Source organism: Micromonospora sp. WMMD967, assembly GCF_029626165.1.
In the GTDB taxonomy this organism is placed as follows: Bacteria; Actinomycetota; Actinomycetes; order Mycobacteriales; family Micromonosporaceae; genus Micromonospora; species Micromonospora taraxaci.
Genome location: NZ_JARUBK010000001.1, coordinates 5,857,157 through 5,914,827, shown reverse-complemented (window position 1 = coordinate 5,914,827; position 57,671 = coordinate 5,857,157). Strand labels below are relative to the sequence as shown.

At 71.5% G+C, this 57,671-nt stretch carries 44 protein-coding genes (2 of these 44 running past the window's edge); 26 read left to right on the top strand and 18 right to left on the bottom strand.

Annotation, left to right across the window (positions count from 1 at the left end; translation table 11 throughout):
• The 5 genes from O7631_RS26590 to O7631_RS26570 form a co-directional block, all read left to right on the top strand.
• Positions 1 to 1,443, top strand: partial view of a family 43 glycosylhydrolase gene (locus O7631_RS26590; protein ID WP_278146783.1) — the 3' portion only. It extends 18 nt beyond the left edge of the window; only the last 1,443 of its 1,461 coding nucleotides appear in the window; its start codon lies off the left edge, out of view; it ends in the stop codon at positions 1,441 to 1,443.
• 36 nt (positions 1,444 to 1,479) lie between these two features.
• The gene (locus tag O7631_RS26585; protein ID WP_278146782.1) at positions 1,480 to 2,919 is read left to right on the top strand and encodes a glycoside hydrolase family 43 protein; all 1,440 of its coding nucleotides are present in this window, start codon (positions 1,480 to 1,482) and stop codon (positions 2,917 to 2,919) included.
• A gap of 29 nt (positions 2,920 to 2,948) precedes the next feature.
• Positions 2,949 to 4,448 (top strand): RICIN domain-containing protein, encoded by a 1,500-nt coding sequence (locus tag O7631_RS26580; RefSeq protein ID WP_278146781.1) that lies wholly within the window; start codon positions 2,949 to 2,951, stop codon positions 4,446 to 4,448.
• Between the two features lie 156 nt (positions 4,449 to 4,604).
• The gene (locus O7631_RS26575; RefSeq protein WP_278146780.1) at positions 4,605 to 5,315 is read left to right on the top strand and encodes a ThuA domain-containing protein; all 711 of its coding nucleotides are present in this window, start codon (positions 4,605 to 4,607) and stop codon (positions 5,313 to 5,315) included.
• Positions 5,285 to 6,403 (top strand): Gfo/Idh/MocA family oxidoreductase, encoded by a 1,119-nt coding sequence (locus O7631_RS26570; protein ID WP_278146779.1) that lies wholly within the window; start codon positions 5,285 to 5,287, stop codon positions 6,401 to 6,403. The genes O7631_RS26575 and O7631_RS26570 overlap by 31 nt, the downstream gene beginning before the upstream one ends.
• Positions 6,404 to 6,417: 14 nt before the next feature.
• On the opposite strand, the gene O7631_RS26565 is transcribed toward O7631_RS26570, so the two are convergent.
• The 7 genes from O7631_RS26565 to O7631_RS26535 all read right to left on the bottom strand — a co-directional run bounded on the left by O7631_RS26565 (position 6,418) and on the right by O7631_RS26535 (position 11,547).
• Positions 6,418 to 6,972 carry a DM13 domain-containing protein gene (locus O7631_RS26565; protein ID WP_278148027.1) on the bottom strand — a complete coding sequence of 185 codons (555 nt, stop codon included), beginning with the start codon at positions 6,970 to 6,972 and terminating at the stop codon, positions 6,418 to 6,420.
• Positions 6,973 to 7,077: 105 nt separating this feature from the next.
• Complete coding sequence (locus O7631_RS26560; RefSeq protein WP_278146778.1) at positions 7,078 to 7,923, bottom strand: S-methyl-5'-thioadenosine phosphorylase; 846 nt, start codon at positions 7,921 to 7,923, stop codon at positions 7,078 to 7,080.
• Positions 7,916 to 8,374: a hypothetical protein gene (locus O7631_RS26555; RefSeq protein ID WP_278146777.1), complete on the bottom strand. Its 459-nt coding sequence runs from the start codon at positions 8,372 to 8,374 to the stop codon at positions 7,916 to 7,918. The genes O7631_RS26560 and O7631_RS26555 overlap by 8 nt, the downstream gene beginning before the upstream one ends.
• Positions 8,371 to 9,504: a molybdopterin-dependent oxidoreductase gene (locus O7631_RS26550; RefSeq protein ID WP_278146776.1), complete on the bottom strand. Its 1,134-nt coding sequence runs from the start codon at positions 9,502 to 9,504 to the stop codon at positions 8,371 to 8,373. The genes O7631_RS26555 and O7631_RS26550 overlap by 4 nt, the downstream gene beginning before the upstream one ends.
• The gene (locus tag O7631_RS26545) at positions 9,501 to 10,085 is read right to left on the bottom strand and encodes a methyltransferase domain-containing protein (RefSeq protein WP_347403545.1); all 585 of its coding nucleotides are present in this window, start codon (positions 10,083 to 10,085) and stop codon (positions 9,501 to 9,503) included. The genes O7631_RS26550 and O7631_RS26545 overlap by 4 nt, the downstream gene beginning before the upstream one ends.
• A 107-nt stretch (positions 10,086 to 10,192) precedes the next feature.
• Positions 10,193 to 10,873, bottom strand: a complete 681-nt coding sequence (locus O7631_RS26540) for a DUF2064 domain-containing protein (RefSeq protein ID WP_278146774.1) — start codon at positions 10,871 to 10,873, stop codon at positions 10,193 to 10,195.
• Positions 10,870 to 11,547 (bottom strand): glycosyltransferase family 2 protein, encoded by a 678-nt coding sequence (locus O7631_RS26535; protein WP_278146773.1) that lies wholly within the window; start codon positions 11,545 to 11,547, stop codon positions 10,870 to 10,872. Before O7631_RS26535 ends, O7631_RS26540 begins: the two co-directional genes overlap by 4 nt.
• Positions 11,548 to 11,703: 156 nt before the next feature.
• Between O7631_RS26535 and O7631_RS26530 the strand changes: the two genes are divergently transcribed.
• Positions 11,704 to 13,059: a hypothetical protein gene (locus tag O7631_RS26530; RefSeq protein ID WP_278146772.1), complete on the top strand. Its 1,356-nt coding sequence runs from the start codon at positions 11,704 to 11,706 to the stop codon at positions 13,057 to 13,059.
• Here O7631_RS26530 and O7631_RS26525 read toward each other — a convergent pair.
• The gene (locus tag O7631_RS26525) at positions 13,031 to 14,110 is read right to left on the bottom strand and encodes an NAD-dependent epimerase/dehydratase family protein (RefSeq protein ID WP_278146771.1); all 1,080 of its coding nucleotides are present in this window, start codon (positions 14,108 to 14,110) and stop codon (positions 13,031 to 13,033) included. The genes O7631_RS26530 and O7631_RS26525 overlap by 29 nt on opposite strands.
• A 134-nt stretch (positions 14,111 to 14,244) precedes the next feature.
• On the opposite strand from O7631_RS26525, the gene O7631_RS26520 reads away from it, so the two are divergent.
• The 9 genes from O7631_RS26520 (at position 14,245) to O7631_RS26480 (ending at position 30,575) form a co-directional block, all read left to right on the top strand.
• Positions 14,245 to 14,946, top strand: a complete 702-nt coding sequence (locus O7631_RS26520; RefSeq protein ID WP_278146770.1) for a response regulator transcription factor — start codon at positions 14,245 to 14,247, stop codon at positions 14,944 to 14,946.
• On the top strand, positions 14,939 to 15,955 hold the full coding sequence (locus O7631_RS26515) for an ATP-binding protein (RefSeq protein ID WP_278146769.1): 1,017 nt from the start codon (positions 14,939 to 14,941) through the stop codon (positions 15,953 to 15,955). Before O7631_RS26520 ends, O7631_RS26515 begins: the two co-directional genes overlap by 8 nt.
• A gap of 575 nt (positions 15,956 to 16,530) precedes the next feature.
• On the top strand, positions 16,531 to 19,416 hold the full coding sequence (locus tag O7631_RS26510; protein WP_278146768.1) for a LuxR family transcriptional regulator: 2,886 nt from the start codon (positions 16,531 to 16,533) through the stop codon (positions 19,414 to 19,416).
• 151 nt (positions 19,417 to 19,567) lie between these two features.
• Positions 19,568 to 20,584, top strand: a complete 1,017-nt coding sequence (locus tag O7631_RS26505; RefSeq protein WP_278146767.1) for a hypothetical protein — start codon at positions 19,568 to 19,570, stop codon at positions 20,582 to 20,584.
• 152 nt (positions 20,585 to 20,736) lie between these two features.
• Complete coding sequence (locus tag O7631_RS26500) at positions 20,737 to 23,013, top strand: TOMM precursor leader peptide-binding protein (RefSeq protein WP_278146766.1); 2,277 nt, start codon at positions 20,737 to 20,739, stop codon at positions 23,011 to 23,013.
• A 52-nt stretch (positions 23,014 to 23,065) separates the two neighbouring features.
• On the top strand, positions 23,066 to 24,529 hold the full coding sequence (locus O7631_RS26495; RefSeq protein ID WP_278146765.1) for a SagB family peptide dehydrogenase: 1,464 nt from the start codon (positions 23,066 to 23,068) through the stop codon (positions 24,527 to 24,529).
• Positions 24,526 to 25,335, top strand: a complete 810-nt coding sequence (locus tag O7631_RS26490; RefSeq protein ID WP_278146764.1) for a hypothetical protein — start codon at positions 24,526 to 24,528, stop codon at positions 25,333 to 25,335. The genes O7631_RS26495 and O7631_RS26490 overlap by 4 nt, the downstream gene beginning before the upstream one ends.
• Complete coding sequence (locus O7631_RS26485; protein ID WP_278146763.1) at positions 25,332 to 27,518, top strand: NHLP family bacteriocin export ABC transporter peptidase/permease/ATPase subunit; 2,187 nt, start codon at positions 25,332 to 25,334, stop codon at positions 27,516 to 27,518. Before O7631_RS26490 ends, O7631_RS26485 begins: the two co-directional genes overlap by 4 nt.
• Positions 27,519 to 27,542: 24 nt before the next feature.
• Positions 27,543 to 30,575, top strand: coding sequence for an ATP-binding cassette domain-containing protein (locus O7631_RS26480; RefSeq protein WP_278146762.1), 3,033 nt, complete (start codon positions 27,543 to 27,545; stop codon positions 30,573 to 30,575).
• A gap of 6 nt (positions 30,576 to 30,581) precedes the next feature.
• Here O7631_RS26480 and O7631_RS26475 read toward each other — a convergent pair whose 3' ends face one another.
• Positions 30,582 to 31,361, bottom strand: a complete 780-nt coding sequence (locus tag O7631_RS26475; protein WP_278146761.1) for a MerR family transcriptional regulator — start codon at positions 31,359 to 31,361, stop codon at positions 30,582 to 30,584.
• A 329-nt stretch (positions 31,362 to 31,690) separates the two neighbouring features.
• Between O7631_RS26475 and O7631_RS26470 the strand changes: the two genes are divergently transcribed.
• The 5 genes from O7631_RS26470 to O7631_RS26450 all read left to right on the top strand — a co-directional run bounded on the left by O7631_RS26470 (position 31,691) and on the right by O7631_RS26450 (position 37,297).
• Positions 31,691 to 32,053: a hypothetical protein gene (locus O7631_RS26470; RefSeq protein ID WP_269679669.1), complete on the top strand. Its 363-nt coding sequence runs from the start codon at positions 31,691 to 31,693 to the stop codon at positions 32,051 to 32,053.
• 148 nt (positions 32,054 to 32,201) lie between these two features.
• On the top strand, positions 32,202 to 32,576 hold the full coding sequence (locus tag O7631_RS26465) for a class IIb bacteriocin, lactobin A/cerein 7B family (RefSeq protein WP_145780158.1): 375 nt from the start codon (positions 32,202 to 32,204) through the stop codon (positions 32,574 to 32,576).
• Between the two features lie 27 nt (positions 32,577 to 32,603).
• The gene (locus O7631_RS26460) at positions 32,604 to 33,770 is read left to right on the top strand and encodes a YcaO-like family protein (protein ID WP_278146760.1); all 1,167 of its coding nucleotides are present in this window, start codon (positions 32,604 to 32,606) and stop codon (positions 33,768 to 33,770) included.
• Positions 33,763 to 35,160 (top strand): TfuA-like protein, encoded by a 1,398-nt coding sequence (locus O7631_RS26455; RefSeq protein WP_278146759.1) that lies wholly within the window; start codon positions 33,763 to 33,765, stop codon positions 35,158 to 35,160. The genes O7631_RS26460 and O7631_RS26455 overlap by 8 nt, the downstream gene beginning before the upstream one ends.
• A gap of 10 nt (positions 35,161 to 35,170) precedes the next feature.
• Positions 35,171 to 37,297, top strand: a complete 2,127-nt coding sequence (locus O7631_RS26450) for a radical SAM protein (protein WP_278146758.1) — start codon at positions 35,171 to 35,173, stop codon at positions 37,295 to 37,297.
• 567 nt (positions 37,298 to 37,864) lie between these two features.
• Here the strand turns inward: O7631_RS26450 and O7631_RS26445 are convergent.
• Positions 37,865 to 38,776, bottom strand: coding sequence for a GNAT family N-acetyltransferase (locus O7631_RS26445; RefSeq protein WP_278146757.1), 912 nt, complete (start codon positions 38,774 to 38,776; stop codon positions 37,865 to 37,867).
• Positions 38,777 to 38,843: 67 nt separating this feature from the next.
• Positions 38,844 to 39,341: a hypothetical protein gene (locus tag O7631_RS26440; RefSeq protein ID WP_278146756.1), complete on the bottom strand. Its 498-nt coding sequence runs from the start codon at positions 39,339 to 39,341 to the stop codon at positions 38,844 to 38,846.
• Between the two features lie 119 nt (positions 39,342 to 39,460).
• On the opposite strand from O7631_RS26440, the gene O7631_RS26435 reads away from it, so the two are divergent.
• The 3 genes from O7631_RS26435 (at position 39,461) to O7631_RS26425 (ending at position 43,397) form a co-directional block, all read left to right on the top strand.
• Complete coding sequence (locus tag O7631_RS26435; protein ID WP_278146755.1) at positions 39,461 to 40,933, top strand: hypothetical protein; 1,473 nt, start codon at positions 39,461 to 39,463, stop codon at positions 40,931 to 40,933.
• Between the two features lie 63 nt (positions 40,934 to 40,996).
• Positions 40,997 to 41,758 carry a cyclase family protein gene (locus tag O7631_RS26430; RefSeq protein WP_278146754.1) on the top strand — a complete coding sequence of 254 codons (762 nt, stop codon included), beginning with the start codon at positions 40,997 to 40,999 and terminating at the stop codon, positions 41,756 to 41,758.
• 13 nt (positions 41,759 to 41,771) lie between these two features.
• Positions 41,772 to 43,397: a thiamine pyrophosphate-binding protein gene (locus O7631_RS26425; RefSeq protein ID WP_278146753.1), complete on the top strand. Its 1,626-nt coding sequence runs from the start codon at positions 41,772 to 41,774 to the stop codon at positions 43,395 to 43,397.
• A gap of 57 nt (positions 43,398 to 43,454) precedes the next feature.
• On the opposite strand, the gene O7631_RS26420 is transcribed toward O7631_RS26425, so the two are convergent.
• The 3 genes from O7631_RS26420 to O7631_RS26410 form a co-directional block, all read right to left on the bottom strand.
• A complete protein-coding gene (locus O7631_RS26420; protein WP_278146752.1) occupies positions 43,455 to 44,258 on the bottom strand; it encodes an SGNH/GDSL hydrolase family protein in 804 nt (267 codons plus the stop codon).
• A gap of 110 nt (positions 44,259 to 44,368) precedes the next feature.
• The gene (locus O7631_RS26415) at positions 44,369 to 45,601 is read right to left on the bottom strand and encodes an MFS transporter (RefSeq protein WP_278146751.1); all 1,233 of its coding nucleotides are present in this window, start codon (positions 45,599 to 45,601) and stop codon (positions 44,369 to 44,371) included.
• Positions 45,602 to 45,646: 45 nt separating this feature from the next.
• A complete protein-coding gene (locus O7631_RS26410) occupies positions 45,647 to 46,192 on the bottom strand; it encodes a hypothetical protein (protein ID WP_278146750.1) in 546 nt (181 codons plus the stop codon).
• Positions 46,193 to 46,330: 138 nt separating this feature from the next.
• On the opposite strand from O7631_RS26410, the gene O7631_RS26405 reads away from it, so the two are divergent.
• A complete protein-coding gene (locus tag O7631_RS26405; protein ID WP_278146749.1) occupies positions 46,331 to 47,521 on the top strand; it encodes an RNA polymerase sigma factor in 1,191 nt (396 codons plus the stop codon).
• Between the two features lie 121 nt (positions 47,522 to 47,642).
• On the opposite strand, the gene O7631_RS26400 is transcribed toward O7631_RS26405, so the two are convergent.
• Both O7631_RS26400 and O7631_RS26395 read right to left on the bottom strand, forming a co-directional pair.
• Positions 47,643 to 48,566: an NADP-dependent oxidoreductase gene (locus O7631_RS26400; protein ID WP_278146748.1), complete on the bottom strand. Its 924-nt coding sequence runs from the start codon at positions 48,564 to 48,566 to the stop codon at positions 47,643 to 47,645.
• A gap of 46 nt (positions 48,567 to 48,612) precedes the next feature.
• Positions 48,613 to 49,251: an HD domain-containing protein gene (locus O7631_RS26395; RefSeq protein ID WP_278146747.1), complete on the bottom strand. Its 639-nt coding sequence runs from the start codon at positions 49,249 to 49,251 to the stop codon at positions 48,613 to 48,615.
• A 184-nt stretch (positions 49,252 to 49,435) separates the two neighbouring features.
• Between O7631_RS26395 and O7631_RS26390 the strand changes: the two genes are divergently transcribed.
• Together O7631_RS26390 and O7631_RS26385 are read left to right on the top strand one after the other, a co-directional pair.
• The gene (locus O7631_RS26390; RefSeq protein WP_278146746.1) at positions 49,436 to 50,407 is read left to right on the top strand and encodes a GlxA family transcriptional regulator; all 972 of its coding nucleotides are present in this window, start codon (positions 49,436 to 49,438) and stop codon (positions 50,405 to 50,407) included.
• 321 nt (positions 50,408 to 50,728) lie between these two features.
• Positions 50,729 to 53,203, top strand: coding sequence for a M14 family metallopeptidase (locus O7631_RS26385; RefSeq protein ID WP_278146745.1), 2,475 nt, complete (start codon positions 50,729 to 50,731; stop codon positions 53,201 to 53,203).
• A gap of 233 nt (positions 53,204 to 53,436) precedes the next feature.
• On the opposite strand, the gene O7631_RS26375 is transcribed toward O7631_RS26385, so the two are convergent.
• Both O7631_RS26375 and O7631_RS26370 read right to left on the bottom strand, forming a co-directional pair.
• Positions 53,437 to 55,563, bottom strand: coding sequence for a ThuA domain-containing protein (locus O7631_RS26375; protein WP_347403522.1), 2,127 nt, complete (start codon positions 55,561 to 55,563; stop codon positions 53,437 to 53,439).
• 32 nt (positions 55,564 to 55,595) lie between these two features.
• Positions 55,596 to 57,671 carry the 3' portion of a ricin-type beta-trefoil lectin domain protein gene (locus tag O7631_RS26370; RefSeq protein WP_278146744.1) on the bottom strand. Its footprint extends 792 nt past the window's final position, so only the last 2,076 of its 2,868 coding nucleotides appear in the window; the start codon falls outside the window, past its right edge; it ends in the stop codon at positions 55,596 to 55,598.

Sequence of the window (57,671 nt, the reverse complement as noted above, 5' to 3'; positions counted from 1 at the left end):
CCGGCGTGGTCGGTCACCGGCAGATCCCCGTACCGGGGCAACGGCGTCGTCGGCGTCCGGATCCTCGTGCTCTCCGCCGTGGCCGCTGCCGCTTTCGTGGTGGCGGTCGGCGAACCGGCCCACGCCGCCACGCTGCCCACCGGCGCCCGCTCGCTGGAGGCGGTCAACCAGGCCGGACGGTACGTGCGGCACATGGACTATCTGGGCCGGCTCGACCCGGTCACCTCCAGCAGTGCCAACCAGGTCAAGCTGGACGCCACCTTCACGGTGGTCAACGGTCTGGCGTCGCCCCACTGCTACTCGTTCCAGACCAGGGCCGGCATGTTTCTCCGGCACCGCGACTACCGACTCCGGGTCGATCCCAACACCGGCGACGCGACGCTCCGGGCCGACGCGACCTTCTGCGCGGTGGACGGCTCGGTCGCCGGATCGGTGGCCCTCACCTCGTACAACTATCCGGACCGGCGAATCCGGCACCGCGACTTCGCCCTCTGGCTCGACGCCTACCAGGACACCGCGGCGTTCCGGGCGGACAGCTCGTTCCGCCTCGCCGCGCCGTGGGCGCCCAGAACCACCAAGGGGCCGGTGATCCCGGGCCTCTTCGCCGACCCGCACCTGACGGTGTTCAACGGCCGCTACTACCTGTACCCGACCACCGACGGGTACGCGAGCTGGGCCGGCACCTACTACAAGGCGTTCTCCTCCGCCGACCTGGTCAACTGGACCGACCACGGTGTGATCCTCGACCACGGCCCGGACGTCACCTGGGCGGACAACTCGGCCTGGGCGCCGGCGGTCGCCAGTGCCAACGGCCGCTACTACCTCTACTTCAGCGGGGGCGCGGCCAGCGGCAACACCGCCAAACACCTCGGCGTGGCCGTCGCCGACAGCCCGGCCGGCCCGTTCCGTGACGCGCTCGGACGGCCACTGGTCCGCAGCGAGCAGTTCTCCGGTGGGCAGACGATCGACCCGATGGTCTTCACCGACGACGACGGGCGGTCCTACCTCTACTGGGGTCAGGGCGTCGCACGGGCGGTACGACTCAACGCCGACATGGTCTCCTTCGACCCGGCCCAGGCGAGGATCATCACGCCATCCGGCTACAACGAGGCCCCGTTCGTCTTCAAGCGCAACGGCCTCTACTACTTCATGTGGTCGGAGAACGACACGCGCAGCGAGGACTACCGCGTCGCGTACGCCACCGGACCATCTCCCCTCGGGCCGTGGACCAGTCGGGGCGTCGTGCTGCAGAAACGGCTGGAGGTCGGCATCAAGGGCACCGGCCACCACTCGGTGGTCCGAGCACCCGGCACCGATACCTGGCACATCGCCTACCACCGGTTCGCGGTGCCCGCCGGCAACGGCACCAACCGCGAGACCGCCATCGACCGGATGGAGTTCAACGCCGACGGCACCATCCGCCCCGTCGTGCCGGCTCTCTAGCCGACCCGTACGCCCCTGCGCGAAGGAGACAGACCCATGTCGAGAGTCCTCTCCCGGCTCTGTGCGGTAGCGGTCGCCGCGTGCCTGCTGTTCACCACCTGGTCGGCGGCGACACCGAAGCCCGCAGCCGCGCTCGACCCGACCGTCGGATACCTGATGGCGCACTTCACCGGTGAGTCGTCGACCGACCAGCAGATCTACCTCGCGCACAGCACCGACGGCCTCCGCTGGAACGACCTCAACAACGGCGGCCTCGTCCTGCGTTCCACGGTCGGCACCCGCGGGGTCCGCGACCCCGCCCTGGTCCGCTCACCCGCCGGAGACCGGTACTGGATCATCGCCACGGACCTGTGCATCGGCTGCGGTCAGGACTGGTCGGCCGCCATCAACAACGGCAGTCGCAACCTCGTCGTGTGGGAGTCCACCGACCTGGTCAACTGGTCGGCGCCGTGGCTGCTGAACGTCGCCGGCGCGATCCCGGACGGCCGCAACGCCTGGGCGCCGGAGGCGATCTGGAACCCGGCAACCGGCGACTACGTCCTCTACTGGGCGACGAACGTCCCCCTCAACGGGGCCACGAAGCACCGCATCTACTCCGCACGCACGTCGAACTTCCGCAGTATCACCACGCCCCAGACGTACATCAACCGGCCGGGCAACCAGGAGATCATCGACACCCAGATCGTCGAGGTGCCGGCCGGCGTCGGCGCGTACCGCTACGTGCGGGCGTCCCGGGACGGCCAGATCACCATCGAGGGCAGCAACTCCATCCTCGGCACCTGGACCACCCTCGGCAACCTGTCCGGCATCGGGCTGACCGGCGCCCAGGTCGAGGGCCCGATGTGGATGCCGTTCAACGGTCGCAACGAGTGGGTGCTCTACCTGGACCAGTACTCCAGCGGGCGCGGCTACCTACCCGTGCTGACCACCAACCCGTCGAGCCCGGGCGCCTACCGGCTGCCGGCCTCCGGCTCGTACACGATGGGTGGCACCAAGAAGCGGCACGGCTCGATCCTCAACCTGACGGCGGCCGAGCAGACGCGGGTGCTCAACCGCTGGCCCAACACCGCTGTCAACCGGATCCAGTCGTACAACTTCCAGGACCGGTACGTGCGGCACGCCGACTACGACGCCCGGATCGACCCGAACGTCAGCCCTGCCCAGGACGGGCAGTGGCGGCTCGTGCCCGGCCTGGCCGGCTCCGCAACGGTCTCCATCCAGTCGGTCAACTACCCGGGTCACTACCTGCGTCACTACGGGTTCGACTTCCGGCTGGAGGCCAACGACGGCTCCGCCACCTTCGCCGCCGACGCCACCTTCCGCCAGGTGGCCGGGCTGGCCAACTCGTCGTGGACGTCGTTCCAGTCCTACAGCCACCCGGACCGCTACATCCGGCACTACGGCTACCTGCTCCGGCTCGATCCGGTGAGCGACACCCAGAGCCGCGCCGACGCGACGTTCCGGGTGACCAGCTGAGCCCGACCTCCGCACCGATTGGACACGTCATGACCCGAAGCCCGTCGTGGAGTACGCGGTCCCTGCGCCGGCCGCTGATCGCCCTGGTGGCCGCGCTGACAGCGATGGTCGGCGGCGTCGTCGTCACGTCGTCGCCGGCGACCGCCGCCACCAACCAGTTCCGCGGCATGAACTGGGCGGTGCTGGGTGACAACTTCAGCACCGGCCCGCTCGTCGTGCAGGGCCTGAGCCCGTCGGACAGCAACGCGACGGTGCGGGCCAAGGCGAACGCCCTCTACGACGACATGGCCACCACCATGGGAGTCAACACCGTTCGGCTGCCCATCAACACCCACACCGTGGGAACGGCCTGGTGGGCGGCCTACCGAGGCGCCATCGACGCGGCCACCGCGCGGGGCTTCAAGGTGATCCTGGCGTACTGGGAGGACGGCGCCGCCTCCGGCGGAAGGATCACCAACCTCGCCGCCTGGAACGCGATGTGGTCCACGGTGACCAACACGTACGGTGGAAACGCCAACGTCTACTTCGAGCCGATGAACGAGCCGCACGGTTACAGCTCGGCGGAGTGGCGCACAGTGGCGGCGAACTGGCTCAGCTACCACTACTCCGCGGTGCCCGGTCGGGTGCTCATCGGCGGCACCGGCTTCAGCCAGGACCTGCGGGACATCTGCAACGACAGCCGCTTCAACTCGACGCTGCTGTCCTTCCACCACTACGCCTTCTTCTACGGCGCGATGACCTACGACGCCTTCCGCAGCCACATCCAGGCCCGCCTCGGCAACTGCGCCTCACGGGCGGTCGCCACCGAGTTCGGCGCGCCGATGAACGACGGTCGCAACTACGCCGACGCGAACAGCAGCGACAACTTCGTCCGCCACATCCGGGCCATGGCCCAGGTCATGCGCGACAACCAGATGGGCGGCACCTACTGGCCCGCCCTCGGCGGCAAGCCGGGCACCATCGGGTACGACTGGTACTCGATGTTCTCCCTCAGCGGCAGCGGCACCAGCCTCGACCTGACCATCCGCAACACCTCCGGCGCCGACCGGATCCGGTACGCGTGGGGCGACACCGTCGGGAGCGACCCCACGACGCCTCCACCGGCGACGGGGACCTTCTACCGGATCACCGTGCGGCACAGCGGAAAGGCCATGGACGTCCAGCAACCGAACACCGACAACGGCGCACGCGTCGGCCAGTACACGTACGCCGGCAACGCGTGGCAGCAGTGGCAGTTCCAGGACGCCGGCAGCGGCTGGTGGCGCATCGTCAGCCGGCACAGCGGCAGGTGCCTCGACGTGACGAGCGCGTCGAGCGCCGACGGTGCCGAACTCATCCAGTACACCTGCGGCACCGGCACCAACCAGCAGTTCCAGATGGTCACCAACGGCGGCTACTTCCAACTCCGAGCCCGGCACAGCGGCAAGTGCGTGGACGTTCCGGCCGCGTCGACAGCCGACGGCGTGATCCTCAAGCAGTACACGTGCAACACCGGTGCCAACCAGCAGTGGTCGCGGACGGCCGTCTGACCGACGGCGATCTCCTCCACGTCCCGGAGCCGACCAATGTCGACATCATCGATAACCGAGTACGGTTTCGGTGCCCGGCACGTACGGGCGTCGACGGCACGTCTCCGGGGCGGGAACCGCCAGCCCGGTGGCGACGGACCGGAGGAGGGAGCGAGCGTGGCGCAGCGCAGAGCATTGGTGGTTCGGGGCGGGTGGGAGGGACACCAGCCGGTCAAGGCGACGGAGCTGTTCATCCCCTTCCTCGAAGGCAGCGGCTACGCCGTACGGGTCGAGGAGTCGACGGAGGTCTACGCCGACGCCGCCGAGATGGCCGACACCGACCTCGTCGTGCAGTGCATGACGATGTCGCAGATCACCTCGGCCGAGGTGGCGGGCCTGAGCGCCGCGGTCGTCGCCGGCACGGGCTTCACCGGCTGGCACGGCGGCGTCGTGGACTCGTTCCGTGCCTCGTCGGACTACCTGCACCTGGTGGGCGGCCAGTTCGCGACCCACCCGGGTAAGGAGCCGTGCGAGCGGCACGGTGAGCCGGAGGACAACTTTCTGCCGCACACCGTGCACATCACGGACCTCGGTCGGGAGCACCCGATCACCACGGGGGTCGAGGACTTCGACCTGGTCACCGAGCAGTACTGGGTGCTGCACGACGACCTGATCGACGTACTGGCCGTGACCACCCACCCCACGCGGGAGTGGCACCCGTGGCACCGGCCGGTCACCTCGCCGGCGATCTGGACCCGACGGTGGGGTGCCGGGCGCGTCGTCGTGACGACCCCCGGGCACAGCCTCGACGTGCTGGAGCACCCGAGCGTCCGTACCGTGATCGAGAGGGGGATGGTGTGGGCGACTCGCACCGCGTCGGCGTCATAGGTCTCGGGGTCATCTCCCGCGCGTACCTGGACACCCTCGCGAACCACCCCGCGGTGAGCATCGTGGCGCTGGCCGACCTCGACGACACCCGTTCGGCCGAGGCCGCGGCCAAGATCCCCGGCGCCGAGGCGGTGAGCCCCGAGAGCCTGCTCACCCGACCGGACGTGCAGACGGTCCTCAACCTCACGATCCCCGCGGCCCACGCCGACATCTCGCTCGCCGCCATCGACGCGGGCAAGAACGTGTACGTGGAGAAGCCGCTCGCGGTGACGCTCGAGGACGGTCGCTCGATCGTCGAACGGGCCGCGTCGGCCGGCGTCCTGGTCGGGTGCGCACCGGACACCGTCCTGGGCACCGGTACGCAGACGGCACGGGCGGCGATCGACGGCGGCCTCATCGGGCGACCGATGTCCGCGTCGGCGGTCATGGTCACGGCGGGGCACGAGCGCTGGCATCCCCACCCCGACTTCTACTACGCCCCGGGCGGCGGCCCGTTGCTGGACATGGGGCCGTACTACATCTCGGCGCTCATCCACCTGCTCGGGCCGGTCCGCGCGGTGACCGGAGCCGCCAGCCGGCTGCGCCCCGCGCGTGTCATCGGTTCGGGTCCGCGCGCCGGGCAGCGGATCCCGGTCGAGGTGGACACCCATGTGACAGGCGTGCTCGAACACGTCAGTGGGGCTCTCTCCACCATCACCACGAGCTTCGACGGCGTCACGACGACTGCCGCGCCGATCGAGGTCCACGGGGAGACCGGCACCCTCGCGGTGCCCGACCCGAACTACTTCGACGGGGAGGTCCGACTCTTCGCGCTCGGCGGCACCGAATGGCGCGTCCTCGAACCGCTGGCCGGTTACGCCGAAAGCTCTCGGGGCATCGGCCTGATCGACCTGGTCGGCGCCGACGGTCAGCGTCCGCCGCGCGCCGGTGGTGACGTCGCGCTGCACGTGCTCGAAACGATGACCACAGTGCTCCGCTCGGCGGCCGAAGGCCGGCGGATCGAGCTGACGACGACGGCCGAGCGACCCGCGCCGGTTCCGCTCACCCCGGCCGAGGAGTGGCAGGCCCAGCACGCGTACGGACACTGACCGGAGGTCTCCGGTCAGGTGGTGGTGAGATCGGCCGCGCCGAAGGAGACCGAGAACCGCTTGCACCAGATGGAGACGCTGCGGAAGTCGGCCGGATCGGCCGACGCCGGCAGGTCGTACACCTGGTTGCCCTTGTTGCCCTTGAGCCGTGCCAGCTCGACCCACTTCCCGTCGTCGAACACCTTCCAGCCGGCGGTGCCGCGGATGACCGGCTGGTCGGTCAGCCACACCCGCAGGTCCGGACCGTTCGACGTGTCCAGGTCGCGGATGACGAGCTGGTGACGCCCGTCGGAGAGGCGGCGGATCTCGGCGCTGCCGGTGGTGTCGTGCTCGTGGGTGACGAACTCGCCGGCGGCCAGGACCTCGTCCGCCGCTGGTGCGGTCGCCGAGGCCACCGGGCTCGGGGTTGCCGACGGCGGAGTGGACGTGGCGGCGGAGACGACCGGTGTCGGCCCGGCGGGGGGCAGTGCGTCGTCGACGTACGTGTCGGTGAACAGCTTCCACGGCTGGAACCAGTAGAGGGCCACGAGGGCTACGACGACAGCGGCGGCGAGACCGGCCCGCGCCAGCGGCGACCGGAGGATCCATCTTCCCACCAGCCGAGCGTACGGTCGCGACCGCCGCCGCAGCGGTCGCGAATCCTTTCGGAACCCTTACGGCGCGGTCGGCGGGCGTCAGGGCAGCGTGAGGCCGCTCTCCGTGCCGGCCAGAGCATCTGCGCAGGCGCAGCCTCCCTGGTCCGGTGGCAACGCCGTCACCGCGTCGCCGAGCAGGACGCGCAGGCGGTCGAGGTTCTGGGCGAAGACGGTGAACACCTCCTGCTGGGTCACGCCGTGACCGACCTCGACGCCCGAGTCGTGGTCGGTCACCAGTGACAGCGCGGTGTAGCACACCGCCAGTTCGCGTGCCAGCACCGCTTCGGGGTGGCCGGTCATGCCGACGGTCGACCAACCCGCCCGGGCGTACCACTGTGATTCGGCGCGGGTGGAGAACCGGGGCCCTTCGATGACGACCATGGTGCCGCCGTCGACCGGACGCCAGCCGTTGGTGCGGGCGGCGTCGAGGACCGTGGCCCGTCCGACCGGACAGTAGGGATCGGCGAACGGAGCATGGACGACCCGGGGGACCTGCCCGTCCGGGCGTGGCCTCCCGTCGTAGTAGGTCTGCTCGCGACAGTTGGTCCGGTCGACCAGTTGGTCCGGCACGACGAGGGTGCCGGGGCCCAGCTCCGGTTGCAGGCCGCCCACGGCGCCCGGCGCGAGCACCTGGCGGACGCCGACCGTTCGCAGCGCCCACAGGTTGGCCCGGTAGTTGATGCGGTGCGGGGGAAGGGTGTGCCGACGCCCGTGCCGGGGCAGGAAGGCCACCGTCCGCCCGGCGATGTCCCCGATGGCGAGTGCGTCGCTCGGGGGTCCGTACGGGGTGTCGACAGTTACCTCGGTGACGTCGTCGAGGAACTCGTAGAGACCCGACCCGCCGATGACCCCGACCGGCGGACGACCGCTTTCTCGTTCAGACATGAGGACTTCTCTTCTCTGTGTGGTCGGCGGGTTGCTCGGATCGCCGGGCCGGGTCGCGGCGACCGACGATGGCGTCGAGGACCAGCACGATCGCGACGACAGCCCAGAGGACGGCCAGCCCGGCGGTGAGCCCGAGCGGGTAGTCGCGGTCCGGTAGGCCCGGATTCGGCGGCGCCGAGGGCGGGCGCCACAGCAGTGGCACCGCGATCAGCAGCAGCGTCGCGCTCGCCAGCAGACCTGCGGTGATCCAGGCCCGCCGGAGTCGGTTCGTCACCAGTCGGCCCAGCGCGAGCCCGACCAGCCCGACCAGCGGTGCCACCAGGACGTCGTGCAGCACCGGGCCGCCGATCAGCCACGGCACTGTGGTGTCGAGTTGAGGACGGAGCAGCCAACCGCCGTACGCCGCCGCCGCGACGCCGAGCACGAGCAGGAGCAGCCGGACGGCTCTCACCGCAGCACCTCCAGCCGGGCCAGCCACTTGGTCTGGAGGACCCCCGGTCGGCTCGGAGCGATGAGGCGGCAGGGGTAACCGTGGTCGGGGGACAGTTCCTCGCCGTTGATCCTGAGCGCGAGCAGGGTGAGCGGGTCACCGACGTGGGTCGCCGGAAGCGTGCTGGCGGCGTACAGGCCGTCGGTCTCCAGCGATGAGATCCGAACCGCCCGGTCAGTCGGCGCGCCGACCAGCCGGAGTAGGTCGACGACGGGTACGCCCGTCCAGTCGGCGGAGGCGCTCCAGCCCTCGACGCAGGCGATCGGCAGATGCGCCGTGCGCTGGGGGAGGGCTGCCAGTTCGGCAAGGGAGAAGGCGTTCCTTCCACCCGTCCAGACGATCTCCAGCCGCCAGTCCGCCGGAACGGTGATGTGCGCTGCCGCCGCCGTCCGGTTGATCGGGATGCCCTGCGGCCCGGTCGCGGAGCGCCACGCCAGCGGGGACACCCGACGCAACCACGGCACGGTGACCCCGGCGGTGGCCAGCACCGCCACACCGGCGACGCCGGCCGAGGTACGCAGGAACGCACGCCGCCCGGACGAGTCCGAGTCGTCCCGCCGCAGAGGCGTGCTCAGCGCCGCGCGGGCGATCGGGAGCTTCACCGCGATGTGCAGCAGCACCCCGCCCGCCAGCAGCCAGGCGACCGCGTAGTGGGCTGCCGGGAAGAAGAACCCCCACGGGTACGACTGGGCGACGTTGAACAGGCCGGTGACCAGTTCGAAGAACGCGGCGCAGACCAGGACCAGGACGGAGATCCGTTCGAGGGCGTGCGCGGACAGTCGGATCGGGTGGCGCACCGGCGGACGGACGAACAGTCGGGGGTAGACGCTCCACAGCTTGGCCAGCAGCAGCGGGATCGCGGCGATTCCGGAGAGCACGTGGATGCCCTGGGTGATCCGGTAGAGGTTGACCGGCCGACTCGGCCAGGTGAACCAGCCTGGCGGGTGCTGGATGTAGTGGCTGAGGACACCGGTGACGAAGCACAGCCCGAACGCCACCCCGAGCCAGAGACCGAGCCGGGCGGCGACCAGCGGCGAGTGTGACGGGGCGGTGAAGTCCTCGGGGACGGGGACGCGCGGGCGGCGGGTCATGCGGTGGCCAACTCGGCGAACCAGCGCGGACCGAGTCGGATCGTGTCCACGACCCGCAGGCCGGCAGCGGCTGCGGCACCGGCCACCGCCTCCGCTCCGACGCGCGCCCAGCGGAACGTCGGCCCCGGTCGTGCCCCTTCGTCGGAGGTTGGGGACAGGACGTACGCCTGCCCCTGCCACAGCCCGGCGCCCGGGGGCTCGACCTCGACCACGAGCGTTCCGTCCGCCGCGATCAGCGTGCCGCACCGGCGCAGCAGGCGGACCGGGTCGCCGCCGATGCCGATGTTGCCGTCGACGAGCAGGGCGTGCGCCCACCGGCCCTCGCCGGGAAGCGGTTCGAAGACGTCGCGTCGCAGAGCGACCACACCTCGGCCCTGGGTCAGTCGTACCGCCTCGGCGGAGATGTCCACGCCCAGCGCGACGAGCCCCTGTTGGACGAGTGCCCTGGTCAGCCGGCCGGGACCGCAACCGAGATCGATCGTGGGGCCGGAGCAGCGTGCCGCGATGGACGTGATGGCCGGTTCGGGCGGCCCGTGCCAGCGCCGCACCGGCAACGGGTCACGTCGCCCGTCGGTGTGCACGAGCCAGTGGTCGGCCTCGGCTGGCGGCGCGCTGGTGTCCTGGTCGGCGGACCGGCTGTCGCGCCTGCCCCAGAGGAGATCGAAGCCGTCGAGGGCGATCGTCGAGGTCACCGCAGGCCTCCGCTCGACAGGTGGCCAGCCACCGACGCGACGGCTTCCGCGAACCGGGTGCCGGGCAGGTCGACAGCGACCGCCAGCGCGGACGGCCAGTCGTCGACGTCCCGTTGGACGGGAAGGATCGCCGGGTCGGTGCCGTGGTCGCGCAGCGCCGCGAGAGTACGTCGACCGGTGTCGTCGGTCGACATGGGCACGTCGCGTAACACAGTCGCGCCCGCCGGGTCGCGGAGCCCGAGCGCCCACCAGCCGCCGTCGAGCGCCGGCCCGAACACCGCCTCGTGGTCGGCGAGCCGGTCCAGCGCGGTGGTGAGCAGGGTCGGGCGGATCTGCGGCGTGTCCATGCCGATCTGCAGCACCGGGCGGCGGGGGAAGGTCGCGGCGGTGTCGTAGTGCGCGTTCGCGAGGCGGTCGGCGAACGTGTCGCCGCGCTGTGGAAGGAGGTGCCAGCCCGCCAGCGCGGCGGTCAGTTCCGCGCCGTACTCGGCGTCGGCGAACCGGCCGGTGTGGGCCAGCACGGGAATGGTCGACGGCGTGGCGCGTACCGCCGCGAGGGTGTCCAACAACGCCGCCGCCGCGATCCGGGCGGCCTGGGTGGGACTCGCCGGCGGGCAGAGCCGCGTCTTGGCCAGCCCGGGTACCGGTGCCTTGGCGACTACGAGCAGGACGTTCACCGGTCACCACCGGCGTCGGCGCGGAGCACTCCGGCGAAGTCCCGGGCCGCCCGCACCGTGCCCCGGACCGACCCGGAGACCTTCGACCTGGTGCCGGCGGCTCGGGGCGCGTAGGCGACGTCCAGCTCGACGATCCGCCAGCCTGCCTGGGCCGCGCGGAGCAGCAGTTCCAACGGGTAGCCGAAGGCGCGGTCGTCGACACCGAGCCCCAACAGCGCCGCCCGGTGGGCCACCCGGATCGGGCTGATGTCGTACACCGGTACGCCACGACGCCGCAGCAGCGCGGCGACCAGGGCGTTTCCGGCCCGGGCATGCCACGGCCAGGCGTCCGCCGAGACCGGCCGACGCCGCCCGACGGCGAGATCCGCCCGGCCGTCGACCACCGTCGCGACCAGTCGGGGCAGCTCGCCCGGGTCGAACGAGCCGTCCGCGTCGAGTACGCAGACCAGCTCGGCGTCCGCAGTCAGCAGGCCGGTGTGTACGGCCGCGCCGTAGCCGCGTCGCGGCTCGTGGACGACCAGAGCCCCGTGGTCGGCGGCGATCCTCGGCGAGCCGTCCGTGGACCCGTTGTCGACCACGATGGCGCGGTAGCCGGGCGGCAGCCCGCTCAGTACGGCAGGCAGTGCGGCCGCCTCGTCCAGACACGGCAGCACCACGTCGATCGTTGTGCGCATACCGGCGACGCTAGGCCCGCGACGGACCGTCCGGATCGTCGTGCCGCCTTACGAATCGCTTACGCGGCAACGGATCTTACAAGTCCCTGACGTCCCCTCGTTCGGCTGTCGAAACCCTGGTCGCGGGTCGTATCGTCGGCCGTCACCATGACCACGATGACCCGGCCGGGACGAACCCGGTACGCCGACCTGATCGTCCTCGGTGTCGAGGTGGCGGTGCTCGCCGCCGCCGTCGGCATCGGCGCGCTGCTCAACCACCGGGGTGTGCGGCTGTACGCCGACGCCGCCCCGCTCTACGCCACCTGGAAGCCCCACCTGGGCCTCGGCACCCCCGTCGCGCTCCTCGTCGGGGCGCTGTTCGTCTGGCGCGGTACGCGCTGGGGCGCCGACACGCGTTGGCCGCGGCTGCTGGTCGTCGGCTATCTCGCCTCGGTGCTCTGGACGCTGTCCCTGGCGCTGGTGGACGGCTGGTCGGCCGGGTTGACCGAGCGGCTCACCGTGCAGGCCGAGTACCTGCACGAGGTGCCCCGGGTGGGGGACGTCGGCATGATGCTGTCCGGCTTCGCCGACCGCATCCTCGACTTCCAACCGCACTCGTGGTCGACCCACACCGCCGCCCATCCGCCGGGTGCGCTGTTGTTCTTCGTCGGGTTGGACCGCATCGGCCTGGGCGGCGGGGCCGCCGCCGGGCTGGCCTGTGTGCTTCTCGGGGCCACGGTGTCGGTGTCGGTCCCGGTGACGTTGCGGGCACTCGGCGCGGAGGACGCGGCTCGGGCGGTCTGGCCGTTCCTGGTCCTCTTTCCGGGGGCGGTCTGGGTGGGCGTGTCCGCGGACGGGATCTTCGCCGCAGTGGTCGCGGGCGGGCTGGCGTTGTTGGCGGTGGGCGGTCGGCCCGGCGCCGTACTCGGTGGGCTGCTGCTCGGGTTCGCGCTCTACCTGTCGTACGGCTTCGTCCTGGTCGGCCTGCTCGCACTGACCGTGGTGCTGCTCCGGGCGCGGGACCGCCTCGCCGTCCTAGTGGTCGCGGCGACGGCGGGCGCGGCAGTCGTCGCCGCGTTCACAATGTCCGGTTTCTGGTGGCCGGACGGCTACCACCTGGTGACCCGCCGGTACTACCAGGGCTGGGCGGCGGATCGCCCGTACGGCTACTGGGTCTGGGCCAACCTCGCCGCCCTGCTGCTCTCGGCCGGCCCGGTGGTCGGTCCGGCGTTGCGGCGGGCGGTGGCCGCCGTGTCGCTCCGGTTACCACCAGCGCCGTCGGCGGCGGCCGTCCGCCAGCGGATCACCGACGCCGGACCCACTGTGTGGTTGCCCGTCGCGGCGGCGGTGGCAGTGCTCGCGGCGGACATCTCCGGGCTCAGCAAGGCCGAGGTGGAGCGTATCTGGCTGCCGTTCGCCGTCTGGCTGCTCGTCGCCACCGCCCACCTGCCCAGCGGACATCGACGATGGTGGCTGGCGGGACAGGCAGTCACCGCCCTCGCCGTCAACCACCTACTGTGGACGGTGTCCTGACCGCTGCCGGATCCCTCATCACCGCTGTGGTGAAGTCGGCGATGCCGGCGGCGAAGCCCGTTCGGGCGGTGAATCCGAGCAGGCGGGTGGCGCGGGCCGGATCGGCCACCACGTGCCGTACGTCCGCCGCCCGCCCGCCCCCGACGGTGACGGGCGACGGTCCGTTCATCGCCACCGCCAGCTCGTGGGCCAGCTCGCCGACGGTGTGCGGCTCACCGGAGCAGACGTTGACCGGGACCAGGGGATCCGGTGCCGGTGTCGTCAGGGCCAGCAGGTTGGCCGCGGCGATGTCCGTCACGTGCACGAAGTCACGCCGTTGCCGTCCGTCCTCCAGGACCCGGGGCGGCCGCCCGGCGGCCAGGGCCGACCGGAAGATCGACGCCACCCCGGCGTACGGGGTGTCGCGGGGCATCCGCGGTCCGTAGACATTGTGGTAGCGCAGCGCCCAGACCGACCCGCCGGTCTGCCGGGCCCAGGCACCGGCGAGATGTTCCTGAGCCACCTTGCTGGCGGCGTACGTGCTGTGCGGCTCCAGCGGCGCGTCCTCCGGCACGAGACCGGGGGAGAGCGCCTGGTCGCAGCGCGGGCAGGTCGGCTCGTACCGGCCCTCGGCCAGATCGGTGGCCCGGCGGCCGGAGGGCCGGACGATTCCGTGTGACGGGCAGTGGTAGCGGCCCTCGCCGTAGACCACCATCGAACTGGCCAGCACGAGGTGTCGTACCCCGGTGGTGTGCATCGCCGCGAGGAGAGTGGCCGTGCCGAGGTCGTTGTGCGCGGCATACCGGGGAGCGTCCGCCGGGTCGATGCCGTGGCCGACCATGGCCGCCTGATGGCAGACCGCGTCGACCCCGGCCAGGAGCCGGGCGAGCAGGTCAGCGTCACGGACGTCGCCGACCACGAGGTCGTGCCGATCGGTCCAGGGCGGTGCCGTCGCGCCGTGCGCCTCCGGCAGGAGCGCGTCGACCGCCACCACCTCGTGCCCGTGGTCGGTGAGCAGGTCGGCGATGTGTGAGCCGATGAATCCGGCCGCACCGGTCACGAGGATCCGCATTCCGGTCACGGTATGACCTGGTGCACCCCCGTGTGGGTGTGTGGGCGCGGTCGTAAGAACCTCGCAAGGTTTGCGCTGTGGGAGCGCACCTCGGTGCGTGGCTACGCTGGCCCGATGGACCTGCGGGGGAAGAGGTGACGGGGACACAGCGGGTGCTGGTGGTCGACGACGATCAGACCGTGAGTGACGTCATCCGTCGTTACCTGGAGAACGACGGCTTCCAGGTGAGCCTGGCGGCCGACGGCGCGGAGGCGCTGGAGGCGGTGGAGCGGGAGAAGCCGCACCTGGTCGTCCTCGACCTGATGCTGCCCCGGATCAGCGGTCTTCAGGTGTGCCGGCAGCTGCGGGTACGGCCGGACGGCGTACCGATCGTCATGCTGACGGCGCGCGGGGACGAGGCCGACCGGATCCTCGGGTTGCAGCTCGGCGCGGACGACTACCTGACCAAGCCCTTCTCCCCACGGGAACTGGTGCTGCGGGTCCGTTCGGTGCTCCGTCGCGCCGCCGGCGGGCCGGCACCCGAGCGGCCCGAGGCGCTCACCGACGGCGGCCTGGTGGTGCACACCACCTCCCGAACCGCCCACCTCGCCGGCCGCGAGCTGGCGCTGACGCTGCGCGAATTCGACCTGCTCGTCCACCTCATGCGGCACCCGTCCAGGGTGTTCGGCAGGGCCGAACTACTGGAGCAGGTCTGGGGATGGAACTTCGGGGACCACTCGACCGTGACGGTGCACGTCCGCAGGCTGCGCGAGAAGATCGAGGCCGACCCGGCCGATCCGCAGCGGATCGTGACCATCTGGGGCGTCGGCTACCGCTACGAGCCGACCCATGCGTGACCTACTGCTGATCTTCGCGATCGCCCTCGGCGCGGCGCTGGGCATCGGACTCGCCGGCGCGATGCTGCTCCGTGCGCTTCGGCGCAGGTCGATCACCGTGCACCTCAGCGTTCTGCTCACCACCACAGTGGTCGCCGTCGCGGTCGGGGTGATGGCGGTCGCGGAGGCGATGTTCCTCTCCCCACACGACCTTGAGGTCGTCCTGATCACCGTCGCGGCGGCAGCGGTGGTCAGCCTCGCGGTCGGCGGGCACTTCGGCCGCCGGCTGGCACGCGCCGCGGTCTGGCGCGACCAGGCCCGCGAGCGGGAACGACAACTGGAGAAGGGTCGGCGTGACCTGGTCGCCTGGGTCTCGCACGACCTGCGTACGCCGCTCGCCGGGCTCCGGGCCATGGCCGAGGCGCTGGAGGACCGGGTGGTCCGTGACCCGGACACCGTCGACGACTACCACCGACGGATCCGCCTGGAGACCGACCGGATGACCCGCCTCGTCGACGACCTGTTCGAGTTGTCCCGGATCAACGCGGGCGCGCTGCGGTTGTCGTTGACGGCGGTGCCGCTCGGGGAGGTGGTGTCGGACGCGCTGGCCACCACGTTCCCGTTGGCCGACGCTCGCCGGATCAAGCTGGTCGCCAGCGAGTCGGGGTGGCCGACGGTCGCCGCGAGCGAGCCGGAGCTGGCGCGGGTCGTCGCCAACCTGCTGTTCAACGCCGTCCGCTACACCCCGGAGGACGGCACGGTACGCATCGAAGCCGGCCGCGAGGAGGACCACGCCTGGCTGTCGATCGCCGACACCTGCGGTGGCATTCCCCCGGCGGACCTTCCACGGGTGTTCGACATCGCGTTCCGCGGTGAGCCTGCCCGCACCCCCGGCCCGGGCGACGGTGGGGCGTCCGGAGGGCTCGGCCTGGCCATCGTCCATGGTCTGGTGGAGGCGCATGGTGGTCGGGTCGAGGTGCGCAACACCTCGGACGGCTGCCAGTTCATGGTCCGGCTGGCCACAGCCTGAGGGAACGGTCGGCAGGGTCGTCGTACGACCCGGCCGACAGCTTTCCCGGGACGGCGCCGCGGTCGTTTCCCTACGCGCTTTCCGGTCTTTGTCTCCCGGTTGCCGGTCGGGTTGTCGTGGTGCCTTGAAGGTCAGCCGAAGGCGGGCAGAAGGCGACCTGCTTCAAGTCATTCGGTGGTTGACAAGAGTCGTGCGGGCAGGTCTTTGTAAATGACTGTGGCCACCGGTGGGACTCCGCTGCGAACGTGACGCCTTCGGGTGTTTTGCATAGGCGTTCATGATTTCGGTGGTATCCGGATGGGTGCAGACCGGGCAATAGCCCGTCTGGCCTGCGTGGGATTCCTATTTCGCCCGCGACTTCGTCGCGTGTGTCAGGGCCGGGTGGGTGAGGGGTGGTTTACCGGGTTTCAGGGATATTGTTCGGTCCATTTCTACGGCTTCTGCGGCGAGCTCGAAAACAACCTCCACCGTGGTGTCGGGCGGTGGAATGGAAGCAGGCATCTTCGACATTCGATGGCTCTCCGGTATAGTGACCATTCCCCTTTCAGTGTGCCGGAAAGTGTCTGATCTGCGTGATGACATCTGGGCTGGAAAATGCGTCAACAGGCCTGCGCTTCGTCGGGCGGCGACCACAGTTGGCGCGTATCGAGAGAGCCCAGGACGGTGCCCTGAGCCGGGGCCGGCAGATGGTCTGCGAGGTGGTCGGGGAACCGGGCATCGGCAAGACCCGGTTCGTCCGCGAGGCACTGGAACGGTGCGTCCCCGCCGTTCCCCGAGCGGTCGGCACGTGCGCGCCGGACGAGCGAGGCGTTCCCTTCCACGTGTTCCGGCACGCCTTCACCGAGGGGCAGCCGCTCCGCCGTGGGCTCCGTCTCGGGCGGTTCACCGGGGAGACCTGGATGGAGTCCGCCGCGGCGGAGCCACCGGGTCCGGTGCGGCCGTCGGACGCCCAACGGTTTCGTACCTACCAACTGGCCCGCCGGCTGATCGGCCTGGCGGCCCGGGACGGTCTGGCGCTTGTCCTCGACGATCTGCACTGGGCGGACGAATCCTCCGCCGGCCTGATCGCCCACCTCCTGCGCTATCCGGTGCCCGCCCCGCTCCTGCTCGTGCTCGTCTACCGCCCGCGGCAGATGGCGACCCCGATGCCGTTCGGTCCACCGGACTCCCGGGAACAGGCCGAGGCGGAGCCGGCGGCACACGACCGGATCGAGCTCGACCCGCTCAGCCTCGCCGAGGTCGCGGCGCTGCACCCGCACGTCGACGAGGCGGAACTGCGGGTTCGGTACGACGTCACCGGCGGCAACCCCGGTTACCTGGCGGCGCTGCCGGGCGGCCCCGCGTCGGACGGCGTCGACCCGATCCGCGAAGCGCAGGGGGCCTGGTTGTCCGACACCGTGGTGGCCGTGCTGCGCCGTGAATGGGCGGATCTGCCGTCCGTCGAGCTGACCTGTCTGCGGGCCGGGTCGGTCGTCGACGCGCCCTTCTCCGCTGACCTGCTCGCCGCGATCGCGCAGGTGCCGACGGCACGTGCGGTCGAGGCCGGCTGGCGGTTGGCCCGGCTCGATCTGCTTCGCCGGGTGCCCGGCACCGGACGCTTCGCCTTCCGGCACCCGGTGCTGCGGATGGCTGTCGCGCAGGACACCGACCCGGCGTGGCGGGCGGAGGCCTCCGCGCGGGCGCTCACCGCGCTGGTCGAGCTGGGCGCGCCACCGACGGACCAGGCCCGCTACGCGGAGCGCCTGCTCGCCCTGCCGAACGGCCGCTGGGCCGAACGCTGCGTCGACGTGCTCTGCCAGGCCGCCCAGGAGATCCGCCGCGAGACGCCTGACCTGGCCATCCGCTGGCTGCGGCTGGCGCTGCGGGCGCTACGGCCCACGGCCGGCTCGACGCAGCGCCGCCGGGACGTGGCGCTCGCGCTCGCCCAGATCACCGGGGAGGCGGGCAACCTGCTCGAGAGCAGGGCCCTGCTCCAGGAGATCGTGCCGCTGTTCCCCGCCGACCCGCAGGGACGACGGGCGCAGGCTGTCGCACTCTGGGCGCGCGTGGAACGCCTGCTCGGCAACTACCCGGAGGCGGCGGCGATCAGCCGACGCGAGCTGGCCGCCCTGCCGGCCGGCACCACACCCGGCGTCGGCTACCGACTCGCCACCGAGATCGACGTCGCCGGCATCCTGGCCGGCCGCCGTCCGGCCGCCGGTCCGCCCGACGGGCTCACCGGTGACCCCGGCGGCGGCTCCGCCGTCGACCGGGCAGGCCTGCTCGCCGTACGCGGCCTGGCCGCCGTGCACGACGGCGCACTCGACGACGCCCGGGGCTTGCTCGACGAGGGCGCCCGGATCGTCGACGCGCTGCCGGACCGGGACGTACGCGACCACCCCGACTGCCTCACCGCGCTCGGCCTGACCGAGTTGTACCTCGAACGGCAGGCCGACGCGGCGCGGCACCTCGACCGTGGGCTGACCCTCGTCCGTGCCTCGCACCGGGACGACGGGCTGTGCCAGTTGCTGCTCGGTCGTAGCCAGGTCGCCTACCACGGCGGTCACCTGACCACGGCCATCGGCCTGGCCACCGAGGCGGGGATCGTCGCCCGGCGCATCGGCAGCCACCACCTGCTGAGCTTCGCCCTGGCGTTCGAGGCGGAGGCGACCGCTTGGCGTGGTGGCCCTCGCGACGACGACCGGGCGGTGGCGCTGGCCCGCAGCGCCGTCGGGATCGCCACCGACCTCGCCACCTGGTGTGGTCGTACCGCCGTGTTGGCGCTGGCGACCGCGGCACTGCTGTCCGGTGATCCCGCGACCTGTGCCGAGCTGGTGTTCTCGGCCGGCGGCGACAGCCGGCTGAGCCGCCTGCAGACCACTCTCCGGCCGATGTGGTTCGAGCTGCTCAGCGCCGCCGCGCTCGCCGCCGGCGAGGTGACCGAGGCCGAGCGGCAGGCACGGCGGGCGATGGCCGAGGCCGACCAGATCGGCCTCGCCGGGCAGCGCGGCTTCGCCGAGTCGGCGTACGGCGAGGTGCTGCTCGCCCGTGGTGAGGTCCCCGCGGCGCTGCTGCACCTGGATGCCGCGGCCGACCTGTTCCGCGCCGGCGGGATGGCACTGCGGCGCAGTCTCGCGCTGGCCTCCCTGGCCCGTGCCGCCGAAGCCGAGGGCCAGGCCGGCCGGGCGGCGCGGGCCCGCCGGCGGGCGCTGGAACTGGCCGGATGGTGTGGCACGGAACGGGTGGGCCTCCGACTGGCCCGCCCGGTCGGTCCGGCCGAGGTGGCCGCCCTGACCGACCGGGAATGGCACATCGCCCGCCTGGCGGCGACCGGGGCCACCAGCCGACTGATCGGGCGGCAGCTGAACATCAGCCCCCGCACCGTGGAGGCGCACCTGACCCGGATCTACCGCAAGGCGGGCGTCGCCTCCCGCTCCGGTCTGGTCGCCTGGGTCGCCCGGCTCGATGACACCGATCGGTGACCGCGAACCGGGCCCGATGACGTCGTTCGGTGCAACGCCGACGGGCCCGGCAACACGAGGCCGCGCCGCCCCCGGCATGGCCCGAGAGTCGCTCACATACTCGACTGCATCGGGCGCGATTCCCGTCGACCGGTGGTGGATGGAGGACGAGATGCTGGGCAGAAGATCCGTCAGGAGCCCGCGTACCCTCGCCGCGCCGGTGCCGCTCGCCGCCGCCGTGGTGGCGCTGCTCGTGCTGGCCGGCTGTGGTGGCGAGCCGGTGGACGCCGCCACCCCGTCGACCGACGGTTCGGCCACGTTCGGTCGCGAGCGGGCCGCGCTGGTGCTCACCGCCTTCGACCAGGCCGACTCGGCCGCCTCGGTGGCCGGCGACGTCGAGGCGCTGCGGACCCAGGAGGTGTCGCCCTCGCTGGACCTCAGCATCGCCGCGGTCCGCCGCGCCGCCTACAACCAGCGTCCGCAACCGTCGTTCCAGCACATCAACCCGGCGTTCGCCGTGCCGCCCGGCGACCCGGCCTGCTTCCTGGCCACGGCCACCCTCAAGTTGAGCGGCTCGGAACTGGCACCCACCGACGTCAGCCAGTTCGTGCTCGGCGACGACGGCCAGTGGAAGCTCAGCCACAACGTCCAGGTCACCCAACCCTCGCTGGTTGTCGCCCGCAGCATCGACGGCCGACCCGCCGCGCAGGGCGGTACGGCCCTGGACGAGACCAGCCGCCGGGCCCTCGCCGCCGAAGTCTTCGCCCGCAGCATCGGCTCCACGACGAGCAACCGTTCCCTCGTCGCGTCGAGTCCGCTGCTCGACGGCCAGTTCGCCGGTGGGTGGGAGGTCTACGGGCAGCAGCTCGCCGGTGTCGGAGCAGCGGTGCAGCGGACGATGGACCGGGCCGAATGGTCCGACTGCGCGGTAGCGGTGCCGTCCGGCACGCTGGCCTTCCTGACGATCCACGCCACCGACACGCTGCGTCCGGCACCCGGCGGCCCGGCTACCGTCACGATGGTGCCGCAGAGCCCGGATCTGATCGCCACCGGTCATCGCGCGGCGATCAGCGGTAAGTCGATCCGGGTGACCCGGGTGGAAACGTTCCTGCTGCTCGTACCGGCACAGGCCACCGGCACCTCGGTGTTGGGGCTCAACGACACCGCGTTGACCGTCACCACCGGCTGACTCGACCGCCGCCCGTTCCGGTCGCCGCCGACGGCAGAAACCGGTGGCATCACTCGGACCGGACACCGGTGGACCGCGACGATGGCAGCAGCCGTGATCGCCGGCAGAGGGCCGGCGGTGCCACGGTCCGGCCACCAGGCTCGGGAGGAACCATGTGGCGTCCGCGCTTCCGATCGGACTACGCGCAGGTGCGGCTGCCCGACGGCCCGCTGGTGGTGCTGGGGGAGACCCGCAGCCTGATCATCGACGACCCGGTCGCCGCGGACCTGGCCGACCAGCTCGACGGCGTCGAGCCGTTGGCCGACGTGGTGAACCGGCTGGCCACCCGGCACCCGGTCACCGCCGTCGCCGCAGCCCTCGCCCGGCTACGCGACCACGGCCTGCTGGTGTCCGGTCCGGCGGGCACCTCACCGGCGGAGGCCGCCGGATGGGACGCCCGGGGTGTCCCGCCCGAAGCAGGGCACCGGTGGATGGCCGAGGGATCCGTCGCCATCGTGGACCTCGGCGCGCCCCGGGTGACGGAGACCGCCGACGCGCTGCGTGCCCTCGGACTCGCCGTCACCGTGGTCGGACCGGACGCCACGGACGACGTGCCGGTCACCGCCCAGGTGCTGGTGCTGCCCTCGTCGATGCTCGACCCCCGACTGGCGCAGGTCAACGACCGCCACCTGGCGGCCGGTCGTGCGTGGACACTGGCCCGACCCCACGGCAACGTCGTCCTCCTCGGCCCGCACCTGGTGCCCGGTCGCACCGGCTGCTGGGCCTGCCTGCGGCAGCGGTGGCAGGAGAACGAACAGGTGAACGCCTTCCTCGACGGGCAGGACCTGGTCGGTCCGCCGCCGCAGCCGGGCCGGGCGGTTCTGCCCGGCCTGGCCACAGCGGCGGCCGGGCTGCTCGCCACCGAACTCGCCGTGCTCGCCGTCCGGGGCTCGTCACCCCGCCTCACCGGCCGGATGGTCGCCCTGGACACCAGGGACCTGAGCATGGAGAGCCACCAGTTGGTACGCCAGCCGCAGTGCCCCGCCTGCGGCGACCCGGACCTCGTCGGCAAGGCCGAGCCACGGATCGACCTGCCGCCGACCGGCGCCCAGCCCAGCCGGGGCGAGGACTCCCGCACCCGGGAACCGGCGGAGGCGTACGCCGCTCTGGCCCACCACGTCAGCCGGTACCTGGGCGTGGTGAGCCGACTGACCCCGTTGGAGGCGACCGACAACGGCGTCACCCACACCTACTCGGCCGGGCACAACTTCGCGCAGCCCCGCCAGCTCGCCGGGTTGCGGCGCAACCTGCGCGGGCAGAGCGGCGGCAAGGGCCGCACCGACCTCCAGGCGCGGATGAGCGCGATCGGGGAGGCGGTGGAGCGCTACTGCGGGGTGTGGCGCGGCGACCGCCCGGTGCACCGGGCGACGTACCGCCAGCTCGGTCCGGACCGCGCCGTGCACCTGCGGGAGCTGCTGCTGTTCTCGGAGCGCCAGTACGCCGAGCGGGACCGGCTCAACGCCGACCTCGGCCACCTGCACCGCGTACCCCGCGAGCTGGGTGACGAGGTGGAACTGGACTGGACGACGGGCTGGTCGCTGACCCGGGGCACGCCACGCGAATTGCCCGCCGCGTACTGCTGGTACGGGCATCCGGAGCTGACCGGGCTCGGGGTGTGCTCGGCCGACTCGAACGGCTGTGCCGCCGGTGGCACCCTGTCCGAGGCGATCCTGCAGGGCTTCTGCGAGCTCGTGGAGCGGGACAGCGTCGCCCTGTGGTGGTACCACCGCTCGCGGATGCCCGGGGTGGACCTCGCCTCGTTCGCCGACCCGTGGACGGCTGCCTGCGTCGACCACCACGCCACCGTCCTGGGCCGTGAGCTGTGGGCCCTCGACCTGACCGCCGACCTCGGCGTGCCCGTGTTCGCCGCCGTGTCCCGGCGATCCGACGGCGGGCCGGAGGACGTCCTGGTCGGCTTCGGCGCGCACCTGGACGCCCGGGTCGCGCTGACCCGGGCGCTCACCGAGGTCAACCAGTTCCTGCCCGCCGTTCCCGGGCCCACCTCCGACCGCAACAGGTACGGCGTCGACGATCCGGACACCGCACTGTGGTTCGGCACCGTTCGGGTGGCCGATCAACAGTGGCTCTCCCCGGACCCCACCCGGGCGCCCCGCACCGCCGCCGACCACCCGCGGCTGACCACCGGGGACGTCGGAGACGACGTGCGGCGCTGCGTACGCCGGGCGGAGCGGGCCGGCCTGGAGGTGATCGTCGTCGACCAGTCCCGTCCGGACGTCGACCTGGCGGTGGTGAAGGTCGTGGTGCCGGGTCTGCGGCACTTCTGGCGCCGGCTCGGTCCCGGTCGGCTGTGGGACGTGCCGACCCACCTCGGCCGGGGCCCGCTGGCGGCCGACGAGACGGCGGCCAATCCGCTGAACGTCTTCTTCTAGCGAGGGGTGCGCAGATGACCACCGTGGTGGGACCGGCCGGTCGGCGGTCGTCGTGAGCGGCACCGTCGGCGGCCCACCGATCCAGGAGTCGTACCGGCTGCGCCGCGACGCGGAACTGCGCCTCGACGAGGACGGCTCGCTGACCCTGCGGCAGACCCGCTTCCAGCTCACCCTGGAGCGACCGGGCATGGGCCGGCGGGCACTGCTCCTGCAACTCGCCGCCGACTGGGTCAGCGACGTCGAGGTCGGCCGTCTGATCAGCGGTCTGGAGGGGGAGAGCCGGGTGCTGGCCGCCCAGTTGCTGCTGCGCCGGTTGCTCGCCCACTCCTGGCTGGAGCGTCGCCTCCAGGTCGACGACCGTGCGCTGCTCGACCTGGTGCCCACCGGACTGGGGCGGGGCAGCCTGCCGGAGAGCCGCCCGCACACACCCGGGGCGCGGCACCGGCTCTCCCGCTTCGCCACCCTTCAGCACGAACAGGGCCGGCTGGTGGCCGCCTCGCCGCTGAGCACCCTCGCCGTCGGCTGCGCCGACGTCGCCCTCGGTGCGGTGCTGGTGGCCGCCGTGCCCGGCGTCGGACCCGACACGGTGGCCCGCACGCTCGGCGTGCGACCGGCGGCCGCCGGCCGGGTGCTCGACGAGTTGGTTACCGCCCGGATCCTGGTCACCGAAGCGGAGTTCGAGGCGGAGTGCGACGATGCGCCACTGGCCTACTGGTCCCCCGAGGAGCTGCGGCTGCACCACCGCTCCCGGGCCGGCCGGCACGCGCTGCCGGTGGGGGGCACCTACCGGATGCGGGAGCGCTTCGCCCCGCAACCGCTGCGTCGCCCGTACGACGGTGGTCGCGCGATCGACCTGCCGGTGCCGGACCTGGCGACGATCGCCAAGGTGGAACCCGCCTTCAGCCAGATCGTGGCGGAGCGGCGCAGCGTACGCGAACACGACGACTCCGCGCCGCTGCCGCTGGAGCGGCTGGCGGAGTTCCTGTACCGGTCGCAGCACACCAGCGCCGTCGGCGAGGCCGGTGGGCAGGAGGTCGGTCATCGGCCCTACCCGGGCGGCGGCGGGGTCTACGAGCTGGAGATCTACCCGCTGGTCGCGCGGTGCGCCGGGCTGGATCCCGGGCTCTACCACTACGACGCGGTCGGGCACCGGCTGGAACCGGTCGCCGGCTGGGGGGCGGCCGCCGACCGGTTGCTGGCGTACGCCCGGGCGGCCGGCGCCATGCCCCGGCCGCCGCAGACGGTCCTGATGGTCACCGCCCGGGTCCAGCGGCTGATGTGGAAGTACGAAGGGATGAGCTACGCCATGATTCTCAAGGACGCGGGAGTGCTGACCCAGCAGATGTATCTCGTCGCCACCGCCATGGAGTTGGCACCGTGCGCTCTCGGCGCCGGGGACTCCCAGGCCTTCGCCGAGTTGTCCGGGCTCGACCCGCTGGTCGAGCCGAGCGTGGCCGACTTCCTGCTCGGCTCGCGCCGCGCCGCCGGCCCACCCGCGACGGAGGGCCGGTCATGAAGTTCCGGCGACAGGCGCTGCGCCAGCTGGAGGCCCCCGAGCAGTTGGACCGGGCCGTCCGGCTGACCACAGTGCCGCACTGGCTGGCCACCGCCGCGCTGGTCATCGTGGTGGTCGCCGCGGGCGTCTGGTCGGTACGCACCGTGGTGCCCCGCACCGTCGAGGCGGCCGGGGTGCTGATCCACTCCAACGGGATCTCCGCCCTCGACGCGATCGACAGTGGTCAGGTCACCAAGGTCTGGGCGTCCCCACACCAGCGGGTGGCCAAGGGCACGCCTCTCTACAGCCTGCGCACGATGGACGGCAAGGTGGTGGTGGAGAACGCGCCGGGTGACGCGTACGTCGTGGCCTGGCTGGTGTCGGAGGGGGAGATCGTCACCCCCGGCACGCACCTGGCGGATCTGGAGCGGCTCGACACCGCCGGGGACGCGTTGCAGGCTGTCGTCTACGCGCCCGCCGTCGCCGCCCCGCTGCTGCAACCCGGTGTGCCCGTCGAGGTGGCCGCCGCTGCGGCACCCCGCAACGTGTTCGGCACCCTGGCCGGTCAGGTGGCCACCGTCGGCGCGTTCCCGGAAACCGAGGCGTCGCTGCGTGCCTTCCTGGGCACCGGGCCGGACGTGCGGCGGCTGCTGGCGCACGGCAGCGTGATCCGGGTGACCGTCGCCCTGGTGCCCGACCCGGCCGCTCCGGGCGGCCTGCGCTGGACGAAGACGCCGCCACCGTTCCAGCTCAACTCGGCGAGCGAGGTCACCGCCTGGTTCACGGTGGACGAGGAACACCCCATCGACTGGTTGCTGCGGCGATGAGCGCGCCGTCGACAGCGGTCCCGAACGCACCGGAGCTGCCCAGGATCCGGCGTCGACGGGTCCGCACGCCCACCCTGATCCAGATGGAGGCGGTGGAGTGCGGCGCCGCCGCGCTCGGAATCCTGCTCGCCCACCACGGCCGGCACGTGCCGCTGGAGGAGTTGCGCCGGGTGTGCGGCGTGAGCCGGGACGGCTCGACCGCCGCCACGGTGCTCAAGGGCGCCCGCCGGTACGGGATGGTGGCCAAGGGTTTCCAGATGGACCTGGCCGGCCTGGCGACCGTGGCGCTGCCGGCGGTGCTGTTCTGGCGGTTCGAGCACTTCGTGGTGCTGGAGGGACTCGGCCGCAACAAGGTCTTCATCAACGATCCGGCGACCGGCCCCCGGGCGGTGAGCTGGGAGGAGTTCGACGGGGCCTTCACCGGCATCGTGCTCACCATGGAACCCGGGCCGGAGTTCCGCCCGGGCGGCACCCGTTATCGGATGGTCCGGGCGTTGGCCCAGCGGTGGCGCGGCCCGGGGTCGGCGATCGCACAGATGCTGCTGCTCGGGCTGCTGATCGCCGTGGTCGGTCTGACCATCCCGGTAATGGCCCAGGTCTTCGTCGACCGGGTGCTGCTCCAGGAGGACCAGGCCGCGTTCGCCGGCCTGGTGGCGGCGGTGGCGGTGGCCACGGTGCTGACCTTCCTGGCCAGTCTGCTCCAGCAACGCCTGACCGTACGCGCGGAGACGGCGCTCGCCCTCGCCAGCGCCGCCCGGTTCTTCCGACATCTGCTGCGGCTGCCACCGTCGTTCTTCGACCAGCGCCAGGCCGCCGACCTCGGCCAGCGGGTCCGCGGCAACGACGTGGTCGCCGAAGTGCTCACCCGTCGCGCGGCCACCACGGTGGTGGACACCGGCCTCGTGCTGGCGTACGGGGCGCTGCTCTGTCAGTACGACCTCCTCCTCGGCCTGTGTGCGGTGGTCCTCGCCGGGCTGAACGTCACGGTGCTGCGCTACGTCGCCTCGACCAGGTCGATCGCCGTCGCCGGTCTCCAGGCGGATCGCAGCAAGTTGGTGACCACCGTGTACACCACGGTCCAGCTGATCGAGACGGTGAAGGCGGGGGGCGAGGAGGAGCGGGCGGTGGCCCGGTTCGCGGCGCGCCACGCCACCGTCGCCTCCCGGCAGCAGCGGCTGGGGGTGCCCACCGCCGTGCTCTCCGTCCTGCCCGCGTTCCTCGCCTCGGGGACCACCGCGGTGCTGCTCGGGCTGGGCAGTCGACAGGTCGTGGCGGAGTCGATGACGGTCGGCGTGCTGGTCGCCATGCAGAGCCTGGCCGTCGCGATGAACCGACCGCTGGGCAACCTCACCGCCCTGGGTTCCCGGTTGCAGGACATGAGCGCCGACCTCAACCGGCTGCGTGACGTGGAGCGTTACCCGCTGCCGTCCACCGAGGAACGACCCGCCGGACCGCTGACGCCGTTGGAGGGGCATCTACGCATCGAGAACGTCACCTTCGGCTACAACCCGCTGGGCCGTCCACTGCTGGAGGACTTCAGCCTGGACCTGCCACCGGGTGCCCGGGTGGCGCTCGTCGGGCGGTCGGGCAGCGGCAAGTCGACGGTGGGGCGGTTGGTCGCCGGTCTCTACCGCCCGTGGACCGGCCAGGTCACTGTGGACGGCCTCGACCGTCCCGCCACCGACAACGGTCTCTGGGCGGCGACTGTCGCCCTGGTGGACCAGGACCAACGGCTGTTCGAGGGGACGGTCCGGGACAACGTCACGATGTGGGACCTCAGCGTCGCCGACGAGGACGTCGTCACCGCGCTGACCGACGCGTGTTTCTACGACGAGGTCGCGGCCCGCCCGGGCGGTCTGGCCAGTCCGGTACGGGAGAACGCCCGCAACTTCTCCGGTGGCCAACGGCAGCGACTCGAGATCGCCCGCGCGCTCGTCCGTAACCCCCGGGTGCTGGTGCTCGACGAGGCCACCAGCGCGCTGGACGCCGAGACCGAACGCCGGATCGACATGCATCTGCGCCGGCGGGGGGCGACCTGCCTCATCGTCGCCCACCGCCTGTCCACGGTCCGCGACTGCGACCTGATCGTCGTGCTGGACGGCGGCCGGGAGGTGGAGCGCGGCACCCACGAGCAACTGGTCGCCCGCGACGGCGCGTACGCGCGGCTGGTCCGGGACCAGTGACCACGACGACCCGAGGAGACGCTGATGAGCGGCGAGGTGGAGGAGGACCCGGGCGGCGGCCTGATCGGCTACTGCGCCGACGGCGTACGCCAGGTCTGCCGCCTGGACGGCCCGGTGGCCGGCTGGCTGGTGACCGGCGGCGAGGCCGACCTGTTCGCGGTGCGCCGGGCCGGGCTGAGTCCGTCCCGCCGCCACCATGTGGCCCGGCTGCCGGCGGGTGGTCTGGTGCCGACGTCCACCGCGCTCGGTGCCTGGCAGTTGATCCTGGTGCCGTTGCCCGGTGCGGAGTTGCGCGGGCTGTCCCAGCGACACCTGTCCCTGTTGGAGCGGCACGTCCGGCTCGACCGGCCGGCGGACGAGGGGCCGTCGCCTCGGGCGCGGACCGCCGCGACGGAGATGGTCACGGCGGTGGACCTGGTGTTGGTCACCGTCGCCGACGCGCTCCGTCGCGGGCAGGCACCCCGGGAGGCGTCCACCCTGAGCGGGCGCGAGATCGTCTCGCTGGCGCAGGGCAGCGCGCTCACCTCCACCGGAGGCGCCTGGTGGCTGCGTAGCGCCGGTGGGCAGCTGCGACGCAACGACGGTGGCCCGGTGGAGATGTCCGGGGAGCACGAGCTGCTGCTGATCGCCGAGCGCGACTGGGTGGTGGCCGAGTCGGCGTGCGCGGTCGAGAGCCACGGCAGCTGGGACCTGCTGGTCGCCGGCCAGCTCCGGTCGGCGGTCGACCAGCACGTTGCCCGGCTCCTGCGCGTGGTGGAGAGCCGGATCGAGGAGGCCGACGCCGCCCTGCTGAGTGGGGTGCGGCGTCGCCGGCAGGTCGACGCCGCCGTGCTCGCCGCGGCGGCCCGCCGGTCGATCGGGGTGATCGGCGCGGGCGGAGCGGTTCCGGTGCCGGACACCGAGGCCGGTTTCGACAGGTACGGGCGGGCCGCCTCGGTGGTCCGGGTGGTCACCGAGGGCCTGGGCAGCCCGGTCAACGAGCCGGCCGACCGCAGTGGCGCGGTGCTGGACGACCGGGCCGCGGTGCACGCGGTGTCCCGAGCGTCCAGCCTGTTCCTGCGTGAGGTGCGACTACCGGAGCGGTGGTGGCGCCGGGACCTCGGGCCGCTGGTGGGTTGGCGGGTCGGCGTCGACCCGGAGCGGGCCGTCGCGGTGCCGTTGGTGTTTCGGCGACGTCGCTACCACCAGGTCGACCCGGACACCCGCGCGCGCAGTCCGATCGGCGCGGCGGTCGCGGCGACGTTCGCCGTCGAGGCGACCCAGGTGCAGGCCCCACTGCCGCCGAGCGCCCGGATGCGTCACCTGCTCCGGGCCGGGCTCGTCGGCGCGGGCCGCGATGTTCGTGGCCTGCTGCTCGCCGCAGCCTGCGTGGCGCTGCTCGGCCTGGGGGTGCCGCTGGCCACCGGCGAGGTGCTCGGCCAGTTGGCCCGGCGGGGTGAGGTGGACGGCCTGGTCGGGTTCGTCGCCCTGATGCTCAGTGCCGCGGTGGTCGCCGGGCTGGTCGGCGTGGTGCAGAACCTACGGTTGCTGCGGTTGGACGGCCGGTTGCAGTCCGGCGCGCAGTTGGCGATCTGGGACCGGCTCCTGCGTCTGCCGGCCCGGTTCTTCACCGGCCGCAGCAGCGGCGAGATCGCCAATTCGATGTTGGGAATCTCGTTCGTCGGTGAGGCGCTGAGCGCGTTGCTGCCACAGCTCGTCTCGGCGGCGGCGACCGTCGCGGTGACCCTCGGCATGCTCCTCGTGGTCGAGCCCGTGCTCGGTCTGTGGGGGGCGGGAATCGTCGCCGTCACAATGCTGACCTTCGGCGCCTTCGCCGTGTTGATCGTCCGCCAGCAACGGTCCGCGCTGCCCGCGGAGCACCGGGCGGCGGCGATGACCAACCAGTTGCTCGGCGGCATCGTCAAGATCAAGGTGGCGGCTGCCGAAGCCCGGGCCCACGCCCGCTGGTCGGAGGTGGCCGCGACGGCCCGGGCGGCGCTGCAACGGGTCCGGCAGAGCCAGGCGGGTCTGGTCGCCTTCGCCACCGTGCTGCCGATCGCGGGGCAGCTGGTCCTCTTCGCCGTGCTGATGGGGCCGCTGGCCGGCCGGATCGCACCCGCCGACTTCTTCATCCTCAACGTCGGCTTCGCGATGCTGCTCGGCGCGCTGCTGGTGCTGGTGTCGGCCGGGGTCGAGGTGATCGCCGCAGTGCCCCGGCTGCGCAGCCTGAACGACATCCTGCGCGCCGACCCCGAGGCGCGGCCGGACAAGGTGGACCCGGGCGAGCTGCGCGGCGAGATCGCGCTGCACCGGGTCACCTTCGCCTACCAGCCGGACGAGCCGCCGGTGCTCGTCGACATCGACCTGCACGTCCGTCCGGGTGAGTTCGTCGCCATCGTCGGGCCGAGCGGCTGCGGCAAGTCCACCCTGCTGCGGCTGCTGCTCGGCTTCGAACGCCAGCAGCAGGGCGCGGTGCTCTACGACGGCCAGGACCTCTCCGAACTCGACGTGCACGCGGTCCGCCGACAGTGCGGGGTGGTCCTGCAGGACGGCCAGCTCTTCGCCGGCTCGGTACGGGACAACATCTGCGGCGCCGGGAGTTTCCCCCTGGACCAGGTCTGGGACGCGGCGCGCATGGCCGGCCTCGCCGACGATCTGGAGGCCCTCCCGATGGGGATGAGCACGATGGTGCCCTTCGGTGGTGGGACGCTCTCCGTCGGGCAGCGCCAGCGGGTGCTGATCGCCCGCGCGCTGGCTCCCCGGCCCCGGATCATCTTCCTCGACGAGGCGACCAGCGCCCTGGACAACCGCACCCAGGAGGTGGTGACCCGCAGCACCGCCACCCTGGCCGCGACCCGGTTGGTCATCGCCCACCGGCTGTCCACGGTCCGTGCGGCGGACACCATCGTGGTCCTCGACGAGGGGCGGATCGTCCAGCGGGGAAGCTACGACGAGCTGATGGACCGACCGGAGGGGCTGTTCCACAGGTTGGCGCGACGACAACTGTTGAGCGAGCCGGACCGGGCCGAGGCCGTGGTGGAGGACCGGCAGTCGGACGGGCAGCCCGCGACGAGCTGACCCCGGTCAGCCGTTGTCGATGACGGTGCCGTCGTCCAGGCACACGTCCGTGTCGAGGTGGTTCTCCAGCAGCTCCGCCACGTGCGTCTCGGCCTGGTTCTCCGCAGCGAGCCGGAACGCCTCGGTGAGCACGTTGACCACACCCTGGGTCAGTAACAGGGTTTCCCGGTCGAGGTCGGCCCAGGACGTCCCGGTGCCGCTGCGCACCAGCTCCGGCGCGAGGGCCAGCAGTCGGGCGGTGACGGCGGCGACCAGCTCGTCAGCGACCGGCCGGAGGCTGTCCAGCACCTCACTGAGGGTCTGCAGTGCCGGCACCGTACCCACGCGTACCCGGTGGAGGTCCAGCGCGGCGCGCAACGGTCGTGGTCGGACGGTGCGGACGCTGCCGTCGGTGGTCCGGCCGATCACGCCGTGCCGGGTCAGCGCGTGGGCCAGCGCGGGACGGTCGGCGGTGAGCCGTTGCAGCATCGCGGTCAGACCGTCGGGCGCGTCGTCACTGGCCCGCACCCCGAGCATCGCCTCGATGGAGACCAGGTTGAAGCCCTGCCGTTGCAGGGCGAGGATCGCGTCCAGCCGGCGGACGTGGGAGTCGTCGTAGAAGGCGGCCCGACCGTGCCGCACCGGCGGGGGCAGCAACCGCCGGGCCTGGTGGGCGCGGATGTTGCGAGGCGACATCCCGACCTTGCGGGCGAGTTCCTCCACGCTGTACCCGGCCGGGCCGCCGGGCGTCGTCGTCACCTGGTTGATGGTCACGGTGGCCTCCGGCAGCACTCGGTGGCGGAACATGGCACCCCGTCGGACCGCTGTCACGACGGGCGGTCCGTTGATCGCAGCCTAGGTGCGATCAACGGACCGTAACAGGCGAGGAATTACTACTTGTTCACAGTGATGACAGTCTCTAGAATCGCAATCCGTCGCACGCCGCCGACTCCCAATTACCCGGCTTTCGCCGCAGGGTGACCTATTCGCGGCCACATTCGATGAAATCCCCGCTCGTGGCGCAGCCCGGATCTGCCGGTGGCCCACGATGAAGCGAAACCGGCGGCCCGGAAATCCCGCGCCGCCGGACGCCGGGGCGTCGCCGCCGGCGGCCGATCATCGAAGGGAGCAGGGGTGTGACACCTGTCGATCGTGCGGTCTTCGTGGCCGCGTACAGCCGGTTGGTCGCCGAGGTCTGGGCCGACCCGGTCAAGGAGCAGGCCCTCGGTCGGGACCCGCGCGGGTTCCTCGCCGGCTACGGACTCGAGCTGCCCGAGGACGTGCAGGTCCGGGTGGTTCGGGACGCCGCCGACACCGATCCTGACCTGGAGGTTCAGGTCGAGTCGTGGGAGTCGGCGGCCACCACCGGCACCTTCGTGCTCTTCGTGCCGTCGCTGCTGCCGGTGGCCCAGGCGGAGCTGGCGGAGGACGAGCTGGACAGCGTCGTCGCCGGTCTGGACTCCAGTTGCGCCTGCTGCTGCCCGTGCTGCTGCACCTGACACCGATGTCTGCCGCCCGGCGGCCCAAACGGCAGATTCTGATGGCAGTAACACGAAATGCTTGATTGCCGAACCTCGATCTTCTTAGCGTTCTCCACACAGAAATGACCGCTCGCCCCCGCAGCGTTCCCCAGGAGAGGACCAAACGATGAGCAACGACGGACAGGAATACGGCGCGAGGTTCGTGACCAAGTATTCGGAGCTGGTAACCGCGGTGTGGCGCAGCGACGAGGAACTGCAACGCCTGCTCGCCGACCCGACCGGCTACGCCACGGCGGCCGGCCTGCCGGTCGAGCCCGGTTCCCGGGTCGAGGTCGACCGCGCCCAGCCCGCCACGCTCTACACCAAGGAGCAGATCGTCTCCGACTGGGCGGGCACGCCCGGCCTGCACGTGCTGCACGTGCCCGAGGTGCCGCTGGTCGACCTCAACGAGCTGACCGAGGCCGAGTTGGAGACGGTCGCCGGTGGCGTCGCCCCCATCGCCGACAACAACGTCAACATCATCGCGGTCCTCATCCTCTGAGTTCCCCCACCACCGCCGGGAGCCTCGATGACTGACACGACCGAAACCATCGCCTTCCGATCCGGCACCTACCGGACGGCCAGCGTGGAGCAGACCTGGGAACGGGTCGGTGGGACGCTCGACCGATTCCGGATCACCCGGGTCGCCGACATCACCCGACTCGACGAGATCGGCCTACCGGTGCACGTCGCCTACCGGCCGGTGGGAGCCACCATGGCGGTGAGCGTCGGCACCGGCGCCACCGCGACGCAGTCCCGGGTCAGCGCGGTGATGGAGAGCATCGAGTCCTGGCATGCCGAGAACCTCCGGCCGGGGACCGTCGTGCGGTCCCCGGCCGCGGCGCTCGACCTGCCGTACGACGTGCGGTGGCTGCACCTGGCCGAGCGGTCGCCGGTGACCTCCGCCGTCGAGCTCGACTGGGTGGCCGGCCGTGGCCTGGTGACCGGTGCGCCCTGTCTGGTGCCACGCGCCACCATCGAACTCGACTTCACCATCCGAAGGGGCTGGGACCGCGCGCTTTTCACCCCCAGCAGCAACGGCCTGGCCACCGGCAACACGTTCGCCGAGGCCAGCCTGCACGCCCTGCTGGAGGTCGTCGAACGGGACTGCATCGCCCCGTACTGCACCTCGCCGTTGGCCGAGCGCACCTACGCCGACCCGGGCACCGCCACCAACGCGATGACCCGCACCGTGCACGACGCGCTGTTGCAGGCGGGCTGCTGGGTGGAGATCTGCGACATCAGCAACGCGATCGGCGTGCCCTGCTACGCCGCGTCGATCTGGTCCCCGGACCTGCCGGTCACCTTCGGTGGCTTCGGCTGCCACGTGGACCCGCAGATCGCCGTCGGCCGGGCCATGTCGGAGGCCGCCCAGTCACGACTGGTCATGGTCTCCGGAGCACGTGACGACATCGACGCCACCGCGTACCACGACGTGGGTGCCCCGCCGGTGCCGCCTCCGACCGTCGACCGGCCCGTCGAGCCGGTCCGTCAGGACCTCCCGCCCACGGGAGACGTGACCGAGGTCCTGCGTGAGCTGGCATCCCGCGTGCAGCGGATCACCGGCGTCGAGCCGTTCAGCGTCGACCTGACGCACGACGACATCGGCATCGCGGTGAGCAAGGTGTTCGCCCCCGGCCTGCGGATGTTCGACGAGCGGGCCCTGAGTACCCGACCGGGAGTGCCCCGTGACTGACGTCGTCTTCATCGGTCCGAGCCTGCCGATCGACGAGGTCGGCCGGTTGCTGCCCGACGCGGTGGTGCTGCCGCCCGTCGCGCACGGCGACCTGCTCCGCCTGGACGTCGTCGCCGGCGACCGGGTGCTCGTCATCGACGGGTTCTTCCTGCAACACCCGCCGGTCCGCCACCGGGAGATCCTCGACCTGCTCGACGGTGGGGTGACAGTGGCCGGTGCCGCCAGCATGGGCGCGTTGCGCGCCGCGGAGCTGTGGCCGTTCGGGATGCGGGGCGTGGGCGAGGTGTTCCAGCTCTACCGCGACGGCGTCGTGACCGGCGACGACGAGGTGGCGGTGGTGCACGGGCCCGCCGAGGAAGGGCACCGCACGCTCAGCGAGCCGCTGGTGAACATCCGGGTCCAACTGCGCCGCGCCGTCGCCGCCGGAGCGCTCGACGACGCCGAGGCCGCACTGCTGCTGGACGCCGCCCGGGAACTGCCCTTCCGGCGGCGGTCGTACCGCGCTTTGGAGCGCACCGCGCCACCCGAACTGGCGGCCCTGGTGGACCGATTCGTGACCTGGCACCGGCAGGACCCCTGGGACGCCAAGGGCGCCGACGCGCGGCTGCTGCTGTCGATGGCGGCGGACGACGCGCCTGAGCTGTGCCCCGCACACGCCGGTGACCAACCGATCGACAACCTGCACACCCGCTTCCTCGACAGTTGGCGATCACGGTTCGCCGGGCAGTCGACCGGTGGGCACTGGGTCAGCGACCGGGAGGCCGCCGCGGTGCTGATGCTGCTGCACCCCGAGGAGCCGGCCTGGCACCGACGGGAGGTGCTGGCCGGGCTCGCCGGTGTCGACGTCGCCGACCCGGCCGCCGAGGAACGGGCGTACGAGGTGGCCCGTCAGCGAGGCCTGGCCACCATTCCGCCGAGCGAGCACGACTGGCTGACCGACCGGGAACGAGACCTCGACGACCGCGAGGCCGTGCTGCGGGTGTTGGTGCGGGCGTTCGGCACCACGCCGCACCGGAGCCTGGCGCTGTGGATGGTCGCGGCGCCGCTGCGTACCCCCGCGCTGCTCGCCGCCGCACGGCAGGTAGCGGCCACCGCAGCGTCGCTCAACGAGACAGTCGTCCCGCGTACGACCGGGCACCGTCGCCCGGGCAGCCGGCTGCACTTCCGGACCGAGGTCGTCGACGCGTGCTTCGCCGCGCTGTGGGGCTGCGACACCGACGAGTTGGAAGCTGCGGCATGGGACCGGGGCTTCGTCGACCTGATGGCGTTCCGGTACGCCGCCGAACCACTGGTCGCGTACGTCAAGGCGTTCGGCGCCCCACGGCTGCCGGAGGTGGCGCAGCCCGCGCCGGAAGACACCCTGGCCGGTTCCGCGGCCCGGGTCGGCTGAGGAGGAGTCGATGAGCGGCACCGTCAAGGCGGCACTGATCTACCCCCCACTGACCGATCCCACCTCGGGATACCACTCCCTGAACTACCTCGACTCGTACGCCCGCGCGCAGGGACACCGACCGGCGGAGATCATCGACGCCAACATCGAGGCGTTCCACCACTCGTACACGCCGTCGGCGTACGAGTGGTTGCAGCGGGAGCTGTCCCGGCTCTCCGTCGACGACCTCAGCGGCCCGGACGCGCTGATGGCCAAGGCGAACCTGCTCAACCTGCCCGAACCCGACCCGGACCGGTTGCGCAGGTCGATCGGGGTGTTGCAGGACCCGACACTGTTCTACGACTACCGGCACTACCAGGACGCCGTCGAGGGCGTGATCTCCTGGATGGACACGCTCGGCGCGGTGGGTTTCCCCGGGCAGTTCCACGCCGGCTTCCGGCTGCACCCACCGCCGATGATCTCGATCGGTTCGGTGGCGGCGCTGACCGACGAGGCGCTGCTCGGCCGGCTCAACCGGCCCTTCCAGCCGTACTACGAGGACGTGCTGATCCCGCGCCTCGCCGCCGGCGGTAACCAGGTGATCGGGATCAGCGCCACCTACCAGTGGCAACTGCCGTTCGCGCTCTGGATCGCCCGGCTCGTCCGGCAGGCCTGCCCGGACGTCTTCCTCATCGCCGGTGGCACGGAGATCTCCGACGTGTGGAAGTGCGCCAGCAAACCGGAGTACGTCTTCCAGGTGCTGGCCGACTTCGACGCGATAGTGGTCGGCGAGGGGGAGAGCGCGTACACGGAGATCCTGGACGCGGTGGCGACCGGCACCCTGCCGGCCGGGCATCCCAACGTCCGCCTGCATCCCAAGTACGGCCGGCAGCGTCAGCTGCCGCTGCGCTACGAACGCCTGGCGCAGGTGCCGGTCCCGGACTTCTCCGGCCTGCCCTGGGATCTCTACCTCAGCCCGGAGAAGTTCGTCTACTACTCGCCGACCCGAGGCTGCTACTGGAACAAGTGCACGTTCTGCGACTACGGCCTGAACACCGACGGACCCACCAGCCCGTGGCGGCAGGACACCGTGGACACGATGATCGCGGACGTCACCGAGCTGTCGAAGTTCGCCAAGTTCATCTACTTCTCGGTGGACGTGCTCGCCCCCGCGACCATCCTGCGTTTCGCCGAGCGGGCCGTCGAGCAGGGGCTCGACTTCCGCTGGGGCGCCGAGATCCGGCTGGAGAAGTACTGGTCCGACGAACGGTGTGAGCTGTTGCGGCGCAGCGGCTGCGTGGCCATCTCGGTCGGCTTCGAGTCCGGAAACCAGCGCATCCTCAACCTGATCGACAAGGGCACCAAGCCGGAGCAGGTACGCCGCACCATGACCGCGATGACCAAGGCCAACATCGGCGTACAGATGATGGGCTTCACCGGCTTTCCCACCGAGACCCGTGAAGAGGCGCTGGACAGCATCACGTTCCTGCGCGAGAACCCGGACCTGTGGACCCTCGGCGGGCTCGGCGACTTCATGCTGACCCCGGGCGCCATCGTCGCCAAGGAGCCGGACCGGTTCGGCATCACCAACGTGCGACCGGTGGAGGGCTCGGACATCGTTCGGATGCTCCAGTACGACGAGCCGGTGACCGAGGCGGCGCAGGAGGAGGTCGCCCAGGCCAAGGCCGGTCTCAACCCCGGGCACTTCCACCGTCCGTGGCTGGGCAGCACCGACACGCCGCACACGTTCTTCTACCACGACCGCTACGGCACGGCGGTACGCGGCGTGCTCGCCCACGATCGGGTCCGACACGAAACCGACGACCAGACCCAGTTCCTCGCCAACGGCACCTTCGTGGACCGCGACGACGAGCAGGTCTGGGAGGCGTACCGGCGGATCCGGTCCGACGACCAGGACGGCGTCCCGGGCGACCTGCCGGCGGACCGGCACCTGTTCCGTCGGGCCGACGGCCAGGTGTACGCGCTCAACCGCAGCAGCCGACTGTTCCTCGACCTCTTCGCCGCGCCGCTGACCCTCGCCGACGCGCAACGTCGGCTGTGGATCGTCGAACCGACGGTTGCCGACCGGGTCTGGCGGACCTTCATCGGGCAGCGGCTGATCCGCCGCCACCAACTCCCGAGCGAGGCGGCGCCGTGACGCAACCGCCGGGTACGGCGGGCGGGGCGGCTCGCATCTGGCCCGGTGCGATCAGCCAGCCAGCTACGCCCAGGGCGGAGAATGCCCGCCCACGTAGGCCCGAGCGCGTGGCAGCGGGTCACGCCAGTACTGGTCCGGCATACGGTGGTGGTGATCCGCGCAGAACTCCACGAGATCCACCGTGATCCTGACGGATTCCAGCGGGTGCCCTTCGAAGCGTGCGTTGGCCTGATCCGCCCGTTCCCACGCGACGCGCTGATCTGATCGCTCGATCGCCGTCCGACGAAACGCTCCCGCCGCCTCTGCTGCCATCACGCCGAGGCTAGTGGGTCTGCGCTGTCAGGTGGCAGCGCACGGCAATGACCGGTCAGGACGTGTCGACCGGCGGTGGCGTCCACGAGGTGGTGCGCATCCTCCACTGTGCGACATGATCAAGTGATGAGAAGTAGGTCAGAAATGGCTCTGCGACCTACTTTTCATCACTTGACCATGAAAGCGCGTCGGTGCCCGGCTCAGGCATGCAACCACGGCAAATCGCCGTAGGCGTGCTGCATGGCGACGGCGGGGTCAGCGGACGATGACAAGGTTGGCCATGTCGACGACCGGTCGGTAGCCGAGGGCAGCGTAGATCCTGTTCGAGGTCGGGTTGGCCTGGTCGGTGAACAGGCAGACCCGTGCGCCCTCCGCCTGGATCTGCCGGGACACCTCGGCTACCGCGTTGCTGGCCCAACCACGGCCGCGCTGGCTCGGCGGCGTGTACACCGGGCCCACGCGTGCCACCCCGAACGACGGTGGGTTGGCACCGGTGAGATGCACCGGCTGCCCGGTCTCGTCGACCCAGAACCACAGCCGTCCGGCTCGAAGCCGGCGCAGCAGCTCTTCGCGCTCAGGCGTGTCCTGCGTAGTGGTGTTGCGCGGTCGACCCGCCTGCTCGTCGGCATCGCCCTTGAACGCGACGTACCACCGCGTGACCAGCTCCACGTCGTCCTCGGTCGCGACCACCAGGCGGCCGGGCACGGGTGGCGGGCAGGTCAACTCGCCGAGCTCGTGCAGCCGGCTGTGTTGGGCGACCTGGACTCGACCCCCGACGAGCCGGGTCAGTTCGGTGGCGAACAGGTCGACTGCGGGCAGGGCCCCGTTGACCGCGAGCACCTCCTCGTCGCGCCCGTGCAACGCGTGGGCCAACGCGACGGCCGCCTCATCAGGCATGGGCAGCAGGAACGGCGGATAGGGGACATAGGGCGCCGTGCGCATCCCGGCACCGACCACGGCGCCGGAGTCGTCGACGACCGCCAGCCACCAGTCGCGGTCCGAGTGCGGAATCCCCGCATTACGCTGCGACAACAGTCGGTGGGTGATGGTGGTGACGACAGTGCAGCCGATCGGATCGGCGCGCAGGTAGTCGTCCGCTGCGACGAGGAATTCTCCGGGATCGGTGAAGAACCGCAGCCGCAGCCCGGCCATCTGGGTAGCGCTCATCCGCGTACGGTAGCGACAGCGGTGCCGCATCGACGCGGAATTTCGCGTGCCCAAGATCCGCAACCACTCACCGACCCGGATCGGTGGCGACGATCCCGGAGTCCAGCAGATCGACTGCCGTCTCGACGGTGAGCGCGAACTCGTCCGGCGGGATCCTGGCGACGAAGACCTCGCCCAAGCCCTCCGGGAAGGAATGGCTTGCTCGCCAGAACGCGAAGAGGATCACCAGGGTCTGTTCGAGGTATGCGTACGTGGAGACGCTGTCGAGGGTCTCGCCCCACCGCATGAACCAGAAGTGCTCCGCAAACCCGGTCTCGTCGGCTTGCAGCAGCCGGAAGGTCTCCTCCGGGCTGTGGCCGGGAAACGGGCACGGCTTGATGTCACGTCGGCGCACCCGTGCCGCGCTTGACCGCATGGCGAAAGAGAAGGACGGGACGAAGGCGGAGTTGTCGTCGACGGTCAGCCGTCTGCCAGCCACCCAGACGTCGACGGCGCGGAGTGCGGGCGACTGAATCTCACCAACCTCCACGGCGAAGGTGGCCCGGTCGCCGAAGCAGCGTCTCATCGGCACGAGAGCCTAGCAACGGACGCCGCGTGCCATGGGGTGGGCGTAGGGTGCCACCGATGACCGGTGACGCCGTGCTGGAACGATCTCCCTCACCTTCACCGCTGGTTCGAGGGATCGTGAGGAACCCGACGGCATCGGCCGACGTCCTGCTGCGTCTGGTGCAGACGTGGCCGGAGGAGGCGTGCGAAGGGCTGCGCGGCCGCCACGAGCTGCCACCGTCGTTGCAGGACGCGATGCTGCGTCATCCCTCGACCCAGATCCGCGCAACGCTGGCCACGCATCCGCACGTCGCTCCTCTGGTGCGCGCCAAGTTGCTGGGCGACGCGGATTGGCGGGTGAGGATGAGCGCCTTCGGCCGGCCCGGGCAGGAGGCGCTGCCGGACGACGTCCTGGTCGGGCTGTTGACCGAGCTCGACAATCCACCTTCCGACCTGCCGTTCAGCCGCGAGGAACTGATCGGCGAGCTGCGTGCGGCGACGGGGTATGACCAACGTCTGGTGCGGCTGGCCGCCGCTCACCCCCAGCCGGGTGTGCGCCGGTTCGCGGCCGGTCTCCTGGATCAGGTGGACGAGCGGTCGCGCCAGGCCCTGCTGGAGGATGCGGTGCCCGAGGTGCGTGCGGCGGCTACGGCGGCCGTCGCCCGCCAGCAGCGGGTGATGAAGCCTGCGGACCTGCCGGACCAGCACTCCCACGCATTCTGGTACGTGCTCCAGCGCCCGCTGTCCCGGGCGCTGGTCGACCAGGTGGTCGCCAGCGGTGACGTCGCGGCGCTGCGGGTGATGGGCAGGAACGCCTCAGTGCCACCAGACGCGGTCGAGAGGTTGCTGCGTCACCCCGACCCGTCGGTGCGGCAGGCAGTCAGCGGTCGTCCGGACCTGACCGGCGACCAACTGCTCGCGCTCGCCGCCGATCCAGCGGTCCAGGTGCGCACCGAGGTCTCCACCCATCCCGGCCTCACCGAACAGCAGCGGGCCGGCATCGGCATCGATGTCACCACCGCGCCGGGCGACGGACACTTCGGCCTCGCGTGCGCTCGCTGTTGCGGGATCCCGCCTTCCGCCGACGCCGCCGTTCCGGCGCTCGCCGATGCATTGCGGTGGGCTCGATCGGTCAATCCGCTGCTGCGCCGCAGAGCGGCCCGCAACGCCGAGTTGCCGGCGCAGGTCGTCACCGTCCTCGCTGACGACCCCGACCGTGGCGTACGGGTCCTGCTCGCTCAGCACCACCCGGCCGCGCCGCCGGCGCTCCTGCTCCGCTGCTACCTGGAGTACCACTGCTGCGGCCGGGATCGACTCAGCCGACTGCCGCAGTTTCCCGTCGAGGGACTGGCCCGCTTCGCTGACGACCCCGACCCGGCGGTACGGCGGCTCGTCGCCCTCGACCCCCGTGCCGACCCCGAGATCGTCGAACGCCTCACCGCCGACCCCGATCCGACAGTGCGGCAGGCCATGGCGGGCAGTCCTCGCCTACCGGCAACGCGGCTCGCCGCACTTCTGAACGACGGTGAACTGGCTGAGGCAGCCGCGGCCAACCCGGCCCTCCCGATCGACCAGATGCGGCAGATCCTGCGCAGGTTGGCTGCGGTCTGATTCCCGTCGACACACTGCATTCGTAGGTCCATCGTGGAGCGGGGTGCGGTGTACCGTCGCCGCATGACGGTGCTGCAGGAGTTTGTCGCCGCTCTATCCAGCGGCCGGATCCAGGTTGTCGACCTCACCGCGCCACTCTCGGACCAGACCCCGATCCTGGGCCTGCCCGAGCAGTTCGGCCAGACCTGGCCGTTTCAGCTCAGCGAGATCAGCCGGTACGACGACAGTGGTCCGGCCTGGTACTGGAACAACTTCTCCACCGGTGAGCACACCGGCACCCACTTCGACGCCCCCGTGCACTGGGTCACCGGTCAGCAGGGCGCGGACGTGTCGCAGGTGCCGGTGAGCCAGCTGATCGCCCCGGCTGTGGTGATCGACCACGCCGCCGACGCCGCCGCCGATCCGGACTTCCTGCTGGAGATCGAGCACGTCAAGGCGTGGGAGGCCGAACACGGTGCCCTGCCCACCGGTGGCTGGTTGCTGTACCGCACGGGCTGGGACGCGTACGGCGACGACCCGGAGCGGTACGCGAACGGCGGTCGTACCCCGGGCATCTCGGTGGAGTGCGCGCGCTGGCTGGCCGAGGAGTCGCCGATCCAGGGCGTCGGGGTGGAGACGGTCGGCACCGACGCGGGTGCCGCGCACTCGTTCGACCCGCCGTTCCCGTGCCACTCGTTCCTGCTCGGCCAGGACAAGTACGGTCTGACCCAACTTCGTAACCTGGCGCAGTTGCCGGCGACCGGCGCGGTGGTGATCGCGGGACCACTGCCGATCGTCTCCGGGTCCGGCAGCCCGTGCCGGGTCCTCGCGCTCGTCGAACGGTAGGACTGGGTCACCGATGCGGGTAGCCGAGGTGGTCGGGCGGGTCCTCTACGAACACGGCGCACGATGTGTCTTCGGGGTGGTCGGCAGCGGCAACTTCCACGTCACGAACGCGCTGGTGGCGGCCGGCGCCCGGTTCGTCGCGGCGGCCCATGAGGGCGGCGCGGCGAGCATGGCGGACGGGTACGCCCGTACCTCCGGGACGGTGGGCCTGCTCTCGGTGCACCAGGGCCCGGGTGTCACCAACGCGCTGACCGGCCTCACCGAGGCCGCGAAGAGCCGTACCCCGATGGTGGTCCTGGCCCCGGAGGCGACCGCGCCTCGGTCGAACTTCTTCATCGACCTGCCGGGGCTCGCCGCCTCGGTCGGGGCCGAGTTCCATCGGGTACGCGCGACGCACGCGGCCCAGGACGCGGGCGAGGCGTACCGGGCCGCCGCCCGGGGTGCGACTGTGGTGCTGGGCCTCCCGTTGGAGGTGCAGGGAGCGGCTGTCGAGCCGTGGTCCGGTCCACTCCCTGTGGTCGCGTCGGCCCCGGCCGTCGAGCCGCAGGTCGAGCCGTTGCTGGCCGCCCTCCGAGTCGCACGTCGGCCGGTCTTCATCGCGGGTCGGGGTGCTCGGACCGCCCGGGAACCGCTGACCCGGCTCGCCGACGCGTGCGGCGCGCTGCTCGCGGTGTCGGCCGCGGCGAAGGGCCTGTTCGCCGGGAACCCGTGGTATCTCGACGTGGCCGGCGGCTTCGCCACCCCGCTCGCCGCCGAACTGATCGGCACGGCGGACCTGGTCGTCGCGTGGGGCAGCACGCTGAACATGTGGACCACCCGGCACGGAGAACTGATCCCGCCCACCGCTGTCGTCGTCCAGGTGGACCATGACCCGGCCGCGTTCGGGGTGAACCGCCCGGTGGACCTGACCGTGGCCGGCGAGGTGACGGCCGTGGCCGAGGCGGTACTCGACCGGCTGGACGCCGATGCCACGCGTGTCAGCGGCTGGCGTACGCCGGAGCTGGCCCAGCGGATTCGCGACCACGGCCGGTGGCGGACAGTTCCGTACCGGGACGAGAGTGACGAGTCGACGATCGACCCGAGGACGCTCTCGGCCGCCCTGGACGACCTGCTGCCGGCCGCCCGGACCGTGGTGGTCGACTCCGGCAACTTCATGGGCTACCCGTCGATGTGGCTCGACGTCCCGGACGTGGCTGGGTTCTGCTTCACCCAGGCGTTCCAGTCGGTCGGGCTCGGCCTGGCCAGCGCGCTCGGGGCGGCGGTCGCCCGGCCGGACCGGCTCACCGTCGCCGCGGTGGGTGACGGCGGTTTCGTCATGTCCGCCACCGAGTTGGTGACCGCCGTCCGGCTGGCGTCCCCCCTCCTCGTGGTGATCTACGACGACGCGGCGTACGGCGCCGAGGTGCACCACTTCGGCCCGGACGGTCACCCGTTGGCAACTGTCACCTTCCCCGACACCGACCTGGCCGCCATCGCCCGTGGTTACGGCTGCGACGGGGTGACCGTCCGGACCGTCGACGACCTCGGGCCGGTGAGCGAGTGGCTCGCTGGTTCCCGTACCCGACCGCTGGTGGTCGACGCCAAGGTCTGCGCCGCGCGGGGGTCGTGGTGGCTGGAGGAGGCGTTCCGCGGCCACTGAGCCGACGAGCTGCGGGGGTACGCGGGGCGTCGAGCCCCGCGTACCCCCGACGTCAGCTCAGCCGGCGACGGAGCGGAAGACCGGGTAGTAGCCGCTGGTCTGACCAGCTGCGGTCGGGTGGTACGAGACACCGATGTTGGTGATGTTCAGGGCGTGCAGCCACTTGTCGCCGTAGCTGCACAGTTGGTGTCCGACGAACTGCGAGCGGACGTCGGCGAAGGTGAAGCCGGCGGCCAGGGCAGAGCTGCGGATGATGTCGTCCACCAGGTTGATGCCCTCGTTGATCTTCGCGCGCGAGGTGGCGCTGAGCCCGAGGCACGTCGTGCCCAGTTGGTAGAAGACCGGATAGCCGACGACCACCACCCGGGCCGATGGCGCGCGGGTGCGGATTCCGTTGTAGACGGTGGCCAGCAGGTTGCCGAGGTCGGCGCGGGCCTTGTTCTCGGCGGCCTGGACGGCGTTCACACACTCGGTGGTCCCGTACAGCACGCAGGTGGTCATGATGTTGGCGAACCCGACGTCGTTGCCGCCCACCGAGACGCTGACCAGGGTCGTGGTGGTGCTGAGCGCGCTGAGTTGGGTGTTGACGACGCTCGTGGTGGTCGCACCGGAGCAGGCGACCGAGCGGTACGACGCGGGCCGCACGTTGGTGTTGTACAGCGCCGGGTAGGCGTTGGTGCTGCGTTGACAGGACCCGCTCTCGGCGGTGTAGCTGCCGGCGCCCACCCCTGAGGAGTAGGAGTCGCCGAGGGCGACGTAGTGGTCGGCGGGAGCAGCCTGGGCAGGCGCTGCCAGGGTGAGGGTGGTGCCCAGGGCCGTGGCCAGGCTCAGGGCGAGGGTTGCCAGACGGGATTTCCGCACGTCGCGCTCCGATGGGGGTAGGAGGTTCGGTGTGGAATAGACAACACTAGATATCGCCGGCGAATAACCCCTAGTCAGGCCCCCTCACCCGCAGTGCCGCGTGGCGAGAATCAGCCGGAGCGCCGAGCCGTTTGCCCGACTGTCGCGGGACTGGTGCCCAGATCGGCTCCGGGCGGCGCCGGCGCGGCGTGGCCCCGCCGCGCGTCGACGGCGAGCACGGCGAGAGCGGTCAACGTCAACAGCCCGCCGACGAACGCCAGTGGGCGCGCCCCCGAAGTCGACAGGAGCGCACCGCCGAGCAACGAACCACCGCAGATGCCGGCGTTGAACGCGGTACTGACACCGGCCGAGGCGATGTCGGTGCTACCCGGAGCGAGGTGCAGCATCCGGTTCTGCACCGCGGAGCCGAACGCCGCGTAACCGAGGCCGATCCCGGCCAGGAGAGCTGCCGCGCCCGGTCGGAGCGCGCCGAGCGCGTACAGGCCGAACAGTGAGGCGGTGCCGATACTCAGCGGCGTCAACAGGGAGACGATCGGCCAGCGGTCCAGAGTTCGCGCCGCCGTCAGGGTGCCGACGACGCCGGCGGCCCCCGAGACGAACAGCAGCGGTGCCAGCATCGCGTCGCCGAAGCCGCTCACGTCCAGCAGGAACGGAGTGACGTACGTCTGCAGGGTCATGAAGCCGCCGATGCCGAGCGCCGTCGCTACCAGCAACAGGAGGAAGCGTCGGCCGTCCGGTGCCGTGCCCCGGGCCGCGCCGCCGGCGGCCGGGGGATAGGAGGGGAGGAGGACGAACACCGCCGCAGCGGTGGCCAGACCCACCCCGGCCAGCACCGCGAACGCCACCCGCCACCCGGCCTGCTGCCCGAGCCAGGTGCCCAGGGGTACGCCGAGCACCGGGGCGAGCGTCGCCCCGGCGGCGAACAGCGCCACCACCCGGCCGCGCACCGCGACGGGGAAGGGCCCGGTCACCGCCGCCGTGGCGACGGACCAGAACAGCGCCTGGGCGAGGGCGGTCACGAGACGGGAGCCGGCGAGCACACCGTACGTGGGGGCGAGCGCGGCGGTGGCGTTGCCGGCGGCGAACAGGAGCATCGTGACACCGAGCAGGTGACGCCGGGGGATCCGCTGGGTCAGCCGGGCCAGCGGTATGGAAGCCAGCACGACCACGATGGCGTACCCGCTGACCAGCAGACCCACCTGGGAGCGGGAGCGGTCGAGGTCGGGAGCGATGTGCGTCAGCAGGCCGACGGGCAGCAGCTCGGTGGTGATGAACGCGAACGCGCCGAGCGAGAGCGCGACGAGCACGGCCCTGGCCCGGCGCGGTGACACCTCCGGCGTCATGGACACCCCGTTCCTGGTCACCGTCGTCGCGGGTCCACCCCGCCCTCAGCCGGTCGGAGAAGGATCGTCCGCCCGGCGCCGGAGTTCGCGCAACACACCGTGCCGGCGCAGAGCCCACACGAGACGCCGGACGCTGCGGTGCCGTACGAACAACACCGCCGCCCGGTGGATCACGCCGATGCGGTTGTCCTCCACCTGGTCGTCGACAGCCTGCCAGATCAGCTGGCGCGCTCGCGAGCTGTCCAGCACCGCCCGCAGCTCGCGCCGTACCGCCGGATCCTCGGCGGCCGAAGCGATGGCGGCAGCCTGACGCGGTCGGTCCGCGAGCGGTTCGGCCATCGCCGCGACGAGTGGCCGGCGCACCTCGTCCTGTTCGAGCAGCAGCAGCACCGCCTCCCGGATCTCGGTCGTGTCGAGACCGGACCGCAGCAGGCCCAACAGGCTGCGCTCGATCTCGCGGTCGTGGTCCGGATCGGACAGTGCGGCGAGCAGCACCGCCACCTCGTCAAGGTCGACGAGCTCGCGTATCCCGCTGCGGAACTCCGGCAACTCCCAGGCAGCCTGTAGGCCCTTCACGAGATCGCGGTTCATGACCCGTCCGCTACCCGGAAGTGACAGCCGCCGAAACCCGGCGAGCCGTCCGCCCTCATGCCGCACACTGTCCGCCCTCTGCGAGAGGATCGAACTCCTCCGGTTGGCTCCGATCCCGACGAGGAGGCGGGCGACGACATGGATCTGGAAGACATCTACCGCGCCGAGTACGGGCGCTGCGTCGCCACCCTGACCCGCGTGCTCGGCGACATCGACCTCGCCGAGGAGGCGGTCCAGGACGCCTTCGCCACCGCGCTTGAGAAGTGGCAGGTCACACCGCCGAACCCGGGCGCCTGGATCGTGACGACAGCCCGCAACCGGGCCATCGACCGGCTGCGTCGGGAGTCGACCCGCGAGGCCCGACACGCCCAGGCGCTGCTCCTGAGCCAACAGGACGAGCCGCAGGAGGTGGGGCCGGTGAAGGACGATCAGCTGCGGCTCATCTTCACCTGCTGCCACCCGGCGCTCGCCGCCGACGCGCGTACCGCTCTCACGCTCCGCCTGCTCGGCGGTCTCGACGTGCCGGAGATCGCCCGGGCGTACCTGGCTCAGGAGACGACCGTCGCCCAGCGGATCGTGCGCGCCAAGAGGAAGATCCGCGACGCCGCCATCCCGTACCGGGTGCCGGCCGCACACGAGTTGCCGGCCCGGCTGCCGCCCGTGCTCACTGTGCTCTATCTGATGTTCAACGAGGGCTACACCTCCACCGCCGGGCCGTTGATCAGGATCGACCTGTGCGCCGAGGCGATCCGACTCGCCCGCGAACTGGCCGCGCTGATGCCCGACCAGCCGGAGGTCCTGGGCCTGCTCGCCCTGCTGCTGCTGACCGAGGCGCGCCGCGCGGCTCGGCTCGGCCCGACCGGAGACCTGGTGCTGCTGACGGACCAGGACCGGTCACTGTGGGACCGGAGACTCATCACCGAGGGCCACGACCTGGTCCGCCGATGCCTGCGGCTCGACCGACCCGGGCCGTACCAGATCCAGGCCGCGATCAACGCTGTGCACACCGACGGCGCCGCCACCGACTGGCGGCAGGTCCTGGCACTGTACGACCAGCTTCTCGCGCTCACACCGACGCCGGTCGTCGCGCTCAACCGGGTGGTCGCCGTCGCCGAGGTGTACGGGCCGGCGGTGGCCCTGGCCGCGCTGGAGGAGGTGCGCCTTCCGGGCTACCACCGGCTGCCCGCCACCCGCGCGGAGTTGCTGACCCGGCTCGGCCGCGACGCCGAAGCCCGTGCCGCCTACGACGAGGCCCTGGCGCTGGTCACGAACGAGACCGAACGTGCCCACCTGCGGACGCGCCGCGCCGCGCTCGCACCCACAGGCTGACGGCCACCCGCACCGTCCGGGAGTCGCCTCGCGTTTCCCACGCGGGTGAGCCACGTCCCGCCCGAGCGGGAGGTTCAACCACCCGCCCGCGACCGGCCGGGGTGCCGCCGATCGCGTCCTCTCACTGGTCCTCCGCGACCTTAATGATCGTCTTGCCCGGTGTGCGGCGGCGACGGGCGAACGCGTCGGCCGTCTCGCTCAGCTGTCGCACGTCGCCGACGATCGGCTTGAGCCGCCCGTTGCGGACGCGCTGGGCGAGGTCGGTCAGCCGGGCGCGATCAGGCTCGACGACGAAGAAGATTGCCCGCCCGCCCCTGGGCTGCATGGTGGGCGGCGCGGCGATGGTGACGACGGTGCCGCCGGGTCGTACCAGTTCGGTCGAACGCTCCAGGATGTCGCCGCCGATCACGTCGAACACCACGTCCACCTCGCCGACGTTCCGTAGATCGTCGGCCTCCAGGTCGACGAAGGCGTGCGCGCCGAGGGCGAGCGCCATCTCCCGGTCGCCGGCACGGCCGGTGCCGATCACGTGGGCGCCCACCTCCCGGGCGAGCTGGACGGCGATCGAGCCGACGCCACCCGCGGCACCGTGGACGAGGACGCTCTGGCCGGTGGTCAGGTGGCCGTGGTCGAACAACCCCTGCCATGCGGTCAGCCCGGAGATGGGCAGCGCGGCGGCCACCGTGTGGTCGATGTCCGCCGCGAGTGGGGCGAGGTTACGAGCCTCCACGGCGGTGTATTCGGCCAGGGACCCGTTGCGGGCCCAGTCGGTGAGTCCGAACACCCGCTGGCCGACGGTGAGACCCGTGGTCCCGTAGCCGAGTTCGGTCACCACCCCGGACAACTCGTGCCCGGGGATCGTGGGTGTCCGGTCGCGTCCGGCGCGATCGGACCACGTCGCCGGCCAGTCGAGTTCGCCGGGCGTGAAACCCGCGGCGTGTACGCGTACGACGACGTCGTTCTCCGCGAGGTGGGGATAGGGCATGTCGGTCAGGGTGAGCCCGCCGACACCGGCGTTGCGGTCGCTTACGGTGATCGCTCGCATGTGTGGAACCTTTCCAGGAGAGTGCGTCGGACGACCCGTCGTCCGGTCAGTGCGGCCAGGGCGAGCCGACGATGCGCTCGACAGTCGTCACGCGCCGCAGGCCGGGGGCGAAGTGGTCGAGGATGTCGGAGTTCACGGTGCCGATGGTGGTTTCCGGGCGGTTCTTCAGCCCGTCGAACTGGGCTTGCAGGAACTCGTTCTTGAAGTCCCCACGAGGGTGGACGGTGAGGATCTCGTCCAGCTGGTCGCGTTCGAATCCGTCCAGTCCGAGGCCGAGGACGTCGGTCAGGACGCCGAGATAGGTGGTGGCGATCTCCGGGCCCATCCGGTCGGGGATGCCCGGTGTGGTGTGCAGCGCGATCGCCGTCCAGACGGTCTCGGCGGCACTCGCCGGGAAGCCCCGGTTCAGGAGGAACGCGCGGGCGTGGTCGGCGCCGTCGACCTCGAAGCGCTGCTCGACGTCCGAGAAGGGCGTCAGGAGGCCGACATCGTGGAACAGTGCCGCGACGTAGAGCAACTCCGGGTCCGGTTCCACGCCGAGCCTGCGGGCGTGGACGAGCCCGAAGAGGAAGACCCGTCGGGAGTGGTGGTAGATGAGCGGCGAGGTCGTCTCCTGGACGAGCCCGGTCGCTGCGGCGACCGCTGCTGTCTCAGGAATTTCCAACCCCGCGATGACCTCTGGCATGGTCTCCGACCTTCTGGGAGGTGTGTCCGGACGTGGTAGCGCCCTCCATGCTGCCCACCGATCGTCGTACGCTGCCGCCGTTGTCCGGCCAGGAATCACTCATATCCGGACGGGGTGCGGTGGCCGGGGCGTGACCCCCACCGGACTCCCGTCACCTCGGGAAACGGCGTGCTACCAATGAGCGGTGCCCAGGCCCCATCGTGTCGCGATCCTCGTCTACGACGGGGTGACGTTGCTCGACGTGGCCGGTCCGGCGGAGGTGTTCAAGGAGGCCAACCGGTTCGGCGCCGACTACCGGATCGTGCTGCTCTCGCCGACCGGCGCGGACGTCACGTCGAGCCTTGGGATCCGGATGGCTGTCGACGGGGCCGTCGCCTCGGAGCCGAGCTTCGACACGCTGCTGGTGGCCGGGTCCGACCACTACCCGCGTACACCTGTCCCCGCCGACCTGGCGGAGGCCGCGCGGACACCGGCGGTCGCGGCCGGCCGGGTCGCGTCGATCTGCACCGGGGCGTTCGTCCTCGCCGCCGCAGGCGTTCTCGACGGCAAGCGGGCCACCACCCACTGGCAGGTCGCACACGAACTTGCCGCCCGCTGTCCGACCTGCCGGGTCGAGCCCGACGCGATCTACGTTCGGGACGGCACCACGTACACCTCGGCGGGGGTCACGGCCGGTATCGACCTGGCGCTCGCTCTGGTCGAGGAGGACCACGGGCCCGACCTCGCCCGCGACGTCGCGCGCGCCCTGGTGGTGTACATGCAGCGTGCCGGGGGTCAGTCCCAGTTCTCCGCGCCGCTGCAGGGGCCACCGCCCCGCTCGCCGGCGCTGCGCAGGATCACCGATGCCGTGACGGCGAACCCTCGCGGCGACCACTCGCTCGGCGAACTCGCGAAACACCTCAACGTGAGCACCCGGCACCTTACCCGGCTCTTCCACGACGAACTGGCCACGACACCGGCCCGCTACGTGGAGACCATCCGGTTCGACCTGGCCAGGGCACTGCTCGACCAGGGCCACACGGCGACGCAGGCCGCGATCCTCGCCGGGTTCCCCAGCTACGAGAGCATGCGACGGGTCTTCGCCAGGAAGCTGTCGATCACCCCGGCCGCCTACCAACGGCGGTTCGCGACAGCGCGCCGCGCCGCGGGCGACTAGGACACGCGAGCCGCCGTCGCTTTCGGCGGGCCCGAAGAGGTCGGGACGGGTCAGGCCTTCCGGAACGGCCGTTCGACGGCTCGCGTCGCCGGCCGGAACTCCTCAAGGAATGCTCAAATTCGATCGGCGTACGCCGTTGCGGCCGTGATCGCACATACGCTCACCGGACCCAGCCGCTCACGCCCTCCCGTCTCTTCTCGCGACGGCGATCGTCGTCGTACCCAGACTCCACCGCGCGTACGGCATGGCTGTCCTATTCGGGGGCGACGCGCGCCGAGTCCGGCCAGCACTCCGATCACCGTCCAAGCAGAAGGAGGGGGAATGCGGCGCACACGACAGCGCATCGCGCTTCTCGCACTGCCAGCCCTGGTGGGAAGCATGCTCGTGGCGACCGGGCCCGCGGGCGCGGACCCCACCGGGCCGTCAGTCACCGTCGGTCAATCCCACGTCGACGATCCCGACGCCGTACGTCTGGTACACATCAGACTGACCGGCGCGGACATGCTGGACAGGGTGACCGCCGCCGGCTTCGACCTCGAGCACGGTCTGCGGCGCGTGCCGACCGGCATCGAGGGTGCGGCGGTGGTGACCGCCGAGCAGCTCACGGCACTGAAGGGGATGGGCGTCGAGGTGCTCGCCGACGGCGCAGGCTTCGCCTGGGCCGACGAGGCCGACGGCGGCCTCGGGCCCGCCGGCGCTCGGGCGGTCCAGCCGCAGAGCCACGAGGCGACGGTACGCGTCGTCCGCGCCGACTGGTTCACGACGAAGGGCCAGGGCTTCCTGTACGTCGAGGCCCGGACCACCGAGGGGCAGCAGGCGGAGCCGATCGTCGGCATGCAACTCGAGAACGACTCGGGCAAGGGCACCCCGTTCGGCTTCCCCCGGACGATGAGCCGTTTCGTCGACTCCGGGCAGTACATGTTCCACCGGAACCTGTTCAAGCTCGACACCCGTCCCGACACAATCCGGGTGACGAGTTCCACCGGCGGCGTCGCCACCGGCTCCGTCTCGAACTGGCTCGAGGACGCCCCGCCGCCGCTGACGGCGAACCCGTCGTACAAGTCGGACTTCTTGGACGGCTACCGGCACCCGCAGCAGCTCTACAGTCGTGCCAAGGAGATCGCCCGCCAGTACCCGGACATCGCCGAGATCGTCTACCTGCCGAACCAGACCAACGGGTACCAGCGTAAGGCGCAGGCCCAGATCGGCGGCACGGGACAGGCGGCGGTCGTCGTCACCTCGGCGGCGTGGGGTCACGAGGGCGGCAACGACATCACTGTGGACTTCGTCGACCGGCCCGGCGCGAACCTCCCGCTCGCGGTGGAGGTCGAGGGCAAGGCCGTCCGCGTCCTGCTCGCGAAGGATGCCGCCGGCGGGCCGGCGAGTACGGCCACCGAGGTGGCGGAGGCGCTGCGGACCCGCTCCCAGGGTCTCATCGACCGGGCGCACCCGTACCGGGCCAACGAGGGCACCGGCATCGTCGCGCCGACCGCGGGTCCGGTCGCGCTCACCGACTTCCTCGACCAGAAGCGCGTCGGCGCACCGGCGGGCGAGGTGCCCCGGGGCCCGGTCACGATCCCGGTCCTGCGCATCGGCAAGCACCGCGACGGCAAGAAGCCCGGTGTGCTGATCCAGGCGCAGGACCACGCCCGTGAGTGGGTGCCGGCGACGACCAGCCTGGAGTCCGCCGAGCGGCTGGTGCACAATTACCGGTCCGACCGGGAGACGAAGAAGATCGTCGATAACACCGACGTCTTCTTCATCCTGTCCAACAATCCGGACGGCGCGAACTACAGCTTCTACAACTTCGCCTCCCAGCGCCGGAACATGACCAACCACTGCCCGGACGCGAACGCCGATCCGGGTCGACGCAACTCCTGGGGCGTCGACCTGAACCGGAACTACCGGGTCGGGTCGGGCCACGACGGCTACGCCGGAGCGTCGACCAGTTGCGTCAGCGACACCTACCAGGGGCCGGAGAAGCTGTCCGAGCCCGAGTCGAAGAACATCATCTGGTTGGTCGAGAAGTACTCGAACATCAAGTTCATGATGTCGGTGCACTCCAACGGCGGTCAGCTCTTCTGGCAACCCGGCGCGTACATCGCGGACGGCCGCATCACCACGCCACGTCCTCCGCTGGGTGACGAGGCGTTCTACTGGCAGTCGGCGGCGCGGATCCTGTCCCAGGTCAAGGCGCACCGGGAGACCGTCGTCACGCCGGAGAACGTCGGCGGCTCGTCCGACGTCCTCTACTCCTCGGCGGGCAACGTCCGCGAGGACCTGTACCACACCTACGGCATCTACGCGTTCGGCTGGGAGGTCGGCGGCTCCGTCTACAACCCGGCCACCGGAGACTGGCAGGGCGGTTCGTTCCAACCGGAGTGGGTGGGCAACCCCGACCTCGTCAGTGGCCACGCCGAGACGATGGAGTACGCCAACGGGATCATGGAGATGTTCCGGGTCGCGGCGGACTGGGGGAGGGACAAGAAGGACCCGACGTCCCAGCTCGTCCCCGGCGCGGGGCGCTACTCCAAGCCCGTCGACGTGCGCTTCGAGACCAGCGAGCCGGCCACCGTCTACTACACGACGGACGGCAGCCGGCCCACCCTCGAGTCACCCCGCTACGCGGCTACCGAGTTCCGTGAGCCGGGGCAGGTGTTCCACGTGACCGAGACGACGACGTTCCGCTGGTTCTCGGTCGACAGCGCCGGCAACATCGAGCGGAACTACGACCCGACGAAGAGCGACAGGCGCAACAACTACCGGACGGCGACGATCAAGATCGTCAACAGGTAGCGTTCCAGGCCGTGTGTCAATGCCCGCCGCAGGCCGGCCAGGGGCATTGACACCCGGTCTAACGCTGGTCGTCGCCCCGTCGGTGCGGTCCGGGCGGCAGCCGGTGCGGCCGGGGGACGCCGGCCGCACCGGCTGCCCGGTGGTGGTCCGCCGTCACCGGAGGGGGACGGTTCGACGGCGGACCGGAGGGGGTCGGTGCCTCGGTGGGCGAGGCTGAGGACGGGGGCGCCGGTTCAGCTCCCGTGGACCTCCAACTCCCACAGCGAGTAGCCGTACGCGGGCAGGGCCCGTTGGGTGCCCTGGACGCGCAGGTAGCGACCGGTGGCCGAGATGGCGATGTCGTCCACACCACCGTCGCCGGTGGTCGTCGTGTGGACCGTCGACCAGGTGGCGTTGTCCGGGGAGACCTGGACCTGGTAGGCCCGTGCGTACGCCGCCTCCCAGGTCAGCCGGACCCGGTCCAGGGTGCGGGAGGCCCCGAGGTCCACAGTTATCCACTGCGGGTCGGCGTACGCGCTGCCCCAGCGGGTGGCCGCGTTGCCGTCGACGGCGTTGGCCGCGACGTGCGCGCTGCCCGGCTCGACGCTGGACGCGGTCACCGGACGGCCCCGGGAGAGCACAGTGCTTCCGGTGGCGCTGCCGTAGACGTTGAGGTCCCACAGCGAGTAGCCCCACTGGGTCGCCCGCTGGGTGCCGTACACCCGCAGGTAGCGGCCGGTGCCGGTGACCGTGAGGTCGTCGACGCCGCCGTCCCCGGTGGTCGTGGTGTGGACCGTCGACCAGGTGGCGTTGTCCGGGGACACCTGGACCTGGTACGCCCGTGCGTGGGCCGTCTCCCAGGCCAGTCGGACGCGGTTGACCGCGTAGGTCGCCCCGAGGTCGACGGTGATCCACTGCGGGTCGGCGTACGCGCTGCCCCAGCGGGTGGCCGCGCTGCCGTCCACGGCGTTGGCCGCGACGTGCGCGCTGCCCGGCTCGACGCTGGACGCGGTGACCGGGCGGCCCCGGGCCAGGTCGGTGGCGGGCGGCTCGCTCGGGCCGTCCGTCCTGATCCGCACGTTGCGGTAGTTGATGTCCATCCCGGCGCCGTCGTTCTGCAACCCGATGTAGCCGTTGGCGATGGCCCGGCTGCTGACATAATCGTTGATCTTGACCCCGTTGAGCCAGATCTCCACCCGCTGGCCGTGTACGCCGATCTCGTAGGTGTTCCACGAACCGGGTGGGTTGAGCGCCGCCGCGCGCGCGGCCTGGTTCGGTGCCTGGAGGCTGTAGACGCTGCCGGTGGTACGCGACGGGTCGCCGTCGGTGGCGTCGATCTGGATCTCGTGACCGGCGTCGACCGGGCCCCACGGGTCGCCCTGCGGGTCGGGGAACCCGATGAAGACGCCCCCGTTGTCGTCGCCCGGCATCATCCAGTCGACCTTCAGCGAGTAGTTGCCGAAGGTCCGCACCGGATACCAGAGCAACCCCATGCCGCCGTACGAGGTGAGGGTGCCGTCGGTCAGCGTGAAGCCGCCCGGCCCGGCCTGCCGCCACTGCGCGAGGCTGGCCTGGGTGCCGTCGAACAGCGGGGTGTAGCCGGGTTCCGGCCGGCAGTCTGCAGCCACGGCACCGGCCGCCACCTGAATGCCGCCGAGCAGCATGCGGGTGAACGTCGGGTCGCTGTAGCTCTGCTCGGTGTGACCGAGCCCGGTGTACCAGGATCGTCCGCCGCCGTAGCTGTGGCACCACGTGATCGGGTGGTCGCCACCCATCGACCCGCCGCTGTACGACGACTCGTCGAGGCTGGCCAGCACCTTGACCGCCGAGCGGGGGTTGGCGCGGTAGTTGTACCACTCGTCGGTGCGGGTCCAGGTCGACGGCAGGTGCGCCGTGGAGGCGTTGGCTCGGTCCTCGGCCCGGACGGTGGCCTGCTGGGTCGCCGGGTGCGAGGCGAAGTACGCCCCGACCAGGCCGCCGTACCACTGCCAGTCGTACTCGGTGTCGGCGGCGGCGTGCACCCCGACGAAACCACCACCGGCGGCGATGTACGCCTCGAACGCGCTCTGCTGGCCGGCGTTGAGCACGTCGCCGGTGGTGCTGAGGAAGACCACCGCCTGGTACTGGGCGAGGTTGGTGGCGGTGAAGGTGGCCGCGTCCTCGGTGGCGGTGACGGTGAAGCCGTTCGTCGTGCCGAGCTGCTGGATGGCGGCGACGCCGTTCGGAATGGACGAGTGCCGGAAGCCGGCGGTCTTGGAGAAGACCAGGACCTTGGTCACTGGTGCGGCCTCGGCCGGGGCCGGGGCCGCACCAGCACCCGCGGCGACGGTGAGCCCGGCGAGCACGGCGGCGGTGACCGCCCGGATGGCGCGTCTGCGCATGGGAACTCCTTGTGGGAGAGGGGACGGGCGGGTCACGGCAGGGTCCAGTTCTGCGCCGCGGTGCCGTTGCAGTCGTAGATCTGCAATTGCCGTCCGTTCGTCGGCGTGGACGCGGGGATGTCTAGGCAGCGGTTGGCCTGCGGGTTGCGCAGGCTGCCGTTGGGGCCGGGCACCCACTGCTGGGCACCGGTGTTGTTGCACGTCCACAGATGGATCGGCGTGCCATTGGTGGTGCCGCTGGACTGGACGTCCAGGCACTTGCCCCGGTTACGCACGGTGCCGTCACCGGGCAGCGTCCACTGCTGGTTGGTCTCGCCGGCGATGCAGTCCCACATCTGGACGCGGGTGCCGTCGGCGGTCCCGCCGGCGTTGACGTCGACGCACTTGCCCATGCCCCGGATCGTGCCGGTGCGGGGGCCGCCCGTCGGGGTGCTCACTCCCGCGCCGGTGAACGTGTAGCTGTCCAGGTCGAGCAGGGCTCCTCCGCTGCCGCCGGTGAAGACGACGTACAGGTCGTGGGTGTTGTCGTCGGGCTTGGTGACGGACGCGCTGATCTCGGTGTAGTTGTCCCAGCCGCCGGTGTTGGGCACCGTCACCCGGGCGATCTCCGGGCCGGTGGGGGAGTCGTACCGGAAGGAGGCGACGTTGCCGGCCTTGTCCGAGGACACCCGGGCCCGGACCCCGGTGATGCCCTTCAGGCTCACCCTGTGGTGCCGGACGTACTCGCCGTTCTGGATGTCACCGAGCCGCCGCCCGCCCTCGGCGCCGCTCGCGGTGATGACCTGGGGGCCGTGCAGTGAGACGTAGTGTTCGGCCTGCCACTGCTTGGGCCACAGGGTGACGTCCTTCTCCGCGGTGAGCGGCACGGCCCCGGCGGCGCCCCGGTCGGTGTAGCCGGCGCGCAGCAGGAAGAAGAGCACCGAGTCGGGTCCGGCGTGCACCGGTCCGGTGTTGACGGTGAAGCCGCAACCGGTGCCCTGGCCCTCCTCGTGCGCGTGCTCCTGATGCCCGAGGGCCGCCCGGATCGTCACGTTCGCGCACGCGATCGTGCCGTCCTGGGCGTCGGAAGCGGTGGCGGTGGCGGTCAGGTTCTCGTCCCAGGAGAACAGCCCACCGTCGGGGATGCCGTTGAGCGAGACGGTGGGCCGGTTGTTGCCCACCACGACGGCGATCTGCGTGGTGCCGGAGCGGCCGGTCCCGTCGGACACCGTGAGCCGGGCCCGCTTGTCGCCGTTGCTGGCGTACGTGTAAGTGGGGTTCGCGGCGGTGGAGTCGACGGTGCCGTTGCTGTCGAAGTCCCACGCGTAGGCCAGCGGGTCGCCGTCCGGGTCGGTGCTGCCGGCGCTGGAGAAGCTGACGGTCAACGGGCTGAGGCCGTTGTCGGGCGTGGCGGACGCGACGGCGGTCGGGGACCGCCCACCGGCCACGTAGTTGATTTTGTACAGCCCGGCGGCGGCGTCGCCGGAGAAGTAGCCGTTGCCGTACTCCAGCAGGTAGAGCGACCCGTCCGGCCCGAACTCCATGTCGATCGGGTGGACGAACGGCATCCCGGCCAGCACCGGCTCGATGACCGTCGGGTTCCCGGTGCGGGCATTGCCGTTGTCGAACTGGACCTCCTTGATCCAGTTACGGCAGTACTCGGTGATCAGCAGCTTGTTGTCGTAGTACGCCGGCCACTTCACGTCGGAGACCAGGTTGGGGTCGTAGTGGTAGACCTCGGCGTGGTTGGGCGAGCCGCAGCCGCCCGGGCTGTCCAGGGCGGGCCACTCCCTGCTGCCGCCGTGCTGCTCCCAGACCAGCGCGCCCCGGGTCGGCGGCAGCTGCTGGAGGCCGGTGTTGCGTGGCGAGTTGTTCACCGGGCCGGTGCTGCCGCCGCACGGGAACCAGCCGCGCGGTGAGTTGGTGGCGAAGTCCCAGTCGTTGTAGGCGACGTTGGGCCCGCCGCAGTACGGCCAACCGTGGTTGCCCGGCGCGGTGGCCCGGTTCCACTCGTCGTACGCCGCCGGCCCTCGGTTGGCGATCGTCGCGCCCGCGTCCGGCCCGACCTCGCCCCAGTAGAGGGTGTTGCTGTTCTTCCGGTCCACCCAGACCCGGTACGGGTTGCGTAC

Coding starts and splice junctions, on each gene's coding strand:
- O7631_RS26525 (WP_278146771.1), bottom strand. CDS start 14,110: ATGCGGATCCTCGTGACCGGTGCGGCCGGATTCATCGGCTCACACATC.
- O7631_RS26410 (WP_278146750.1), bottom strand. CDS start 46,192: ATGAACCGCGATCTCGTGAAGGGCCTACAGGCTGCCTGGGAGTTGCCG.
- O7631_RS26405 (WP_278146749.1), top strand. CDS start 46,331: ATGGATCTGGAAGACATCTACCGCGCCGAGTACGGGCGCTGCGTCGCC.
- O7631_RS26415 (WP_278146751.1), bottom strand. CDS start 45,601: ATGACGCCGGAGGTGTCACCGCGCCGGGCCAGGGCCGTGCTCGTCGCG.
- O7631_RS26490 (WP_278146764.1), top strand. CDS start 24,526: ATGAAGTTCCGGCGACAGGCGCTGCGCCAGCTGGAGGCCCCCGAGCAG.
- O7631_RS26580 (WP_278146781.1), top strand. CDS start 2,949: ATGACCCGAAGCCCGTCGTGGAGTACGCGGTCCCTGCGCCGGCCGCTG.
- O7631_RS26430 (WP_278146754.1), top strand. CDS start 40,997: ATGACGGTGCTGCAGGAGTTTGTCGCCGCTCTATCCAGCGGCCGGATC.
- O7631_RS26475 (WP_278146761.1), bottom strand. CDS start 31,361: ATGTTCCGCCACCGAGTGCTGCCGGAGGCCACCGTGACCATCAACCAG.
- O7631_RS26515 (WP_278146769.1), top strand. CDS start 14,939: ATGCGTGACCTACTGCTGATCTTCGCGATCGCCCTCGGCGCGGCGCTG.
- O7631_RS26480 (WP_278146762.1), top strand. CDS start 27,543: ATGAGCGGCGAGGTGGAGGAGGACCCGGGCGGCGGCCTGATCGGCTAC.
- O7631_RS26560 (WP_278146778.1), bottom strand. CDS start 7,923: ATGTCTGAACGAGAAAGCGGTCGTCCGCCGGTCGGGGTCATCGGCGGG.
- O7631_RS26400 (WP_278146748.1), bottom strand. CDS start 48,566: ATGCGAGCGATCACCGTAAGCGACCGCAACGCCGGTGTCGGCGGGCTC.
- O7631_RS26375 (WP_347403522.1), bottom strand. CDS start 55,563: ATGCGCAGACGCGCCATCCGGGCGGTCACCGCCGCCGTGCTCGCCGGG.
- O7631_RS26505 (WP_278146767.1), top strand. CDS start 19,568: ATGCTGGGCAGAAGATCCGTCAGGAGCCCGCGTACCCTCGCCGCGCCG.
- O7631_RS26500 (WP_278146766.1), top strand. CDS start 20,737: ATGTGGCGTCCGCGCTTCCGATCGGACTACGCGCAGGTGCGGCTGCCC.
- O7631_RS26530 (WP_278146772.1), top strand. CDS start 11,704: ATGACCCGGCCGGGACGAACCCGGTACGCCGACCTGATCGTCCTCGGT.
- O7631_RS26550 (WP_278146776.1), bottom strand. CDS start 9,504: ATGACCCGCCGCCCGCGCGTCCCCGTCCCCGAGGACTTCACCGCCCCG.
- O7631_RS26450 (WP_278146758.1), top strand. CDS start 35,171: ATGAGCGGCACCGTCAAGGCGGCACTGATCTACCCCCCACTGACCGAT.
- O7631_RS26485 (WP_278146763.1), top strand. CDS start 25,332: ATGAGCGCGCCGTCGACAGCGGTCCCGAACGCACCGGAGCTGCCCAGG.
- O7631_RS26460 (WP_278146760.1), top strand. CDS start 32,604: ATGACTGACACGACCGAAACCATCGCCTTCCGATCCGGCACCTACCGG.
- O7631_RS26465 (WP_145780158.1), top strand. CDS start 32,202: ATGAGCAACGACGGACAGGAATACGGCGCGAGGTTCGTGACCAAGTAT.
- O7631_RS26510 (WP_278146768.1), top strand. CDS start 16,531: ATGACATCTGGGCTGGAAAATGCGTCAACAGGCCTGCGCTTCGTCGGG.
- O7631_RS26535 (WP_278146773.1), bottom strand. CDS start 11,547: ATGCGCACAACGATCGACGTGGTGCTGCCGTGTCTGGACGAGGCGGCC.
- O7631_RS26585 (WP_278146782.1), top strand. CDS start 1,480: ATGTCGAGAGTCCTCTCCCGGCTCTGTGCGGTAGCGGTCGCCGCGTGC.
- O7631_RS26395 (WP_278146747.1), bottom strand. CDS start 49,251: ATGCCAGAGGTCATCGCGGGGTTGGAAATTCCTGAGACAGCAGCGGTC.
- O7631_RS26440 (WP_278146756.1), bottom strand. CDS start 39,341: ATGAGACGCTGCTTCGGCGACCGGGCCACCTTCGCCGTGGAGGTTGGT.
- O7631_RS26445 (WP_278146757.1), bottom strand. CDS start 38,776: ATGAGCGCTACCCAGATGGCCGGGCTGCGGCTGCGGTTCTTCACCGAT.
- O7631_RS26385 (WP_278146745.1), top strand. CDS start 50,729: ATGCGGCGCACACGACAGCGCATCGCGCTTCTCGCACTGCCAGCCCTG.
- O7631_RS26425 (WP_278146753.1), top strand. CDS start 41,772: ATGCGGGTAGCCGAGGTGGTCGGGCGGGTCCTCTACGAACACGGCGCA.